The organism is Janthinobacterium lividum (assembly GCF_011601275.1).
Classification (GTDB): Bacteria; Pseudomonadota; Gammaproteobacteria; order Burkholderiales; family Burkholderiaceae_D; genus Janthinobacterium; species Janthinobacterium lividum_E.
Genome location: NZ_JAAOLY010000011.1, coordinates 115,042 through 172,712, shown reverse-complemented (window position 1 = coordinate 172,712; position 57,671 = coordinate 115,042). Strand labels below are relative to the sequence as shown.

51 protein-coding genes, 2 tRNA genes and 1 pseudogene (2 of these 54 only partly in view) are annotated in these 57,671 nt (G+C 62.4%); 38 read left to right on the top strand and 16 right to left on the bottom strand.

Features of this window, described 5'->3' with window-relative positions; translation table 11 throughout:
* From hisC to tatC, 11 genes are all read left to right on the top strand, one after another.
* On the top strand, positions 1 to 877 hold the 3' portion of the coding sequence (hisC, locus tag GYK42_RS17910) for a histidinol-phosphate transaminase (RefSeq protein ID WP_166448586.1). 218 nt of this gene lie to the left of the window's left edge; the window shows 877 of its 1,095 coding nt (coding positions 219–1,095); the start codon falls outside the window, past its left edge; its stop codon occupies positions 875 to 877.
* 19 nt (positions 878 to 896) lie between these two features.
* Positions 897 to 1,487: an imidazoleglycerol-phosphate dehydratase HisB gene (gene hisB, locus GYK42_RS17905; RefSeq protein ID WP_010402123.1), complete on the top strand. Its 591-nt coding sequence runs from the start codon at positions 897 to 899 to the stop codon at positions 1,485 to 1,487.
* Positions 1,488 to 1,522: 35 nt separating this feature from the next.
* The gene (gene hisH, locus GYK42_RS17900) at positions 1,523 to 2,161 is read left to right on the top strand and encodes an imidazole glycerol phosphate synthase subunit HisH (protein ID WP_166448585.1); all 639 of its coding nucleotides are present in this window, start codon (positions 1,523 to 1,525) and stop codon (positions 2,159 to 2,161) included.
* A 54-nt stretch (positions 2,162 to 2,215) separates the two neighbouring features.
* Entirely contained in the window at positions 2,216 to 2,989 is a 774-nt protein-coding gene (hisA, locus tag GYK42_RS17895; RefSeq protein WP_034753842.1) for a 1-(5-phosphoribosyl)-5-[(5-phosphoribosylamino)methylideneamino]imidazole-4-carboxamide isomerase, read from the top strand.
* Positions 2,990 to 3,049: 60 nt separating this feature from the next.
* On the top strand, positions 3,050 to 3,811 hold the full coding sequence (hisF, locus tag GYK42_RS17890) for an imidazole glycerol phosphate synthase subunit HisF (RefSeq protein WP_058049664.1): 762 nt from the start codon (positions 3,050 to 3,052) through the stop codon (positions 3,809 to 3,811).
* Positions 3,812 to 3,844: 33 nt separating this feature from the next.
* A complete protein-coding gene (hisI, locus tag GYK42_RS17885) occupies positions 3,845 to 4,282 on the top strand; it encodes a phosphoribosyl-AMP cyclohydrolase (RefSeq protein WP_166448584.1) in 438 nt (145 codons plus the stop codon).
* Positions 4,279 to 4,650: a phosphoribosyl-ATP diphosphatase gene (locus GYK42_RS17880; protein WP_034753849.1), complete on the top strand. Its 372-nt coding sequence runs from the start codon at positions 4,279 to 4,281 to the stop codon at positions 4,648 to 4,650. The genes hisI and GYK42_RS17880 overlap by 4 nt, the downstream gene beginning before the upstream one ends.
* A gap of 15 nt (positions 4,651 to 4,665) precedes the next feature.
* Complete coding sequence (locus GYK42_RS17875; protein WP_166448583.1) at positions 4,666 to 5,037, top strand: HIT domain-containing protein; 372 nt, start codon at positions 4,666 to 4,668, stop codon at positions 5,035 to 5,037.
* Positions 5,038 to 5,117: 80 nt separating this feature from the next.
* Positions 5,118 to 5,354: a Sec-independent protein translocase subunit TatA gene (tatA, locus tag GYK42_RS17870; protein ID WP_046683197.1), complete on the top strand. Its 237-nt coding sequence runs from the start codon at positions 5,118 to 5,120 to the stop codon at positions 5,352 to 5,354.
* 48 nt (positions 5,355 to 5,402) lie between these two features.
* On the top strand, positions 5,403 to 5,936 hold the full coding sequence (tatB, locus tag GYK42_RS17865; protein ID WP_046683198.1) for a Sec-independent protein translocase protein TatB: 534 nt from the start codon (positions 5,403 to 5,405) through the stop codon (positions 5,934 to 5,936).
* The gene (gene tatC / locus GYK42_RS17860) at positions 5,933 to 6,688 is read left to right on the top strand and encodes a twin-arginine translocase subunit TatC (protein WP_035823092.1); all 756 of its coding nucleotides are present in this window, start codon (positions 5,933 to 5,935) and stop codon (positions 6,686 to 6,688) included. The genes tatB and tatC overlap by 4 nt, the downstream gene beginning before the upstream one ends.
* 84 nt (positions 6,689 to 6,772) lie before the next feature.
* Here the strand turns inward: tatC and GYK42_RS17855 are convergent, their stop codons facing one another.
* From GYK42_RS17855 to GYK42_RS17835, 5 genes are all read right to left on the bottom strand, one after another.
* Positions 6,773 to 7,141: a hypothetical protein gene (locus GYK42_RS17855; protein ID WP_166448582.1), complete on the bottom strand. Its 369-nt coding sequence runs from the start codon at positions 7,139 to 7,141 to the stop codon at positions 6,773 to 6,775.
* A gap of 181 nt (positions 7,142 to 7,322) precedes the next feature.
* Positions 7,323 to 9,182: a DUF885 domain-containing protein gene (locus GYK42_RS17850; protein ID WP_166448628.1), complete on the bottom strand. Its 1,860-nt coding sequence runs from the start codon at positions 9,180 to 9,182 to the stop codon at positions 7,323 to 7,325.
* A 141-nt stretch (positions 9,183 to 9,323) separates the two neighbouring features.
* A complete protein-coding gene (locus tag GYK42_RS17845) occupies positions 9,324 to 9,812 on the bottom strand; it encodes a hypothetical protein (RefSeq protein ID WP_166448581.1) in 489 nt (162 codons plus the stop codon).
* A gap of 69 nt (positions 9,813 to 9,881) precedes the next feature.
* Positions 9,882 to 14,051 (bottom strand): DEAD/DEAH box helicase, encoded by a 4,170-nt coding sequence (locus tag GYK42_RS17840; protein WP_166448580.1) that lies wholly within the window; start codon positions 14,049 to 14,051, stop codon positions 9,882 to 9,884.
* Positions 14,048 to 15,991, bottom strand: coding sequence for an alpha/beta hydrolase family protein (locus GYK42_RS17835; RefSeq protein WP_166448579.1), 1,944 nt, complete (start codon positions 15,989 to 15,991; stop codon positions 14,048 to 14,050). Before GYK42_RS17835 ends, GYK42_RS17840 begins: the two co-directional genes overlap by 4 nt.
* Before the next feature lie 199 nt (positions 15,992 to 16,190).
* Between GYK42_RS17835 and hemE the strand changes: the two genes are divergently transcribed.
* Positions 16,191 to 17,276, top strand: coding sequence for a uroporphyrinogen decarboxylase (gene hemE, locus GYK42_RS17830; RefSeq protein WP_035823084.1), 1,086 nt, complete (start codon positions 16,191 to 16,193; stop codon positions 17,274 to 17,276).
* Between the two features lie 841 nt (positions 17,277 to 18,117).
* Entirely contained in the window at positions 18,118 to 20,175 is a 2,058-nt protein-coding gene (locus GYK42_RS17825) for a primosomal protein N' (protein ID WP_166448578.1), read from the top strand.
* A gap of 1 nt (position 20,176) precedes the next feature.
* On the opposite strand, the gene GYK42_RS17820 is transcribed toward GYK42_RS17825, so the two are convergent.
* Positions 20,177 to 21,067 (bottom strand): ArgP/LysG family DNA-binding transcriptional regulator, encoded by an 891-nt coding sequence (locus GYK42_RS17820; RefSeq protein WP_166448577.1) that lies wholly within the window; start codon positions 21,065 to 21,067, stop codon positions 20,177 to 20,179.
* Between the two features lie 129 nt (positions 21,068 to 21,196).
* On the opposite strand from GYK42_RS17820, the gene GYK42_RS17815 reads away from it, so the two are divergent.
* Both GYK42_RS17815 and GYK42_RS17810 read left to right on the top strand, forming a co-directional pair.
* Positions 21,197 to 22,645 (top strand): dihydrolipoyl dehydrogenase, encoded by a 1,449-nt coding sequence (locus GYK42_RS17815; protein ID WP_166448576.1) that lies wholly within the window; start codon positions 21,197 to 21,199, stop codon positions 22,643 to 22,645.
* A 166-nt stretch (positions 22,646 to 22,811) separates the two neighbouring features.
* On the top strand, positions 22,812 to 23,933 hold the full coding sequence (locus GYK42_RS17810) for an HD-GYP domain-containing protein (protein WP_346768111.1): 1,122 nt from the start codon (positions 22,812 to 22,814) through the stop codon (positions 23,931 to 23,933).
* 1 nt (position 23,934) lies between these two features.
* Here the strand turns inward: GYK42_RS17810 and GYK42_RS17805 are convergent, their stop codons facing one another.
* Positions 23,935 to 24,420 (bottom strand): SRPBCC family protein, encoded by a 486-nt coding sequence (locus GYK42_RS17805; protein ID WP_046683204.1) that lies wholly within the window; start codon positions 24,418 to 24,420, stop codon positions 23,935 to 23,937.
* Positions 24,421 to 24,629: 209 nt separating this feature from the next.
* On the opposite strand from GYK42_RS17805, the gene GYK42_RS17800 reads away from it, so the two are divergent.
* Positions 24,630 to 26,690, top strand: a complete 2,061-nt coding sequence (locus GYK42_RS17800; protein WP_166448575.1) for a UvrD-helicase domain-containing protein — start codon at positions 24,630 to 24,632, stop codon at positions 26,688 to 26,690.
* Between the two features lie 11 nt (positions 26,691 to 26,701).
* Here GYK42_RS17800 and GYK42_RS17795 read toward each other — a convergent pair whose 3' ends face one another.
* Genes GYK42_RS17795 through GYK42_RS29310 form a run of 3 tightly spaced genes read right to left on the bottom strand, consistent with a single transcriptional unit; the run spans position 26,702 to position 27,441 of the window.
* On the bottom strand, positions 26,702 to 27,058 hold the full coding sequence (locus GYK42_RS17795) for an addiction module antidote protein (RefSeq protein ID WP_051991466.1): 357 nt from the start codon (positions 27,056 to 27,058) through the stop codon (positions 26,702 to 26,704).
* Positions 27,055 to 27,237 (bottom strand): hypothetical protein, encoded by a 183-nt coding sequence (locus GYK42_RS29315; RefSeq protein ID WP_240943642.1) that lies wholly within the window; start codon positions 27,235 to 27,237, stop codon positions 27,055 to 27,057. The genes GYK42_RS17795 and GYK42_RS29315 overlap by 4 nt, the downstream gene beginning before the upstream one ends.
* A 3-nt stretch (positions 27,238 to 27,240) precedes the next feature.
* Positions 27,241 to 27,441 (bottom strand): hypothetical protein, encoded by a 201-nt coding sequence (locus GYK42_RS29310; protein WP_240943641.1) that lies wholly within the window; start codon positions 27,439 to 27,441, stop codon positions 27,241 to 27,243.
* 160 nt (positions 27,442 to 27,601) lie between these two features.
* On the opposite strand from GYK42_RS29310, the gene GYK42_RS17785 reads away from it, so the two are divergent.
* The 22 genes and pseudogenes from GYK42_RS17785 to ahpF all read left to right on the top strand — a co-directional run bounded on the left by GYK42_RS17785 (position 27,602) and on the right by ahpF (position 53,148).
* A complete protein-coding gene (locus GYK42_RS17785) occupies positions 27,602 to 27,820 on the top strand; it encodes a SlyX family protein (protein ID WP_046683207.1) in 219 nt (72 codons plus the stop codon).
* A gap of 154 nt (positions 27,821 to 27,974) precedes the next feature.
* On the top strand, positions 27,975 to 30,134 hold the full coding sequence (locus GYK42_RS17780) for a M3 family metallopeptidase (protein ID WP_240943640.1): 2,160 nt from the start codon (positions 27,975 to 27,977) through the stop codon (positions 30,132 to 30,134).
* A gap of 228 nt (positions 30,135 to 30,362) precedes the next feature.
* On the top strand, positions 30,363 to 32,516 hold the full coding sequence (locus GYK42_RS17775) for a M3 family metallopeptidase (protein WP_166448574.1): 2,154 nt from the start codon (positions 30,363 to 30,365) through the stop codon (positions 32,514 to 32,516).
* Between the two features lie 109 nt (positions 32,517 to 32,625).
* The gene (locus tag GYK42_RS17770) at positions 32,626 to 32,838 is read left to right on the top strand and encodes a VF530 family DNA-binding protein (RefSeq protein WP_034753881.1); all 213 of its coding nucleotides are present in this window, start codon (positions 32,626 to 32,628) and stop codon (positions 32,836 to 32,838) included.
* 11 nt (positions 32,839 to 32,849) lie between these two features.
* A complete protein-coding gene (locus GYK42_RS17765; protein ID WP_034753883.1) occupies positions 32,850 to 33,128 on the top strand; it encodes a DUF4404 family protein in 279 nt (92 codons plus the stop codon).
* 227 nt (positions 33,129 to 33,355) lie between these two features.
* Positions 33,356 to 35,617 (top strand): YgiQ family radical SAM protein, encoded by a 2,262-nt coding sequence (locus GYK42_RS17760; RefSeq protein ID WP_240943651.1) that lies wholly within the window; start codon positions 33,356 to 33,358, stop codon positions 35,615 to 35,617.
* 279 nt (positions 35,618 to 35,896) lie between these two features.
* A pseudogene (locus tag GYK42_RS29745) lies at positions 35,897 to 36,007 on the top strand (zinc-ribbon domain-containing protein); the annotation flags it as partial.
* Between the two features lie 168 nt (positions 36,008 to 36,175).
* Complete coding sequence (locus GYK42_RS17755; protein ID WP_240943638.1) at positions 36,176 to 36,940, top strand: hypothetical protein; 765 nt, start codon at positions 36,176 to 36,178, stop codon at positions 36,938 to 36,940.
* Between the two features lie 49 nt (positions 36,941 to 36,989).
* A complete protein-coding gene (locus GYK42_RS17750) occupies positions 36,990 to 37,715 on the top strand; it encodes a hypothetical protein (RefSeq protein WP_166448571.1) in 726 nt (241 codons plus the stop codon).
* A 65-nt stretch (positions 37,716 to 37,780) separates the two neighbouring features.
* Positions 37,781 to 38,896, top strand: coding sequence for a zinc ribbon domain-containing protein (locus tag GYK42_RS17745; RefSeq protein WP_166448570.1), 1,116 nt, complete (start codon positions 37,781 to 37,783; stop codon positions 38,894 to 38,896).
* Positions 38,897 to 38,904: 8 nt separating this feature from the next.
* Positions 38,905 to 39,993 (top strand): zinc ribbon domain-containing protein, encoded by a 1,089-nt coding sequence (locus GYK42_RS17740; protein ID WP_166448569.1) that lies wholly within the window; start codon positions 38,905 to 38,907, stop codon positions 39,991 to 39,993.
* Positions 39,994 to 40,153: 160 nt separating this feature from the next.
* Entirely contained in the window at positions 40,154 to 41,035 is an 882-nt protein-coding gene (locus GYK42_RS17735; RefSeq protein WP_166448568.1) for an EamA family transporter, read from the top strand.
* A 208-nt stretch (positions 41,036 to 41,243) separates the two neighbouring features.
* A complete protein-coding gene (locus GYK42_RS17730) occupies positions 41,244 to 42,203 on the top strand; it encodes a sugar ABC transporter substrate-binding protein (protein WP_166448567.1) in 960 nt (319 codons plus the stop codon).
* Positions 42,204 to 42,288: 85 nt separating this feature from the next.
* The gene (locus GYK42_RS17725) at positions 42,289 to 43,842 is read left to right on the top strand and encodes a sugar ABC transporter ATP-binding protein (protein ID WP_166448566.1); all 1,554 of its coding nucleotides are present in this window, start codon (positions 42,289 to 42,291) and stop codon (positions 43,840 to 43,842) included.
* 18 nt (positions 43,843 to 43,860) lie between these two features.
* Positions 43,861 to 44,832: an ABC transporter permease gene (locus GYK42_RS17720; protein WP_070303783.1), complete on the top strand. Its 972-nt coding sequence runs from the start codon at positions 43,861 to 43,863 to the stop codon at positions 44,830 to 44,832.
* 9 nt (positions 44,833 to 44,841) lie between these two features.
* Positions 44,842 to 45,900, top strand: coding sequence for a LacI family DNA-binding transcriptional regulator (locus GYK42_RS17715; protein ID WP_166448565.1), 1,059 nt, complete (start codon positions 44,842 to 44,844; stop codon positions 45,898 to 45,900).
* Positions 45,897 to 46,805, top strand: coding sequence for a ribokinase (gene rbsK, locus GYK42_RS17710; RefSeq protein ID WP_166448564.1), 909 nt, complete (start codon positions 45,897 to 45,899; stop codon positions 46,803 to 46,805). The genes GYK42_RS17715 and rbsK overlap by 4 nt, the downstream gene beginning before the upstream one ends.
* 4 nt (positions 46,806 to 46,809) lie before the next feature.
* Positions 46,810 to 47,202, top strand: a complete 393-nt coding sequence (gene rbsD, locus GYK42_RS17705; protein ID WP_034753900.1) for a D-ribose pyranase — start codon at positions 46,810 to 46,812, stop codon at positions 47,200 to 47,202.
* A gap of 134 nt (positions 47,203 to 47,336) precedes the next feature.
* Positions 47,337 to 50,138: an EAL domain-containing protein gene (locus GYK42_RS17700; protein WP_240943637.1), complete on the top strand. Its 2,802-nt coding sequence runs from the start codon at positions 47,337 to 47,339 to the stop codon at positions 50,136 to 50,138.
* 169 nt (positions 50,139 to 50,307) lie between these two features.
* Complete coding sequence (locus GYK42_RS17695) at positions 50,308 to 50,703, top strand: DUF3597 domain-containing protein (protein WP_166448563.1); 396 nt, start codon at positions 50,308 to 50,310, stop codon at positions 50,701 to 50,703.
* A gap of 187 nt (positions 50,704 to 50,890) precedes the next feature.
* Positions 50,891 to 51,454, top strand: coding sequence for an alkyl hydroperoxide reductase subunit C (gene ahpC / locus GYK42_RS17690; RefSeq protein WP_034753905.1), 564 nt, complete (start codon positions 50,891 to 50,893; stop codon positions 51,452 to 51,454).
* 98 nt (positions 51,455 to 51,552) lie between these two features.
* The gene (gene ahpF / locus GYK42_RS17685) at positions 51,553 to 53,148 is read left to right on the top strand and encodes an alkyl hydroperoxide reductase subunit F (RefSeq protein WP_166448562.1); all 1,596 of its coding nucleotides are present in this window, start codon (positions 51,553 to 51,555) and stop codon (positions 53,146 to 53,148) included.
* A gap of 75 nt (positions 53,149 to 53,223) precedes the next feature.
* Here the strand turns inward: ahpF and GYK42_RS17680 are convergent, their stop codons facing one another.
* The 6 genes from GYK42_RS17680 to GYK42_RS17655 all read right to left on the bottom strand — a co-directional run.
* Positions 53,224 to 53,562 (bottom strand): CzcE family metal-binding protein, encoded by a 339-nt coding sequence (locus GYK42_RS17680; RefSeq protein ID WP_166448561.1) that lies wholly within the window; start codon positions 53,560 to 53,562, stop codon positions 53,224 to 53,226.
* A 126-nt stretch (positions 53,563 to 53,688) separates the two neighbouring features.
* Entirely contained in the window at positions 53,689 to 54,315 is a 627-nt protein-coding gene (locus tag GYK42_RS17675; RefSeq protein ID WP_166448560.1) for an ABC transporter ATP-binding protein, read from the bottom strand.
* Positions 54,306 to 55,403 carry a hypothetical protein gene (locus GYK42_RS17670; RefSeq protein WP_240943636.1) on the bottom strand — a complete coding sequence of 366 codons (1,098 nt, stop codon included), beginning with the start codon at positions 55,401 to 55,403 and terminating at the stop codon, positions 54,306 to 54,308. The genes GYK42_RS17675 and GYK42_RS17670 overlap by 10 nt, the downstream gene beginning before the upstream one ends.
* Before the next feature lie 162 nt (positions 55,404 to 55,565).
* Positions 55,566 to 55,642 (bottom strand) — tRNA-Asp (locus GYK42_RS17665).
* A 54-nt stretch (positions 55,643 to 55,696) separates the two neighbouring features.
* Positions 55,697 to 55,772, bottom strand: a tRNA-Val gene (locus tag GYK42_RS17660).
* Between the two features lie 99 nt (positions 55,773 to 55,871).
* Positions 55,872 to 57,671 carry the 3' portion of a S9 family peptidase gene (locus GYK42_RS17655; protein WP_166448559.1) on the bottom strand. The gene runs 369 nt beyond the window's last position, so 1,800 of the gene's 2,169 nt are visible here — the last part of the coding sequence; its start codon lies beyond the right edge, outside the window; the stop codon is at positions 55,872 to 55,874.

Here is a 57,671-nt window from a genome sequence, read left to right as displayed (position 1 = left end):
TTGCGCCAAACTCGGCGTGCCCGCCGGCTACGATGTCATGCTGGGCAACGGTTCCGATGAACTCATTTCCATCCTGGCCATGGCCTGCGCCCATCAGGAGCCAGGCAAGCGCGCCGTGCTGCTGGCGCCCGTGCCGGCCTTTGTCATGTATGCGCGCTCGGCGCAGTTCGCCGGCATGGATTTCGTCGGCGTGCCCTTGCTGCCGGACTTCAGCATGGACATGCCGGCCATGCTGGCGGCCATCGAAGAACACCGCCCGGCGCTGGTCTTCCTCGCCTATCCGAATAACCCGACGGGCAACCTGTTTGCCGGCGCCGACATCGAGCGCATCCTGGCGGCCCTCGGCGACACGGGCATCGCCGTCGTCGACGAAGCGTATGAGCCGTTCGCGCAGCACAGTTTCATGGGCCGCCTGCCCGAGTTCGAGAACCTGGTGGTGATGCGCACCGTGTCGAAACTGGGCCTGGCCGGCATCCGCCTCGGCTATATGTCGGCCGCGCCGGCCCTGCTGGCGCAATTCGAGAAAGTGCGCCCGCCGTACAATGTGAACGTGCTGACGCAGGCGGCGGCCGAATTCGCGCTCGATCACATCGATGTGTTGAATGCGCAGGCGGCCCTGCTCAACAGCGCGCGCGACGCGCTGGCGCTGCGCCTGGCGGAACTGCCCGGTGTGACGGTATTTCCCTCGAAGGCAAATTTTCTTCTGATTCGTGTGGCTGATTCCGACGATGTTTGCGCAAAACTGCTTGCCCGCAGGGTTTTAATTAAAAATATGAGTAAAATGCATGCTGCGCTGGCCAATTGCCTGCGCATCAGCGTCAGCACCCCGGAAGAAAATTCCCTTTTTTACGATGCCTTCAAGGCATCCCTCGTTTAGCCTACCGCCAGAGCCTCCCATGAACCGCACCGCAGAAATCACGCGCAACACCAATGAGACGCAAGTTCGCGTCGCCCTCAACCTGGACGGCACGGGCCAGCAAAAGCTCAATACCGGCGTGCCCTTCCTCGACCATATGCTGGACCAGATCGCCCGCCACGGCTTGATCGACCTCGATATCGAAGCGACGGGCGACGTGCATATCGATAACCACCATACGGTGGAAGACGTGGGCATCACCCTGGGCATGGCCGTGGCCAAGGCCATCGGCGACAAGAAGGGCATCCGCCGCTACGGCCACGCGTACGTGCCGCTGGACGAGGCGCTGTCGCGCGTGGTGCTCGATTTCTCGGGCCGCCCTGGCATCGAATATCACATCCCGTTTACGCGTGCCATGATCGCCGGTTTCGACGTCGACCTGACCCTGGAATTTTTCCGCGGCTTCGTCAACCATGCGGGCGTGACCTTGCATATCGATAACCTGCGCGGCACGAATGCCCACCATCAATGCGAAACCGTGTTCAAGGCCTTTGGCCGCGCGCTGCGCATGGCTGCCGAGCTCGACGAGCGCGCGGCCGGTATCATTCCATCGACCAAGGGCAGCCTGTAAGCGCCCGCGAACCACTGTAGATTCCGAGATCAAACATGAATAAAATTGTGGTGGTGGATTACGGCATGGGCAATTTGCGCTCGGTGGCGCAAGCGTTGCGCGCCGTGGCGCCCGAAGCCGACGTGCGCATTTCCGGATTGGCGCAAGACATCGACAGCGCCGACCGCATCGTCTTGCCAGGTCAGGGCGCCATGCCCGACTGCATGCGCAGCCTGCGCGAATCGGGCGTGCTCGAAGCGCTGCTGCGCGCCGCCGACAGCAAGCCTGTGCTGGGCGTGTGCATCGGCGAGCAGATGCTGTTCGACGGCAGCGAAGAGGGCGATGCGGCCGGTTTGGGTTTGCTGCCAGGCAAAGTCGTGCGCTTCCAGCTCGACGGCCAGGTGCAGGAAGACGGCTCGCGCTTCAAGGTGCCGCAAATGGGCTGGAACCAAGTGCGGCAAACGGCGTCCCATGTCATGTGGGATGGCATCGATGACAACGCGTATTTTTACTTTGTGCACAGCTATTTTGCTCAACCTCAAGAGGCGTTGCACACGGTGGGCGAGACTGTCTATGGTGCGCCGTTCGCTTGCGCCGTCGCCCGTGATAATATTTTCGCCACACAGTTCCACCCTGAAAAAAGTGCTGCCGCTGGCTTGCAGCTGTACAAGAATTTCGTTCACTGGCAACCTTAACGTTAGCTATCCGGCTTTTTTTCGCTTCCCACTCACTCTGATACCACACTGACCATGCTGCTCATTCCCGCCATCGACCTGAAAGACGGTCACTGCGTACGCCTGAAACAAGGCGATATGGAACTTGCCACCGTATTTTCCGAAGACCCGGCCGACATGGCCCGCCATTGGCTGATGCAAGGCGCGCGCCGGCTGCACCTGGTCGACCTGAACGGCGCTTTTGCCGGCAAGCCGAAGAACGAAGGCGCCGTCAAGGCCATCCTGAAGGCCGTGCAAGATTTCGCCGTGGAAAACGACATCGAGGAAATCCCCGTGCAGCTGGGCGGCGGCATCCGTGATCTCGACACCATCGAGCGTTACCTCGACGCCGGCATCACCTACATCATCATCGGCACGGCGGCCGTGAAAAGCCCCGGCTTCCTGCACGATGCCTGCAGCGCCTTCCCGGGCCACATCATCGTTGGCCTCGACGCCAAGGATGGCAAGGTGGCAACGGATGGCTGGAGCAAGATGTCGGGCCACGAAGTGATCGACCTGGCGAAAAAATTCGAAGCCTACGGCGTCGAATCGATCATCTACACGGACATCGGCCGCGACGGCATGATGGGCGGTATCAATATCGACGCCACCGTCAAGCTGGCGCAAGCGGTCAAGATTCCCGTCATCGCCTCGGGTGGCCTGCACAATATCGGCGACGTGGAAGCGCTGTGCGCGGTCCAGGCCGAAGGCATCGAAGGCGTCATCTGCGGCCGTTCCATCTATGAGGGCACGATCGACCTGGCGCAGGCGCAAGAACGCGCCGACGAACTGACCGACGCCGCCGTTTAAGCCTGCCCGGCCGGGAGCGTGCCTGCGCACGCCCGGCCTGGCGACAATCTGGATACCATCATGCTTGCAAAACGTATCATCCCCTGCCTCGACGTGACCAACGGCCGCGTCGTCAAAGGCGTCAATTTCACGGAATTGCGCGACGCCGGCGACCCGGTGGAAATCGCCCGCCGCTATGACGAGCAGGGCGCCGATGAAATCACTTTCCTCGACATTACCGCGTCCAGCGACAACCGCGGCCTGATCTTCGACATCATCGAAGCCGTGGCGTCGCAAGTGTTCATTCCGCTGACCGTGGGCGGCGGCGTGCGCGTGGTGGAAGACGTGCGCCGACTGCTCAACGCGGGCGCCGACAAGGTCAGCATCAACACCTCGGCCGTGACGAATCCGCAACTGGTGTACGAGGCCTCGCAAAAGCACGGCTCGCAATGCATCGTCGTCGCCATCGACGCCAAGCAGGTGTCGCCCGGCAAGTGGGAAGTGTTTACCCATGGCGGACGCACCGCCACGGGCCTGGACGCGTTCGCGTGGGCGCGTAAAATGGAAAGCCTGGGCGCCGGTGAAATCTTGCTCACCAGTATGGACCGCGACGGCACCAAGGTCGGCTTCGACCTGGGCCTGACGCGCGGCGTGTCCGATGCCGTCAGCATCCCCGTCATCGCCTCTGGCGGCGTGGGCGGTTTGCAGGATCTGGTCGATGGCATCAAAGTGGGCCGCGCGGATGCCGTGCTGGCCGCCAGCATCTTCCACTATGGCCAGCACACGGTGCAGGAAGCCAAGCGTTTCATGGCGCAGCAGGGCATCCCCATGCGCCTGGCGTAAACACAAGCGGTAAAATCAGCAGGATAGAAGAACATGCAAAATGGAACCATCGTAGCAAGCAATGCCAAGTGGCTGAAAAAGGTCAAATGGGACGAGCACGGCCTGGTGCCCGTGATCGCGCAGGAAGCGGGCAGCAATGACGTGCTGATGTTTGCCTGGATGAACCGCGACGCGCTGGCGCGCACGGTGGAACTGGGCGAAGCCGTGTACTGGAGCCGTTCGCGCAAGAAACTGTGGCACAAGGGCGAAGAGTCCGGCCACACGCAAAAAGTGCTGGAAATCCGCCTCGATTGCGACGAAGACGTGGTCTTGCTGAAAATCGAGCAGGCGGGCGGCATCGCCTGCCATACGGGCCGCCACTCGTGTTTCTTCCAGAAATTCGAAGGCGACGAAAAAACGGGCGAATGGCAAGTCACCGACCCCGTGCTGAAAGACCCCGAGGCGATTTACGCGGAAAGCAAGAGCAAATGAGCGAAACTTTAAAACGCCTGGCCGCCGTGATCGAATCGCGCAAGCTGGCCAACGGCGGCGACCCCGCCACGTCGTATGTCGCGCGCCTGTTTGCCAAGGGCGATGATGCGATTCTGAAAAAAATCGGCGAAGAAGCGACGGAAACCGTGATGGCTGCCAAGGATGCGCGCCGCGACAACGACCCGTCGAAGGTCCTGTACGAGTGCGCCGACCTGTGGTTCCACTCGCTGGTGATGCTGGCGCAGTTCGACCTGACGCCGCAGCAGGTGCTCGACGAGCTGGCACGCCGCGAAGGCCTGTCCGGCCTGGAAGAAAAGGCGGCGCGCAAGGATGAGTTGCGCGACGCCGGCGAAACAGACAAACACTGACCTACTGGAGCGTGCGTGGATAACTGTATTTTCTGCAAGATTGCTGCAAAACAAATTCCTTCGACCATCGTGTATGAAGACGAAGACTTGCTGGCCTTCAAGGACATCAACCCGGCCGCGCCCGTGCACCTGCTGCTGATCCCGAAGCGCCACGTGGCCAGCCTGTCCGACTGCGACGATAGCCATACGGAAATGCTGGGCAAGTTGCTGCGTTTGGCGCCGAAACTCGCTGCCGAGTTCGGCTGCGCCGTCACGTATGACGCCGATGGCGTGCCTGCCGGCGGTTTCAAGACCATGATCAACAGCGGCCCGAACGGCGGGCAAGAGGTGTATCACCTGCACATGCATGTGTACGGCGGTCCCCGTCCCTGGCGCGGTCAACACTGATTTCGCTGCGCGCCGGGTTCACGTGTATACTACCGGCATTGGTTGACGCTATTCGGGCACCGTCCCGCAAGGAGAATGTGATGGGTTCATTGAGTATTTGGCACTGGGTGATCGTTCTGGTCATCGTGATGCTGGTCTTCGGCACCAAGAAACTGGGCAATATCGGCGGTGATATCGGCAAGGCCGTCAAAGGCTTCAAGGACGGCGTCAAGGGCGACGATGACGCGCCGGCAGCCAATACCCCTCCTGCTGCGCCATCGCAAGTGGCCGACAAAAGCACCATCGACGTCGAGACGAAAGAGAAAAGCAAGTCCTGATAGCGTGGCGGGGCGCTTGCCTCGTCCGGTAACAGCCCTTGTCCGCTTATGATCGATCTCGGTCTCTCTAAAATCGCCATCATCGGCGTGGTTGCGTTGATAGTCATCGGCCCTGAAAAGTTGCCGAGAGTGGCGCGCATGGCCGGTACCCTGTATGGCCGCGCGCAACGCTACCTGAACCAGGTGAAGTCCGAAGTCTCGCGCGAAATTGAAATGGAAGAGCTGAAAAACCTGCAGAAGGAAGTGCAGGATGCAGCCCATTCCGTCAAGCAAAGCGTGGAGAAATCCATGCATGGCGTGGAAAACTCGATCTCCGGCAATCTGGCCGAGGTGGAAAACGCCTGGCGCGGCGATTCGAGCTCGTATGATGAGCATCACGATGCCCATGAAGCCATGCTGCGCGCCACCAATGAAGACTTGGCTCGCAAGGCGCGCGAATTCCGCCGCAAGAAGCTGGTGCGCAATTCCGCCATCCCTGGCTGGTACAAGCAGCGCCATGGCGGCAAGCTGCACGTGCAGTCGGCCGCCGCCCGCGTGGCGCGCTTCCGTCCGCGCGCCAGTTCCTCCTCCTTTTACTCATGAGTAGCAAATCCCCGGTGGAAGAAACTTTTATCTCGCATCTGGTCGAGCTGCGCAACCGCCTGGTCAAGGCCTCGATCGGCATCGCCGTCGTTTGCGCCGTGCTGTTCTACTGGCCCGGCCCTTCTCACATCTACGATTTTATTGCGGCGCCGATGATCGCCTCGCTGCCAGCCGGCTCGAAAATGATCGCCACCGGTGTCATTTCGCCGTTCCTCGTGCCGATGAAAGTGACCCTGGTGATCGCCTTCATCGTCGCCTTGCCCTGGGTGCTGTACCAGATGTGGGCGTTTATCGCGCCCGGCCTGTACACGCATGAAAAGCGTCTGATCGCGCCGCTCGTCATCTCGTCTTCCCTGCTGTTCATGGCCGGCGTGGCCTTTTGCTATTTCTTTGTGTTTGGCCGCGTCTTCCACTTCATCAGCGACTTTTCGCCGTCGTCGATCGCCGTCACGCCCGATATCGAAAACTACCTCGATTTCGTCATGTCGATGTGCCTGGCCTTTGGCGCCACCTTCGAAGTGCCCGTGGTGGTGGTGATCCTCGTGCGCATGGGACTTGTTTCCATTGCGAAACTCAAGGAAGTGCGTCCCTACATCATCGTTGGCGCCTTCGTGATTGCCGCCATCGTCACGCCGCCGGACGTCGTCAGCCAGTTCTCGCTGGCCATCCCGATGTGCTTGCTGTTTGAACTGGGCCTGCTGGTGGCGCCCATCTTTGTCAAGGCCACGCAGGCGCCGGAAGAAGCGTCCTAGACGACCTGGGAAACGCACACGCAATAGCCGCTGGCCTCTTTCGGGAGCAGCGGCTTTTTTATTGCCGGATGGGCAGGTGGGTGCTTACTGCAGCATCAGTTTGCTGAGGATGCCCAAGTTGAGCAGGATCAAAGTGCTCATCATCCAGTACACATGTTTCATGTCCGCGCCCTGGCGCAAGTCCAGGCGTTCCAGACGGGCATCGAACTTCTGCTCCAGCGCATCCACCTTCAATTCCAGCGCGCCTAACTTGGTATCGACTTTTTGCTCGGCCAGTTTGATTTCCCCCAGCACATTGCGCTCCAGCGCCGCCAGTTCGCCATGCACGACCACGGCAGACCCCAGCACCTCGCCCAGGGCCGCTGCATGGGCTTCCGCCTGTGGCGTGGGTACGCCTGCCGAGGCGAGGCGTTTGGCGTAATCGAGGGTGTCAAACTGAATAGGCATATGCATGGACGCTCCTGATATCCAGCCTAGCAGGAAAATCGGCAATTGCCAGTGAGGAGTGCGGTGGCGCCTGCCTTCACAGCAGATTAACGCCCATGGAGCGGGATGGTTTGCGCTGGCGCAAACGCGGGAGGGAAGCATAAAAAAGGGCGCCGCAGCGCCCTTTGCACGATGAGATGCGTACGAGTTAATTCATCAATTCCTTGATGACTTTTACGGGCGCGCTGCCGTAGCTGAGGAATTGTTCGTGGAAATCCTTCAGCACGAACTTGCTGCCCAGCGCTTGCTTGCGCTGTTCGCGCAAGTCCATGATTTCGCTGTAGCCGCTGAAATAGCTGGTCAGTTGCACCGAGCTCAGTTGCACGCGGCGCCATTTTTCCTTGGCTTCACGCTGGGTCTGGAAGGCCTGCCGCGTCAGCAGGTCGAGCGCTTGCGCTTCCGTCATGCCCAGCACGTGCACGCTGTAGTCGAGGATGGTGTTGGTGACGCTGCGCAAGTTCCACTTCGAATACATCAGCCACATTTCCGGCGCGTTGTTGCCATAGCCCGATTCGAGCATCATGCGTTCGCCATACACGGCCCAGCCTTCGATCATGGCGCCATTGCCGAAGATCGATTTGACCAGGGACGGCGACTTGTTGGCGTAGACGAGCTGCGTGTAATGGCCGGGGATGGCTTCGTGGATATTCAGGATCTGCAAGATCCAGTGGTTGTATTCGCGCAAGCTGCTTTCCGCCTGTTCCGGCGTTTCGCCATCGAGCGGCGTCACGTTGTAATAGGTGCGGTCCTGTGGACGGTAGGGGCCGGGCGCCTCGATGCTGGCGCCGGCCACGCCGCGCTGGTAAGCGGGTGTTTCACGCACGACCAGAGGCTTTTTCGGGTCCATCGTCAGCAGGTTGTGGCTGGTCACCCATTCCTGCAGTTCCGGGATCTGGCGGCGGATTTCCGGCACGAAGTCGGCGGCCGCCACGTGGTTGCTGGAGAGCTTGTCGATCACCATGCCGATCTTTGCCGTGCGGTCCGCCGGCTTGGCCGTGGCGCCCATGGTTTTCACCCACAGCTCGTCGGACAGGCTATCCATGTGCTCGAGCAGCTTTTCGCGCGCGGCCAGGGCCTTCTGGTACATCTGCTCGGCGCTCACGCTGGCCTGGATATCGTAGGCAAATTTCTGTTCATATAAATCCTTGCCGATGCGGAAGGAGCGCGCATTGCCGTTCTGCGCCAGCGCCGCATCCAGTTCCGTCAGCCAGGCCGCATAGCCTTGCACGGCCGTGCGGGCTGCGGCGATGCGCGCGTTGTACAACTGTTTTTCCGTCGGTGTCAGGATGGAGCCCTGTGCCGTCTTGTTCAGGTCGTCAAGCACGCTGAGCACGCCGGCGCTCTGGGCGATGGCCAGCTGCGTGTGTTCGCGCGTGGGATTGACGATGCTGGCGCGTGCAGCCGCATAATATTGCGGCACGGTGGCGATGCGCTTGAGCAAGGTGCGCAGGCGCTGCGGCTGGGCCGCGTATTCCGTGTTCAGGATGAAGTCGATGGAACCGGCCACGTTGTACTGGGCGGGATTCCATTCGAATTCGCGGAAGGTGGTCAGATACCAGCGGTCCGATTGCAGTTTATTGGTCAGCAAGGCCAGGTCGGTGCGCTGCTTGTCCGACATTTTGCCGGCGTTCAGCTTGCCGAACTTGCCCAGCCATTCTTCGATAAAGGCCAGTTGCTTCTGGCGGCTGGCCGCGTCGGGAATGCTCAGGTTGGCGGCGCCATCGTACTTACCGACCGAAATCGCGCTTTCCGGATCCAGGCGCCACAGGGCCGTGAGGAATTGGCCGCTCAGGTTATTCATGGAGCGGTCGCTGCTGTTCTCGCTGGCGACGGCCGCGATCGTGGCTGCTGTCGCGGCCGTGGCGACGGCCGCCTTCTTGGCGCCGGTTTTTTTCTTGCTGCTGCTGGTGCTGGCCTTGCCGCTTTTCTGCGGCTTCTTGGCGGCGCTGGCTGGTGTCAGGGTAAAGGCCATCATCAATGCGGCGAGCGCAACTTTATTTCTTGTCAGCATAGTTTATCTCTTGAATATTTTGTCGTTTGTTCCTATCAGAAAATAATAAACTGATAATATAAGTAACAAACAACTATTGAAAGGTTGGCCTTGCTTGCCTGGGCGGCCTAAAGATTAGCACTAATTGCCCCTGCGGCGCTAGACGACGATGGCGCTGCCGTGCAGCAGCTCCTGGTGGCGCGCATTGATGGCCGCCACGGCATCCTTGCCGCGCGCCATGCCGGTGGCGTGGATCTCCGTTTCCTGCGTGTAGCGCTGGCTGACGCGTACCGTGTAGGACTGGAACAGCCAGCTCCAGAAGTTCGTTTCATAGACGGCTTCATCCATGTCGCGCCATTTGACGCCCGTGAGTTTCTTTTTCCACGGCAAGATGCCGGAGGCCAGCCACACGCCCGCCTCGTCGTAGTACAGCTGGTAGCTGCGTATCGTCAGCAGGCGGTAGCCGACGATCAGGGCCGAGCCGATCAGCACGACAAAGGCGGCGCGCGTGTTGTACTTGAAGGCCAGCGGCAGGGCGGCAAAGAACAGCAGCACGGCAATGACGAAGGTGCTGGCGTAAGCGGTCCAGGATTTGCCGCACAGGAAGGTCGCGCGCTGGCCGGCGCTGGTGGCGATAAAGTCGGTCATGGGGCAGGAAAGAAAAACGGAAAAACGATCATCGCATGGAACGCGGCGGCGCCGCTCATTTTTTCAATCTCATCGCTTCAACCCTTCCTGCAGCATGCCCAGCATGTCATTGGCCGACATGCGCGCGGCCGCGTCGCTGCCTTCCAACAGGCTGTCGGCCAGGTCGCGCTTGTGCTGGTGCAATTCGACGATGCCTTCCTCGATCGTGTGCTTGGCCACCAGGCGGTAGATGGTGACGGGACGCAATTGGCCCATGCGGTGGGCGCGGTCCGAGGCCTGGTCTTCCACGGCCGGGTTCCACCATGGGTCCATGTGGATCACGTAATCGGCGGCCGTCAAATTGATGCCCATGCCGCCCGCCTTCAGGCTGATCAGGAAGACATCACCTTCGCCCGCCTGGAATGCATCGACGCGGCGCTTGCGTTCCTGCATGGGCGTGCTGCCGTCGAGATACTGGTAGCGCACGCCATGCTGCTCGAGATGCTGGCGGATCAGGGTCAGATGGTCGACGAACTGGCTGAAGACGAGTACCTTGTGGCGGTTTTCCAGCAAGCCCGATAGCAGTTGGGCGAAGGCCGCCAGCTTGCTGCTGGCCAGGCCCAATTCCGGCGCCACCAGTTGCGGATTGCAGCAGGCGCGGCGCAGCTTCATGATCTCGGCCAGGATCTGGATGGCTTTCTTGGACGCCGGCCCTTCCACCATGGCCAGCTTTTCCAGCGCTTCGCGGCGCAACGATTCGTACAGCGCCGTTTCCTGCGGCGACAATTCCACTTCCAGCACGATTTCCGTGCGCGATGGCAATTCCGACAGCACTTGCGTCTTGGTGCGGCGCAAGATGAACGGCGCGATCAATCGGCGCAAGCGCAAGCGCGCACCGGCCGCCGCCCGTTTATCCTGGTCCTTTTCAATCGGCCCGGCGAAGCGCAAATTGAACTGGTCGAGGGTGCCCAGCAAACCGGGGTTGATGAAGCGGAACAGATTCCACAATTCGCCCAGGTGGTTTTCCAGCGGCGTGCCGCTGGCCACCATGCGAAAATCGCCTTGCAGGGCCATCACGGCTTGCGAGCGTTTGGTGGCGCCATTCTTGATCGCCTGCGCTTCGTCGAGCACGATCGTATGCCAGTGCACGCCGGCAAACATGGCCGCTTCCTGCTGCAGCAAGCCATAGCTGGCCACCACCACGTCGAAGGGTTGCAATGTTTCCAGCATGTCGGCGCGGTCGCCGCTGCCGAACAGTTTGATGTTCAAGGTGGGCGCGAAGCGCTGCGCTTCGCTGATCCAGTTCATGCAGACGGACGTGGGGGCGACGACGAGGGTCGGGCCGTTCGGCGCGCGCGCCAGGATCAATGCCAGCGCCTGCAAGGTCTTGCCGAGCCCCATGTCGTCGGCCAGGCAGGCGCCCACGCCCCAGTGCGCCAGGCGCGCCAGCCATTCAAAGCCAGCCAGCTGGTAGTCGCGCAAGTCCGCCTGCAAGGTGCTGGGCAGCTGCGGCTGATAATCATCGAGGGCGCGCAGGCGCAGCAAGTGTTCGCGCCACAGTTTGTCCGCCTTGACGCCGCCCGCATCGCTGGCCAGCTCTTCCAGCGCGAAGGCGGCCAGCGGGTGGATGTGCACGCCATCGGCATGCGCTTCGCCATACGCGGCCAGCTCGGACAGGCGCCGGTGCAATTCGTCGCTGAGGGCCAGGAACTGGTTGTCGCCCAGGGCCACGAAGCGGCTTTTATTGTTCTGCATCAAGTCGAGCAGGGCGCGCAAATCCATCACCTTGTCTTCATCGATCCGCACTTCGCCGCTGGCGGCAAACCAGTCTTTTTCGCTCTTGATATTCAAGCGCATCTGGCCGCTGTCGATGCGTTTCGACACGCGCATGGTTTCGCCTTCCGGCCAGGCCAGCAGCACGTTGGCAGGATCGAGCGCCTGCAGCTCCACCAGCAGTTGCAGGCCCAGCGCAGGCTGGCCCAGCAGCCATTCGCCATGCTCTTCTTGCGCCTCTTCCAGCACCAGGCATTTACCAATGAGCTGGCGCTGCGCTTCGCGTTCCGCGTTCAGGTCGCGCCGCGCTTGAACGGCCCGGCCCGCCACGTCGGCAAACACGCTTTCGGCGCCGCTGCCCGGCGCGTAATAGGCGCCGTTGTCGAGCAGCGGGCGGACTAAAATCTGCATTTTCAGGCCCTGCTGGTAGGGCAGCAGGTGCACGTGCAGGCGGTGGTCGGCCGTGATCGCTTCCGCGTCGCTGGCGCCGCCGCCGATGTCCGATTGCACAGTGACCATGGACGAGATGGCGCCGATCGCCTGCATCACCTGTTTCTCCGCATGCAGCGGCACGGACAGGCCCAGGCCCACGATGGCGCCGATGCGCCGGTGCTCGTCGAGGATGTGCACGACGCGCAGGCGCGTTGGCGTCTCGCGCTGCACCACGACATTGCTGCCGCTGTCGGGCAGCGGCGGCTGCATGCCCAGCCACAGCTGCCCCTCGTGCGACTTGATCAGGAGCTCGGGTGCGCCGGCGATCAGTTCCACGCGCGTGTCGGGGTTGTCGAGCCAGAACACGAGCGGGTGGCCGACGAGCAGGACGGCGGCCTTGTCCAGCTCGACTTCATAGCGGGGCGCCGATGAATAGTATTGTTTAAAAGGTGCGATGCTGCCCGCCGCGCGGGCGTCTTGCGGCGTGAGGAAATCGATGTCGCCCGCTTCCTCGGCCAGGCGTTTGAGACCCATGGCGCGACCCTTGCTCCAGCCGCCGCGCGCATCGCGTTTCTGCTCGCGCACTTCCACGGCGGTGAGACCAAAGCGCGGGTCGAACGCCACCAGCCACACCAGGCGGGAGACGCCGCCCAGCGCTTCGGCGGGCGCATTCTGCTGCAGGTTGATGAGGGCGCTCAGCTGGCGCTGCCACGCTTCCTGGCGCTCGAACCACGGCGCCATGTCCGTCAATCCATGTTGCGCCCGCTTGGCCGTGGCATAGCGCTCCTGCTGTGGCTCGCCCATCAAGCCCAGCAAGCCTGCCGCCTGGGCCGCGATCAAATCGTAGCCTGCCGCGTCGGCCTGCTGCACCAGCGCTCGCAACTGGTCCTTGCGTTCGGCCAGTTGCGGCAGGGCCAGCCAGTAGTACAGCAGGGCCTGGAACAGCTGCGCCTGCAGTCCCGTTTCCCAGCTGCGCGTGGGGATGCTTTCCGCCAGCTGCACGCCGGCGCGCACGAGGCGCAAGGTATTGAGTTGCTGGTAGACGATGCTGTCGTGGTTCGGCTGCGCGTGCAGGGCGATATCGAGATAGGTTTCCGCGTTTTTCAGCAGCTTGGCGTCGTTGCCGCGCAGCAGGGCCAACACGTACAAATGGCCGCCGATGCCCGTGAAGCACAGCTTGCGCTTGCCTGTTTCCTTGCGCAGCCCTTTCAAGGCCGTTTCGAAGCCCGCCACGGCGTGCGCATGTTCGCCGCGCAACAGGGCGATGCTGCTGTCGACAAACAGCGCCTGCGGTCCCTGCTGGCCTGCCAGGTAACGGGCGGCTGCGTCGAGTTCGCCGCACAGCAGGGCGTCTTCGGCCAGGGCCAGCGGCAGGGCGGCGCCGATATGGTCGCCGGCGGCCGCCTGGCGCGCGTGGTGGGCGCGTGCATACGTGCGGATGGCATGCGCCGTGGCCGGTTCGCGCGGGGCGTTGCCCAGCAGCACGGCGAGGATGTCATCCTGCAGCTGCGGCATGACGAAAGACAGCATTTCCGGCTCGAACGGCCGGCCGAAAATCTCGATCAGCGGATGCAGCTGCTGCGCTTCATAGCAGGCCATGCAGGCGGCCAGGATGGCGGCCACGTGGCGCACCTCGTCGTTGCGCAGCAGGGCGATGCGCAGGCGCGCGACGCCTTGCCGGTAGCTGCGCAATTCCACATAGCCATCCCAGTTGCGGCGTACGGGGTTGATCAGCTCGATGGCCTGGCACAGGTCGCGAAACACCAGGTGTTCGATGGCCGCGCGCATGGCGGGCCAGCGCAATTTTGCTTCGCAGGCGAAGCCCCGTCCCACCACTTCGGACGCCAGCGCGTGCCGCGTCAAATGCTGCAGCATGTTCGTGACGGTGAGCAGGGCGAACGGCGTGCCGTCCGGCTCGACGACATTGGCGCGCTGCAAGTGTTCATACACGGCATGCTTGCCCACCGGTTCGCCCGCGATGGCCAGCAAGGCCAGGATCATCTGTTCGTGCCGCTCCAGGGCGGCAAATTCGTCAAGCAAGAGCTGGTCTGTCATGCGGGCAAATTGGCGATGTGGACGGGCGGCTCGCCGGCCGCCACGGGCAGGCCGAACACGCGCTGGTAGAAATACAGTTCCGCGTCCAGGGTGCGTACGATGTTTTCCGCCTTGCGGAAGCCGTGTCCTTCGCCTTCGAGCGGCACGTACGCGACGGGTACGCCGCGCGCCTGCAGGGCGTCGACCATCAGCTGCGACTGTTGCGGCGGCACGACCTTGTCGTCGAGGCCCTGGAAGAAAATCATCGGGCGCGACAGTTTATCCGTGTGGTGGATGGGCGAGCGCTCGCGGTACAGCGCCTCGGCTTGCGGCTGCGAAGCGATCAGGTAGTCGGTGTAGCGCGATTCGAACTTGTGCGAATCGTCGTCCAGGCCCTTCAGGTCGGATACGCCATAGTAGCTGGCTCCGGCCTTGAAGACGTCGTGGAAGGTCAATGCGCACAGGGTCGTCAGGCCGCCCGCGCTGCCGCCGCGGATGATCAGGCGCTCCGGGTCGGCCAGGCCGTTGGCGGCCAGGTAGCGCGCGCCGGCGATGCAGTCTTCCACGTCGACGATGCCCCATTGCCCGCGCAGCGCGTCGCGGTATTCGCGGCCGAAGCCGCTGCTGCCGCCATAGTTGACGTCGAGCACGCCGATGCCGCGGCTGGTCCAGTACTGCGTCGCCAGTTTCAAGGTATTGCTGGCCATGCTGGTGGGGCCGCCATGGCTGATGACGATGACGGGAGGTAATGTTCCCGCGGGCGCCTGCACGTCGCCATTCGTGGGTGCGTAAAAGAAGGCGTAGGCCGTGCGGCCATTGCTGCTTGGGAAACTCAAGCTGCGCGGCACGGACAGATACTCGAGCGCGGGCAATTGTGCGATCGATTGGGTCAGCACTTCCAGCTCATGGTTAGCCAAATCGATGCGCGCCAGTTCCAGCGCGATGGTCGGGCTGCCGCCCAGCAGCGCGACAAAGCCGGGACCCACGCGCAGTTCGCGGATTTCCTGGTACGGGTGGGGAATCGGCTCGAGCTTGGCCGCCGCCACGTTCAATTGCGCCAGGTAGCTGATGCCGGCCTGGATATACGTGCAGACGATCTCGTCGTCGGAAAGAAAACCGTACATGCTGCCGCCGAAGGTCCAGTGCGGCGTGGCAAATTCCGCTTCCATCGGGCACAGGGCCTCGATGTCGGCGCCGTGCAGGCGGTACAGATTCCACCAGCCGCTGCTGTCGGAGACGAAATGCAGCAAGCCGTTCGGCGACCATTCCGGCTGGCAGATCGATTCGCGCGCACCGCCGGCGATCAGGCGTGGCGAACCGAGGCTGCCGTCCGCGTGCACGTCGGCCAGCCACAGTTCCGTGCCCTGCCACGGCAGGCGCGGGTGGTCCCAGCTGATCCAGGCCAGCTGGTTGCCGTCCGGCGACAAGCGCGGCGCGGCATAAAAATCGTGGCCCCGTGCCAGCACCGTTTCGCGCCCGTCGAAGCCAACGGCGGCCAGGCAGTTTTCCGGCTGCGCATGGCCTGCGTCCGGATGTTGCTCGCGCACGGCGATCAGGCGCGCACGCGCCGCATCGACAACGAAGTCCGCGTGGCGCGTGTTGCCGCCCGTGGTGAACGCTTCGGGTGCGCCGTCGCCGGCCACGCGGTACAGGCAATTGTCGGCGAAATGCGAGAAATACACGGTATCGCCGGCCACGGCATACGCGCCGCCGCCGTATTCATGCACGCGGGTGCGCACATTGAACGGTGCCGGCGTCAGTTCGTCGACACGCGCGCCGCGCTGGCGCAGCAGTGTGTTGCGGCCCGCCTCGCTGGCGCGTCCGGCCAGCCAGAACACGTCGGCCCCATCCGCACCGCCCAGGGCCAGCTGCGCCAGCGGCGAGGCGCCGGCGGCGACGATGGCCGCGCTGATCGGCGATGGCCAGATGCCATAAGGGGTGCTGGATGCGGTCGAGGTCATGCGGGCTCCGTGTCGTGGTGGAAAGAGGGGGCCTCCAGGCGGCGTCAGGCAGCGCGGCGGCGTTCATCATCATAATGGAAGGGCAGGCACAACGAAAGTGATCGCTGTGCATGGCAAATGCTGCAAAGCGGCACCGGAATCAATGAAATGGCGGCGATTGGATGCGATAATACCGCTTCTCCAAGCTCGATTGCCTGCCATGCCACAATTTGCTCCGCTCCAGAATGATACTTTCCTGCGCGCTTTGCTGCGCCAGCCGACCGAGCACACGCCTGTCTGGCTGATGCGCCAGGCCGGTCGCTATTTGCCCGAATACCGCGCCACGCGCGAACGGGCAGGCTCTTTCCTGGGCCTGGCAAAGAATCCCGATTACGCCACCGAAGTGACCTTGCAGCCGTTGGAGCGTTTCCCGCTCGACGCGGCGATTCTGTTTTCCGACATCCTGACGGTGCCGGACGCCATGGGCCTGGGCCTGTACTTCGCCGATGGCGAAGGACCGAAATTCGAGCGTCCGCTGCGCACGGAACAGGATGTGAAGGCATTGCAAGTGCCGGACCTGGAGTCGCTCGACTATGTTTTCAAGGCCGTCACGCAAATCCGCACGGAACTCAACGGCCGCGTGCCGCTGATCGGTTTTTCCGGCAGCCCGTGGACCCTGGCGTGCTACATGGTGGAAGGCGGCGGTTCGAAAGAATTCCACACCATCAAGAAGATGCTGTACAACCGCCCGGACCTGATGCACCACATCCTGGCCATCAACGCCACTTCCGTGGCGCAATACCTGAATGCGCAAATCGATGCTGGCGCGCAAGCCGTGATGATTTTCGATTCCTGGGGCGGTGCGCTGGCCGACGGCGCCTACCAGGAATTCTCGCTGGCCTACATGCAGCAAGTGGTGGCGCAGCTGAAACGCGACAAGGATGGCGTCAAGATTCCCGCCATCGTGTTTACCAAGGGCGGCGGCCAGTGGATCGAGCAGATCGCCGACATCGGCGCCGATGCCGTGGGCCTGGACTGGACCGTCAACCTGACGCGCGCGCGCCAGCTGGTGGGCCATAAAGTGGGCTTGCAGGGCAACCTCGACCCGGCCATCCTGTTCGCCAGCCCGGATCAGATCCGCGCCGAAGTGGCGAAAGTGCTCAACGCCTTCGGCGCGCCATCGGCCGGCACGGGCCACGTGTTCAACCTGGGCCATGGCATTTCCCAGTTCACGCCGCCGGAATCCGTGGAAGCCATGGTGGAAGCCGTGCACAGCATGAGCCGCGCCATGCGCAGCGGCCAGTAAGCATTCGTTTTCCCCTGGCGCAGGGGCAGAAAAGGCAGGCTTTCCAGCGGAAGCCTGCCTTTTTCTTTGCTGCGCCTTAGCAAGAAATACCGACTTATGCACATTTTTTTTTGCTGCGGAAATAAGAGGCAGTGTCAAAGCCATGCCCGGGGACGCTTCGCAAGTACTTGATTATTAAGACATAAAAAATCCATTGTTCGGCGGACTTTGTTGCTATTGATAAGGTTATTCTTTCGTTCGCCTTCCTTATTCCTTCATTGTCCACAAAGTTATCAACAGATTCTGTGGATAAAATTGAAAAGTATTTTGTTAACCGATACTTAGCGCCGATGTTCAGGTTTCACGTGAAGTGTATGTTGCACTGCATGATAATTGAACAATGTTTCGCCGGCCGGCAGATAAAAACGAACGCTTGCCCGGCAATTGTCAACTTTGCCGCATGCCGCCCCCGTTTTTCCCGCTCGGACGCCTCAAAATGGTGCTGATTTCTGTATAAATACATTACAAATGGTTCAGTTATGCACAGCGGCGGGAATGTCCTGCCGATTTCCAGCCTCGCGGGCGTCAATTTTTAAGTCATTGATTTTAAAAGGTTAATTTTTCTTTCGTGCCGCTCTTGACGGCGATCGAAATTTTCTGTCCACATTTTTCTGAAAGTTAATTTTGCTTTGTCCACAAAGTTATCCACAGAATTTTCTTCAGGCACGATGACATGCTGTCCTGTTCGCCGTTAGGCGTTTGATGGACGAAACAAGTATCATGGCCCGCTGGCTTGATGCCTGACATTCCGCGCGCCATCGATCCTGCGGCGCGCTTTTTTATTGAGATAGGCCCACCCCCCATGTCGCAGTGCATTTTGACGTCGTGCATCCTGAAAATCGCGCTCGACACGCCCTTGAACGCCCTGTTCGACTACCGCTGGAACGCGGTGGCCGATGCCGGCGCAGAGGCCGCCGCACCGCTGCCGCAAGTGGGGCAGCTGGCGCTGGTGCCGTTCGGCCGGCGCGAAGTGATGGGGCTGATCGTCGGCGTGTCCGACAGCACCGACGTGCCCGCCGCGAAATTGAAGGACGTTCTGGCCGTGCGCAGCCAGTTGGCCCCGCTGTCGGAACAGTGGCTGGCGCTGGCCGCCTTTGCCGCCGATTACTACCAGCGCCCGCTCGGTGAAGTGGCCCTGCCGGGTCTGCCGAAGAATTTGCGCGTGCTCACCACCGTGGCGCTGGACCGCGCCATCAAGAAGCTGGCCAAGCTGGCCGATGCGCACGACGGCACGCCGCTGAACATGCCGGCCCTGAATGCCGCCCAGCAAGAAGCGGCAGACGCCATCGGCGGCGCCCAGGGTTTCAAGCCCACCTTGCTGTACGGCGTGACGGGTAGCGGCAAGACGGAAGTGTATCTGCAAGCCTGCGCCCAGGTGCTGGCGCGCGAGGACGATGCGCAAATCCTGATTCTGGTGCCGGAAATCAACCTCACGCCCCAGCTGGAAGGCAATATCCGCGCGCGCTTTCCCGGCGTCATGCTGGCCACCTTGCACAGCAGCCTGTCCGAAGGCGAGCGCATGCTGCACTGGCTGGCTGCCCACCAGGGCCAGGCGCGCATCGTGCTTGGCACGCGACTGGCCATCCTGGCCTCCTTGCCGAAGCTCAAACTGATCGTCATCGACGAGGAACACGATCCTTCCTACAAGCAGCAGGAAGGCTTGCGCTATTCGGCGCGCGACCTGGCCGTGTGGCGCGCCTGGCAATTACAGATTCCCATCGTGCTCGGTTCGGCCACGCCGTCGCTGGAAAGCTGGCACCACGCACAGACGGGGCGCTACCGCAAGCTGGAATTGCGCGAACGGGCCGTCAAGAATGCGGTGTTGCCGCGCGTCAAGATACTCGACATGGAGCGCGACAAGCCGAAAGATGGGCTGACTTCGCATCTGGTAGCCGCCTTGAAACTGCGCATGGAGCGCGGCGAGCAGTCGCTGCTGTTCCTGAACCGGCGCGGCTATTCCCCCGTGATCTGCTGCGAATCGTGCGGCTGGATCAGCAATTGCACGCGCTGCACCTCGTTCATGGTGCTGCACAAGCCCGAACACCGCCTGCGCTGCCACCATTGCAGCCTGGAGTTGCGCATTCCCCGCCATTGCCCCACGTGCGGCAACGTCGACTTGCAGCCGCTGGGCCGCGGTACGCAAAGGGTGGAAGAGGGCTTGCAGCAATTGTTTCCCGAGGCGCGTATCTTGCGCATCGACGCCGATTCCACGCGCAAGAAGGGCAGCGCGCAGGAGGCGTTCGACACCGTGCACCGGGGCGAAGTGGATATTCTGATCGGCACGCAGATGGTGGCCAAGGGCCACGATTTCAAAAAGCTGACCCTGGTCGGCATTTTGAATCCGGACACAGCCCTGTTTTCGCAGGATTACCGGGCCAGCGAACGGCTGTTCGCGCAATTGATGCAGGTGGCGGGCCGGGCCGGACGGGCCGCGCAGACGGAAGGTGGCAGCGTTTCCGAGGTGCTGATCCAGACGCGCTATGCGCGCCATCCGCTGTACGACGCCGTCGTCAACCACGATTACGACCACTTCGCCACGACCTTGCTGGAAGAGCGGGCGCAAGCGGCGCTGCCGCCGTACCTGTTCCAGGCCCTGCTGCGCGCCGAAGCGCCCGAGCTGGCCACGGCCATCGAATTCCTGCAGGCGGCGAAAGAATGCATGGAACACCCGCAGGTGACCATCAATGACCCGATTCCCATGAGCATGACGCGCGTCTACAACGTGGACCGCGCCCAGCTGCTGCTCGAATCGAGCTCGCGGCCGGCGCTGCAGGCGTTCCTGAAGGAATGGCTCACTGCATTGCGCGCCATGAAGACGCGCGTGAAATGGTCGCTGGAAGTGGACCCGCTCGATATTTGAATTACTGCAGGTAATCGCGGGCGGACTTGACGATCTGCTCGGACAGCAGCTTGGTAAACGGCGTGTCCAGGGTCCAGGCGTGCCAGCTCAGCGGCACGTCCAGGGTGCTGCCCGGCATCAGATCGACCAGTCTTTCCGTCGCCAGCGCTGGCGCGGCCAGGCGCTGCGGCATCAGGCCGTAGGCCAGGCCATCCTGGACGCAGCCGCGGCGCGCTGCTTCCACCGGTAAAGTATGGTGCGGAAACGGTTCGCGCATGCTCAATTGTTCAGCGAGGAAACGCGCCAGCAAGCTGTGCTGGCCCACGACGGCGGGCGCCAGTTGGACCGCCTCGGCAATAAAACCATCACCGAACCAGTGCCCGGCAAACACGGGTGTTGCCACGCAGACATAGCGCAAGGTACCCAGCGGCGTGACGCTGGTGGCGGCCGCCGCGTCGATGGCCGTGCCGGATTCGGCTGCCACGCAGCCAAACACGGAGCCGTCGCGCACCATCTGCAAGGCGCCGTCGCTGTCGGCCAGGCGCACGTCGAGCTGGCAGCGCGGCGGCGCCAGCAGGGCGGACAAGGTGCCGGGGAACCACGTGGCCAGGCTGTCGGCATCGATGGCGATGGCGATTTCCGGCATGCTGACGCTATTGCCCAGGTCGATGTCGAGCGATGCTTCCATCAGCTTGACGTTGCGGTGATGCACGATCAGGCGCTGGCCCAGGCCCGTCGGCACGGCGGGCTGGCCACGGATGATCAGCAATCGCCCGCTGGCGTCTTCCAGCGCCTTGATGCGCTGCGAGACGGCCGACTGGGTGATGCCCAGCGCCAGGGCGGCCTTGTCGAAACTGCCATGGCTGGCCACGGCGTCCAGCACGGCCAGCGCGCGATAATCGAGTGATCCCATTAGCTCAGCTTATAAATTTTGAAAATGATTAGTTATACTAATGCATATATTGCTGCAAAGTAAAACCTTATTTTTGGCAAACGGGTAGTATCGAACGCTATGAGCAACCTCAATGAGATGGATAGCACCATGAAGACGATACAAGTGGATGTGGCCGTGATCGGCAGCGGTACGGCCGGCATGACGGCGCACAGGGCGGCGCGCATGCAGGGCAAGCGCGTGCTGATGATCGAAAGCGGGCCGTACGGCACGACCTGCGCCAGGGTGGGCTGCATGCCCAGCAAACTCTTGATCGCAGCGGCCGAGGCGGCCCATGCCGTGGCCGCCGCGCCCGGTTTCGGCGTGCATCCGGGGCCCGTGCGCATCGATGGCCGGCAAGTGATGGCCAGGGTGCGCAGCGAGCGCGACCGCTTTGTCGGCTTCGTGCTCGACGGCGTCAACGCCATCCCCGACGAAGAGAAACTGCGCGGCCATGCACGTTTCATCGGACCAGGCAAGCTGCAGGTGGATGAGCATACGATCGTCGAAGCCACCAGCGTGGTGATCGCCACCGGTTCCACGCCCATCGTGCCGCCCGAGTGGCAAGCGGCGGGCGAGCGTCTCATCACCAGCGATGCCGTGTTCGAGTGGACGGATTTGCCCAGCTCCGTGGCCGTGGTCGGCAGCGGCGTCATCGGCCTGGAACTGGGCCAGGCGCTGACGCGGCTGGGCGTGCGCGTGACTCTGTTTGCGCGCGGCAATAAAGTCGCGCAGCTGACGGATCCGCTGGTGCTGCGCGAGGCGGACGCCGTGCTGGCGCGCGAACTCGATATCCGTTTCATGACCAAGGTCGCGCGCATGGAAAAAACCGTCGATGGCAGCGGCATCCTGCTGACCAGTAGCGATGACGCCGGCGTGGAAAAAACCGAGCAGTTCGAATATGTGCTGGCCGCCATCGGCCGCGCACCGAACGTGGACAAGATCGGCCTGGAAACGGCGCAAATCGAGCTCGACCGCCATGGCATTCCCCTGCATGACCCGCACACCATGCAATGCGGCAAGAGCGCCATCTTCATCGCCGGCGATGCCGACAACGAACTACCGCTGCTGCCCGAAGCGGCCGACGAGGGCCGCATCGCGGGCGACAACGCGGCGCACTTTCCCAATGTGAAGCCGGGCTTGCGCCGGACGCCCTTGACGATCGCCTTCACGGAGCCGCAGATCGCCACCCTGGGCGCCACGTACCAGCAATTGTGCGTGAGCCACGCGGGCCGCTTTGCCGTGGGTGCCGTGTCGTTCGGCAACCAGGGCCGCAGCCGCGTGATGCTGCAAAACCAGGGCTTGCTGCGCGTGTATGCGGAGTTCGGCAGCAAGCGTTTTCTCGGCGCCGAGCTGATCGGTCCACGGGCGGAACACCTGGGCCATTTGTTGGCCTGGGCGTGCCAGGCCCAGTTGACGGTGCCGGCCATGCTCGACATGCCGTTTTACCACCCCGTCATCGAGGAAGGCGTGCGCACGGCCTTGCGCGAACTGGCGTTGCACCTGGAAAAAGACCCGGAACATGCGCCCGGCTGCGCTGATTGCACACCGGGACCTTGAAGGCAACTTTATGATTTACATAATTTTGTAGACAAGCTCACATGATTGCGCGATCATCGCTGCCACATTGAAATATTGATTAAAAGCAAAAAACATTTCAATTGGCACATGCCGCCCATGCCGCAATGGTAAAAAGGGCAGCGGCTGGCGATGACACGGAGACGATGTGAAAATTCGGCGCATTTACGCGGGAGAACTCGCCCTGGGCGTGGCCCTGCCTTGGGACGTGCATGGCGAAACGGGCAGCTTGCTGGCCAGGCTGGGCCATGTCATCAGCAGCGAGAACCAGATCGCATTGCTGCTGGCGCGCGGCGTCATCGCCGATACCAGTGCCGAGGTGCCGCGCACGGCCACGGAAGCGCCGTCGGCGCTGCGCATGCTGAACCTTGTCACGGCTGGACTGGCCCTCGTCTTGCCGGCCATTGTCGCCGGGCAGGCGGGCAGCCATGCATCCCTCGCGCCGCTGGCGCAGCTGGTGGAAGAGGCCGTTGTTCTGGACGCCGACGTGGCGCAGGCCTGCATTTTGCACAACCAGGGCGCGGGCGACTTTGCCGTGCGCCACAGCGTCGACACGGCCGTCATCACGGCCTTGCTGGCGCGCGCCCTGAAGCTCGATGACGGCGTGATCCGCAGTGTGGTGCTGGCCGCGCTGAGCATGAATGTGGGCATGCTGGAACGCCACGCCCATTTCCAGCACAAGGCGGGGCCGCTGGACGCGCAGGAACGCGCCTATTTGCGGGCCCATCCGCAAGCGGGTGTCGAATTGCTGCGCGCGGCGGGTGTGACGGACGCCGTCTGGCTGCAAGCCGTGCTGCAGCACCATGAAAATATCGATGGCAGCGGCTATCCGCTGGGTACGCAAGGCGAGGCGATCGGCATCGGTGCGCGCCTGATCATGCTGGCCGACCGCTATTGCGCGCGCGTATCGAAGCGCAGCTACCGCCAGCCCTTGCTGCCGAACGTGGCCCTGCGCGAAATGCTGATGGCCGACAAGGCTACCCTGGATGCGCCGCTGGCGTCCCTGCTGGTGCGCGAGCTGGGCATCTACCCGGTCGGCACCTTCGTAAAACTGTTGAATGGGGAGGTCGGCGTCGTCACGCGCAAGGGACTGAATGCCGCCACGCCCCATGTGCAGTCGCTGGTCGGCCCCCGCGGCGCGCGCCTGGACGTGCCGCTGCGGCGCGATACGCGCGTGGACTTGCATGCGATTCGCGAAGTGCTGAGCGCCGAGCAGGCGGGCTTGCAGTTTCGCCCCGATCAGCTGTTGGGGCGCAGCGCGCGGGTTTGATTTAGTTCAGCAGACCCGCGTCGAGCCGTCCCTCGAGCGCCAGCTCGCGCATGATGCGCACCGTGTCGATGTCGGACTCCTTGTAGGCCGAGCGGCGGAAGTCGTCGTACAGGGCGTTGGCCGCATCGGTGGCCGCGTCGTGGCCGTCGTCGTACTGGAAGCGCACCCACATGCTCGCTTCGTCGGGCATTTCGATGGTCATCACCAATGAGGAGGCGCTGATATCCTGTTGCGCCGGCACTTCGTAGCGCACCTGCAGTTGCGGTATCAGCACCACCTTGTCGTTGATGACCAGTTCGCCATAGCGCAGGCTGCGCGCGAAACCGGCATCGCTGCGCTCGCTGATCTGGCACTCGTCGAGGTGCGGCACGAACAGTTTCGGCGACTCGGCGCGCAAGACCAGGCCGCGCCAGACTTGTTCCAGGGTCAAGGTGTCGATTAGCGGGTTCAAGGGATCGTTGATTTCAATCAGGTGTTCAAATTTCATGGGACTGCCATTCGGTAAGTGGATGCGCACGGGCGATATAGGCGGAATGGTACTCCAGGCGTGGCATCGCCGCACGCATTGAATCGGCCAAGATGGCGGCATATGGCGATATATCAATGCCATTGCCTGTTTTTCGGGCAGGGTCCGCCATGCAAATAGCCTGCGCGACGCTGTTACAATGGGCTGCTGTTCCCTGCGGAAATACCCTGATGTCCAAAGCACCACAGTTCGGTCTGAATGCGCCCCAAAGCGAAGCGGTTACCTACCTCGACGGCCCTTGCCTCGTGCTGGCGGGCGCCGGTTCGGGCAAGACGCGCGTGATCACGCAAAAGATCGCCCATCTGATCGAAGACCGGGGCTATGACCCGCGCACCATCGCCGCGCTGACGTTCACCAACAAGGCGGCGCTGGAAATGCAGGAACGTATCGCCAAGCTGTTGAAACAGCCGCGCCAGGCCAAGCAGTTGACGGTCTCGACTTTCCACTCGCTGGGCGTGAAAATCCTGCGCCAGGAAGCCAATGGCGTGGGCTTGAAGGACCGCTTTTCCATCATGGACAGCGACGACTGCTTTTCCCTCGTGCAAGATCTTGCCATTACCACCGATAAACAGGTCATACGCGGCATCCAGAATGCCATGTCCCTGTGGAAAAATGGCCTGATCGATCCGGACATGGCCCTGGCGCAAGCCAAGGATGAGGACGAAGCGAACGCGGCGCGCATCTACCGCAGCTATGTGGCCACCTTGTCCGCCTACCAGGCCGTCGATTTCGACGATCTGATCCGCCTGCCCGTGGAACTGTTCCGCAACAACGGGCCCGTGCGCGACAAGTGGCAGCGCCGCCTGCGCTACCTGCTCGTCGATGAATACCAGGATACGAACACCTGCCAGTACGAACTGGTGAAACTGATGGTGACGGGCATCGGCAAGAAGCCGATGTTTACGGCCGTGGGCGACGACGACCAGGCGATTTACGCGTGGCGCGGCGCCACCGTGGAAAACCTGAAAACCCTGGAGACGGATTTCCCCGATTTGCGCGTGATCAAGCTGGAGCAGAATTACCGCTCCACCATGCGCGTGCTGAACGCCGCCAATGCCGTCATCGGCAACAATCCTAAACTGTTTGAAAAGTCGCTGTGGTCGGAACACGGCCTGGGCGAGCCGATCAAGGTGCTGGGCATGCAGACGGACGAGCAGGAGGCGGAACAGGTCGCCATCATGATCTCGGCCGACCATTTTGAACGCAAGAACAAATTTTCCGATTACGCGATTTTGTACCGGGGCAATCACCAGGCGCGCATCATCGAGCAGTGCTTGCGCAAGGAACGCATCCCGTACACGATCTCGGGCGGCCAGAGCTTCTTCGACAAGGCCGAGATCAAGGACATCATCAGCTATCTGCGTTTGCTGGCGAACGAAGACGACGACCCGGCCTTCATCCGCGCCGTGACGACGCCGCGCCGTGGCGTGGGCCAGTCGACTCTGGAGGTGCTCGGTGCGTTCTCGGGGCAGTGGCAGTGCTCGCTGTTCCAGGCCGTCTTCAAGGGCGGCATCGAGGCCAAGCTGACGGACCGCCAGCTGGGGCCGCTGCGCGACTTCTGCAACTTCATCAACGACCTCGAATCGCGCGCCAGCCGTCCCGGCGCGGCCGGCAGCGGCGACAACGCGGCCGAAGTGCTGGACGACATGATGAAGGAAATCCACTACGAATCGTATCTGTACGATGCTTTCGAGGAACGCCAAGCGCAAAGCAAGTGGCAGAACGTGCTGGAATTCGTCAACTGGCTCAAGGAACGGGGCCGGGGTGGCAAGGACCGCGACGGCGAAGAAAAGAACGTGCTGGAATTGACGCAGATGGTGGCCTTGATGACCATGCTCGAGGGCAAGGACGAGGAGCAGGACGCCGTGCGCATGTCGACCCTGCACGCGTCGAAAGGCCTCGAGTTTCCGCACGTGTTTCTGGTCGGTGTGGAAGAAGGCATCTTGCCGCACAAGGGCGATCCTGACGCGCCGGCCGAAACCATCGCCGCGCGCATCCAGGAAGAGCGGCGCTTGATGTACGTGGGCATCACGCGGGCGCAGCGCACCTTGCACATCACGTGGTGCAAGAAGCGCAAGCGGGCCGGCGAGCAAGTCCATTGCGACCCGTCGCGCTTCATCAAGGAAATGGAACTCGACGTGGGCGACGCCGTGCCGACGGAGGCGGAAGTGATTTCGCCGAAAGAACGCCTGGCGCGCATGAAGGCCTTGCTGGCTGCGCCGAAAGTTTAACTAAAGAACGTTCACGCTTCCACGGCGCCGTCGGGCGTGGTTTTCGGTACGATGGCCAGCTGCATGCCTAGCGCATCGAGCATTTTTAAAATGGTTTCAAAGCGTGGCTTGCTGCCTTCGCGCAAGGCTTTATACGCGCCTTCGCGCGTGATGTCGGCCCGGGCCGCCACCTTGCCCATGCCGTAGGCGCGCACCACGTCATTCATGGCGGACTGGAACAGCTCGGCATTGCCGGTGGCGACGATTTCGCTCATGTAGGCGGCCACGGCTTCCTTGCTGGTCAGGTGTTGCGTCGGATCAAATTTGCTCAATCCCAGTGCGTCGAGGTCGTCGAGGTCGAAGCCGTCAGCGTCAGTATGGTCGTTCATTTTTTTCGTGCTCCTGTCGATGGGCTGGCCGCCGCTTTTTGCTTCCGGATGGCCGCCTGTTGGGCCTTCAATGTTTGCAGTATCGCCTGCGCGTGCTTGATGTCGCGCCGCTGGCTCGACTTGTCGCCACCGAGCAGCAGCAAGATCAGGGTGCCCAGGTTGGTCTCGTGAAAATACACGCGTCAGCCCGGTCCCGTCTGTAAAAAACGCAACTCGCACACGCCTTCGCCCACGGGCCGCCAGTCGCCCTTTTTACCGTGCTGCAAATGCTTGATGCGTGCATCGATGGCGGCGGCCGCCACGTCGTGCAGGGAGTCTTCCCAGCGGCGGTATTCAGCTGTCTTGCGCGTGTCGATCAAGTCAGGCAAAGTGGATACGTCCATTGTAATCGTTTGTTCTCATTCGTCAAGCGGTTTGATTCAGCCATACGGAGAGAATAGGCAGAAATCGGCACCGCTTCCGGAAGAATGCCGCTTGTTTGTCCTGGCTCACGCCGCGACGGCGGTAGAATGCCGCTTTCAGTCAGGAACCACCGAGAGCACCATGGACAATGCAGAACAGATGGAAATACGTTTCGTCGATATCGAAATCAAGCTGGCGCAGCAGGAAGATCTGGTCGAGTCGCTGAACCAGATGGTGTACCAGCAGGGCAAGCGCATCGACCAGCTCGAGGCGATGCTGCACAAGCTGGGCGAACATGTGCGCGACGGGGCGCAGCAGGCAAATGGCGGGCTGGTGAACGAGCGTCCGCCGCATTACTAAATCGGCATCGTGACGCGGGACACATGAAAACCGTTCATCACTGGCGGGCGCGCTACCATCGGTAGTTGCTGGTGACGCAAGTGTTTCAGGCTGTTATTATTTCAGGCTGGCCCGCGACACAATCGCGGCTCTCTTGCGTTTCTTGAAAGAAGACATGACCCGTCCAACAATGCTCGTCATCGCCGCCAGCCTGATGCTGGCGCCAGCCGCCGCTGCTTTTGCCGCCACCGCGGCGCCTGCCACTGCCGCCACCGCGGCGGCAACGCTGCCTGCCTCGAACCCGTTTGCGCAAGCGAGCAGCCTGCCATTCAACTATCCGCCGTTCGACAAGGTGCAGGACGCCGACTATGCGCCCGCCTTTACGGCAGGCATGGCCGCCAATTTGGCGGAAATCAACGCGATTGCGAATAACAAGAAACCAGCCACGTTCGACAACACCATCGTGGCCATGGAGCGCTCGGGCCAGTTGCTGAGCCGTGTACGCACCGTGTTTTCCGTGATGTCCGGCTCGAATACGAATGACACGATCCAGGGCCTGGAACGCGAGCTGGCGCCGAAAATGGCGGCCCATAGCGACGCGATCATGCTCAACGACAAATTGTTCAAGCGCATCGACACCCTGTACGCCAAGCGCGACAAGCTGGGCCTCGATGCTGAATCGAAACGCTTGCTGGAGCGTTACCACACGGACTTCGTGCGCGCCGGCGCCAAGCTGTCGGCGGCGGACAAGGAAAAGCTGCGCGCCTACAACGGCCAGCTCGCTGCCCTGTCGACCAAGTTCGCACAGAACGTGCTGAAGGAATTGAACGCTTCGGCCGTCGTCGTCGATACGCGCGAAGAACTGGACGGCCTGTCGCCTGCCGCCATCGAAGTGGCCGCCGGCCTGGCCAAGAAGCGCGGCCTGGACGGCAAATACGTGATCGCCCTCGTCAACACGACGGGCCAGGCGCCGCTGTCGCTGCTGACCAACCGCGCCTTGCGCGAACGTATCATGGCTGCGTCGCAAGCGCGCGGCAGCCGTGGCGGCGAGTTCGACAACACCCAGGAAGTGCTGGAACTGGCGAAACTGCGGGCCGAACGTGCCGCGCTGATGGGCTACCCGAACTACGCGGCGTATTCGCTGGAAGACCAGACGGCGCACGACACCACCGCCGTGAACGCCCTGCTGGGCGAGTTGGCGAAGCCGGCCGTCGTCAATGCGCGCCGTGAAGCGGACGATATCCAGAAGGTCATCGATGCAGGCAAAGGCGGCTTCAAGGTGGGCGCCGCCGACTGGGCTTTCTATAGCGACAAGGTGCGCGCCGAACGCTACAACTTCGATGAAACGCAATTGAAGCCGTACTTTGAAATGCACAGCGTGCTGACCAAGGGCGTGTTCTTTGCCGCCGGCAAGTTGTACGGTCTCACGTTCAAGCAGCGCACCGATTTGCCCGTCTACAACGCCGACATGCTGGTGTACGACGTTTTCAATGAAGACGGCACGCAGCTGGCCATCTTTACGCTCGACCCTTACGCGCGCAGCAACAAGCGCGGCGGCGCCTGGGCGAATGCCTATGTAGGCCAGTCGACCTTGCTGGGCCGCAAACCCGTCATCGCGAATAACCTGAACATTCCAAAGCCGGAAGCGGGCCAGCCGACCCTGATGACGTTTGACGAAGTCAACACCATGTTCCACGAATTCGGCCATGCGCTGCACGGCATGTTTTCGAACGTGAAATACCCGCGCTTTGCCGGCACCAGCGTGCCGCGCGACTTCGTCGAGTACCCGTCGCAAGTCAATGAAATGTGGGCGCTGTGGCCGGAAGTGCTGCAAAACTATGCCAGGCATTATCAAACGGGCGCGGCGATTCCCGCCGAGCTGCTGGCGAAAGTGACGGCGGCCGACAATTTCAACCAGGGCTACAAAACCACGGAATACCTGGCGTCGGCCCTGCTGGACCAGCGCTGGCACCAGCTGACCCCGGCACAGATCCCCACCGACGTGCTGGCCTTTGAAAAAGCCGCCTTGACGGATGCCGGCGTCGATTTCGCCCCGGCGCCGCCGCGCTACCGCACCACGTATTTCTCGCATGCGTTTGCGGGCGGCTATTCGGCCGGCTACTACGCCTATCTGTGGTCGGAAAAGCTCGATGCCGACACGGTCGAGTGGTTCAAGGAAAACGGCGGCCTGACGCGCAAGAACGGCGACTGGTTCCGTACTAAACTGCTGTCGCGCGGCGGCAGCGCCGATGCGCTCGACATCTACCGCAACTTCCGCGGCCGTGACGCGAAGATCGAGCCGCTGCTGGAACGCCGTGGTTTGAACGGCAAGTAATCCTCGTACCCGTCACCGGCCTGGCCGGTGATGAACATCAGTGGCCGCCAAGCAATGGGCGGCCATTTTTATTTGGGGAATCGCCACGCAGACCGTGGTAAACCGCGCAGTTGGCGTGATGCACCACAGGATCGCCCATGTTGGATGACGCCTGTGTGACAGGCTGCTATGATCTGCCACTGGCCCGCGACGCGATCGCGGTTCTTCCCGCGCTTCCTGAAAGATGTCATGATCCGTCCACAACTGCTCGTCATCGCCGCCAGCGTCATGCTGGCCCACGCCGCTCCGTCCGCCATGGCTGCCGCCACCGCAAAATCGGCGCCCGCCGCTGCCATCAGCGCCCAGAACCCCCTGCTGAAAGCCAGTCCGCTGCCATTCCAGATGCCGCAATTCGGCCTGATCAAGGATGAGCACTATGCCCCGGCGTTTGCCGAAGGCATGAAACGCCAGCTGGCCGAAGTGAACGCCATTGCGAACAATCGCCAGGCACCCACGTTCGAGAACACCATCGTGGCCCTCGAGCGCACGGGGCAGTTGCTGCACCGCGTGCAAAGCATCTTCAGCAACATGACCTCAACCAACACGAACAGCGTGCTGGAAGCGGTGGAAGTGGACGTGTCGCCGAAACTGGCCGCGCATGGCGACGCGATTACCCTCAATCCAAAACTGTTTACCCGCATTGATACCCTGTACGCCAAGCGCGACAAGCTGGGCCTCGATGCCGAATCCCTGCGCCTGCTGGAGCGCTACCACACGGATTTCGTGCGCGCCGGCGCCAAGCTGTCCGATGCGGACAAGGAAAAATTGAAAGCCTACAACGCCGAGCAGGCGGGCCTGGAAACGGCCTTCGCGCAAAACGTGCTGAAGGAAACGAATGCCAAGAGCATCGTCGTCGACACGCGCGCCGAACTGGCCGGCATGACGGACAGCGATATCGACACGGCTGCCGCTGCCGCCAAGGAGCGCGGCTTGACGGGCAAGTTCGTCATCGCCCTCGTGAACACCAGCGGCCAGCCGCCGCTGGCCGTATTGACGGACCGCAGGACGCGCCAGCGCCTGATGGATGCGTCGCTGAACCGGGGCAGCCAGGGCGGCGAGTTCGACAACCGCGCCATCGTATTGAAACTGGCCAAACTGCGCGCCGAACGGGCCACCTTGCTCGGTTACGCCAACTACGCCGCGTACTCGCTGGAAGACCAGACGGCCAAGACGACGACGGCCGTCAATACCCTGCTGTCGGAACTGGCGAAACCGGCCGTCGCCAACGCGCGCCGCGAAGCGGCCGACCTGCAGCAAGTGGTCGATGCGGAAAAGGGCGGTTTCCAGGTGGCAGCGGCCGACTGGGCCATCTACACGGACAAACTGCGCAAGCAACGTTTCAATTTCGATGAAAACGAGCTGAAACCGTACTTGGAACTCAACAGTGTGCTGAACAACGGTGTCTTCTTTGCCGCCAATAAACTGTACGGCATCAGCTTCAAGCAGCGTACTGATCTACCGGTGTACAACCCGGACGTGCGCGTCTACGACGTGCTCGATGCCAACGGCAAGCCGCTGGCCCTGTTCATCGCCGACTTCTATGCGCGCGGCAACAAGCATGGCGGCGCGTGGATGAATGAATACGTGTCGCAGTCGTCGCTGATGGGCACGCATCCGGTGGTCGCGAATCAATTGAATATTCCGAAGCCGCCCGCCGGCCAGCCGACCTTGCTGACCTTCGACGAAGTAACGACCATGTTCCACGAATTCGGCCATGCGCTGCATGGCATGTTTTCGAATGTGAAATATCCGCGCTTTGCCGGCACCAGCGTGCCGAGCGACTTCGTCGAGTATCCATCGCAAGTCAACGAAATGTGGGCCGTCTGGCCGGAAGTGCTGCAGAACTACGCCAAGCACTACCAGAGCGGCGCGGCCATGCCGCAGGAGTTGCTCGACAAGGTCACGGCGGCGAAGAAATTCAACCAGGGTTTCATGACGACGGAATACCTGTCGGCAGCGTTGCTGGACCAGCGTTGGCACCAGCTGGCGCCAAGCCAGATCCCGACCGACGTGCTGGCCTTTGAGGCGGCGTCGCTGAAAGACGCTGGCGTCGATTACGCGCCCGTGCCGCCGCGCTACCGCACCAGCTACTTCTCGCACAGCTTCTCGGGCGGCTACTCGGCGGCGTATTACGCCTACCTGTGGTCGGAAAAGCTGGATGCGGAATCGGTTAACTGGTTCAAGGAAAACGGCGGCCTGACGCGCAAGAATGGCGACTGGTTCCGCAGCAAATTGTTGTCGCGCGGCGGCAGCGTCGATGCGCTGCAACTGTTCCGTGATTTCCGCGGCCGCGACGCCACCGTGGAACCGCTGCTGGAACGCCGCGGCTTGAACGCCAAGTAAGACGTCCTCATCAGAAGCTTGCGTTGCGTTGACATGGCGCACGCAAGCTTTCCGTGCCGGCGGCGTAGAATTGAGTAAGATGTAATTAAGAAGGCAGTCGAAAGAGTATATGAGTCAGCAAGATTTGAATGGCATTACCCTGGAAGGTATCGTGACGCGCCTGCAAGCCCACTACGGCTGGGATGGCCTGGCCAAGCACATCGATATCAATTGCTTCATCAGCGATCCCAGCATCAAGTCGAGCCTGAAGTTTTTGCGCAAGACCCCGTGGGCCAGAAGCAAGGTGGAACAATTGTTCCTGGACACGCAATTTACTGACTGACAGGAAAAAACATGGATAGCAAACTCAAGGAATCGTTGCAACAACTGCATTCGACACTGGAAACCAGCGGCCCCGTCGATGAAGAGCTGCATGGTTTGCTGCAAAAACTCGATGTCGACATCAAGTTGTTGATGGAAAAACGCGCTGCGCAGGAACAGGAAGAAGAGTCGACCACCTATGGACTGGCCGAGCGCAGCCAGGAATTGTCGGCCAAGTTTGCTGTCAAGCATCCGAAACTGGAGCCGGCGCTGCGGGAACTGGGTGAAATTCTTGCCAACATGGGTATTTGAATAAATTGCGGGAATTGCCGGGCCTTGTCCTGCCGGGACGGCCCTTCTTTCTCCCAAGTAATTGAAAAATAAACGTTTTTTGTACTGAAATCCAACAGTAAAAAGCAGGCCGTCAGGTTGGAAATGGCCAATTCCGGTACAATCCGTACCCTATGAGCTCCCCTACCAATTTATTTGCGACCGTTCCCAAGCGGTCTGCCCGCGCTGCCGTGGCGCCTTTCCTGCCGATGTCGCGTGCCGAGATGGGCGCGCTGGGCTGGGACCAGTGCGACGTCATCCTCGTCACGGGCGACGCCTACATCGACCATCCGAGTTTCGGCATGGCCCTGGTCGGCCGTCTGCTCGAAGCGCAGGGTTACAGAGTCGGCATCATCAGCCAGCCCGACTGGCTGTCGGCCGACGCGTTCCGCATCCTCGGCAAGCCGCGTTTGTACTACGGCATTACCGCCGGCAACATGGATTCCATGGTTAATCAGTACACGGCCGACCGCAAGATCCGCTCCGACGACGCCTATACGGCCAATGCCGAACCGAATAAACGCCCGGACCGCGCCGTTACTGTGTACGCCCAGCGCGCGCGCGAAGCGTATCCAGACGTGCCCATCGTCATCGGCAGTATCGAAGCGTCTTTGCGCCGCATCGCCCATTACGATTACTGGTCGGACAAGGTCCGCCGTTCCGTCTTGCCCGATTCCAAGGCCGATCTGCTGATCTTCGGCAATGCCGAGCGGGCGCTGGTCGACCTGACGCACCGCCTGGCCGCTGGCGAATCGATCAAGGACATCCGCAACTTGCGCGGCACGGCCTTCATGGTGCCGTCCGGCTGGTTGCCCGGCGACGACTGGGGCGTGCACAATTCCACCCGCGTCGACGTGCCCGGCAAGATCGATCCGCACTACAGTCCGTATGAGATGGTGCAGGAAGACAAGACCGCCTGCGCTACGGAAAATGCGTCGAAATCGGCCGAAGTCATTAAGCCGATCCGTATCATGAGCCGCGAAGAGCGCCTGGCCATGGCCAAGGAAAAGCACGACAAGACGGTCGTGCGCCTGCCAGCGTATGACGTCGTCAAGGATGACCCCGTCATGTATGCGCACGCGTCGCGCGTGTTCCACCTGGAATCGAATCCCGGCAATGCGCGCGCCATGGTGCAGGCGCACGGCGAACGCGACGTGTGGCTCAATCCGCCGCCGTTGCCGCTGGCCATGGACGAGATGGATGGCGTGTACGACATGAATTACGCGCGCGCCCCGCATCCGAGCTATGGCAAGGCGCATATCCCGGCCTGGGAAATGATACGCTTCTCCGTCAACATCATGCGCGGCTGCTTCGGCGGCTGCACCTTCTGCTCGATTACCGAGCATGAAGGGCGCATCATCCAGAGCCGCTCGGAACCGTCGATCCTGCGCGAAATCGAGCATATTCGCGATAAAACCAAAGGTTTTACGGGCACCATTTCCGATATGGGTGGCCCGACGGCAAATATGTACCGCCTCGCCTGCAAGGAAAAAGAGATCGAAGTGTCGTGCCGCCGCCTGTCGTGCGTCTACCCGTCCATCTGCGTCAACCTGGGCACGGACCACAGCAAGCTCATCTCGTTGTACCGCAAGGCGCGCGCCATTCCCGGCATCAAGAAAGTGCTGATCAGTTCGGGCCTGCGCTACGATCTGGCCGTGCGTTCGCCCGAGTATGTGAAGGAACTGGTGACGCACCACGTGGGCGGCTTGCTGAAAATCGCGCCCGAGCACACGGAAGAGGGGACGTTATCGAAGATGATGAAGCCCGGCATCGGTGCGTATGACGAATTCAAGGAAATGTTTGACCGTTTCTCGCTGGAAGCGGGCAAGAAGCAGTATTTGATCCCCTACTTTATCGCCGCCCATCCGGGCACGACGGACCTGGACATGCTGAACCTGGCCCTGTGGCTGAAGAAGAACAACTTCAAGCTCGACCAGGTGCAAACCTTCATGCCCACGCCGATGGCCATGGCCACGACCATGTATCACACGCGCAAGAATCCTTTGCGCAAGGTGACGGCAGACTCGGAAGTGGTGGAAACGGCCCGCAGCGGCAAGATCCGCCGCACGCACAAGGCTTTCCTGCGCTACCAGGATCCGGCCAACTGGCCGATCCTGCGCGAAGCGCTGGTCAACATGGGCCGGGGCGACTTGATCGGCAACGGCGACAAGCATTTGATACCTGCCTGGACGTCATCTGAATCGGGCGGCCTGGCCGCAGGCGAACGCAGCCGCCAGACGCATGGCGCCGGCACGCCGGACAAGTTCAAGGTCACGCCGGGCAAGAACCGCATCGCCTTGGGCGGTACGGCAGCGGCGCCCAAAGCGTCGGCCGCCGAGTCGAAAGTGCGTCCATCGATCTTGTCGACCATCAAGACCAAGGCCAAGCCGGCCGCCGCGCCGATGGGCCGTGGCGGCAAGCCGCCAGCCAAGGGCGGCCATGGGGCGCCGGCACGGGGCGGACGCAAGTAAACTACCCTGTGCCCTTGGGCATAGACTGAAACCCGGCAACGCAACCTGCGTTGCCGGGTTTTTTGCTATCTGCGCACCAGAATGGGGCACAAAATGCGGGGGCGGCAGGATTTTTACCAATATTTAAAAATTGAATAGAGCAAAAGGCAATTTTCCCTTGTGGCAACTTGGTGTTTGAAAATATACTCGTTGAATATTTAGCCGTACGGCAACAAAGCTGCCATTCTGGCAAGCGCCAGCGTACGCGACTCCCAGCGTTGATATGAAAAGAGATGCCAATTGAAATGCCTTTCCTGCCAAGCCGAGAATAAGCCGGGCGCCAAATTCTGTTCTTCCTGCGGCACGACGTTTGCCGTTGCCCCGGCCGCCGCTCCCGTTCCCATGCCAGGCAAATCCTGCGGCCAGTGCGGCCATGACTGCAAGCCCGATGCCAAGTTCTGTCCCAAGTGTGCGTTCAGCTTTGCCGTGGCGCCCGTTGCCGCGACGGTACCGCCGCCCGAGCCGCTTCCTTCACCCGTTCATGCACCTGTTCCTGAGCCGATTCCTGAGCCAGTGCGTGTGTTCGTTCCTGAGCCCGCGCCAGTGGCAGAAGTGGTCGCGGAAGTTGTTCCGGAACCCATTCCCGTTGCCATCCCGGAGCCGGTCGCGCCACCGCCGCCACCACCTGTGCTGGAAAAGCGCCGTGCCGAGCCTGTGCCCGAACCTGTACCCGAGCCAGCTCCCGCCCCCGATGTGCCGGCGGACAGCCCACAGGCTGGCAACCGCATGAAACTGATCGCCGTCGCTGTCGCAGCGGTGGTGCTGCTGGGCGGTGCGGGTGCTTACTATTTTCTGTCAGGCAAGCCGACTGTAGCGGCGCCAGAAGCCGAGCCAGCCTTGCCCGCGCTGGCGGACCCCGCGCCTGCCGCCGAGCAGCCGCTGGCCATCAGCGACCCTGTACTCGATGGCGCCACGGCGACCGAGCCTGCGGCGGCCGCAGCCGAACCGGCGCCAGTGCCGGCCGCCGTTCCTGCACCAGCCCCTGTTCCGGCACCCGCGCCGGCCCCCGCACCAGCACCGGCCCCCGTCGCGGAAAAACCGGCCAAGCCCGTCAAGGTGACGCCGCCACCGCCGCCCGTCAAACAGACTAGTGGCCTGGAAAGCGTGATCACGGAGAGCCTGTCGGAGGCGAGCCATTGCATGAGCCAGCGCAAATACGACTGTGCGATTGCCAACGCGAATGCCGTGTTGCGCATGGACACGGGCAACCGCCATGCGCTCGACATCAAGCGCAAGGCGAAGGAAGCGCAAGACAAGGCGCTGTCGCAAATCCAGATCGAGTAAGCCGTGTGGCTTGCCTCCCATTCCTATTTTGATCTTTCCGGAGAGTAACGTGAAAAACTTGAAACAAATTGCCAAGCCCATGGTGGCGCTGCTGGTCGTGTCTTCGATGCTGGCCGGTTGCGCCGCGCCGGGAGGCCCTGGCGCTACGGGCAACACCACCACTGCAGGCACGGAAGTGGCCAGCGGCGAATGCAATACGGCCATGCTGGCCGGCATTGGCGCCGTCGTGGGCGGCTTGCTGGGCGGCGGCAACAATACCGTGCGCGGCGCGGCCCTGGGCGCCAGCCTGGGCGCGCTCGCTTGCGTGGCCTTGAATTATCAAAGCCAGCAAGTCAAGACGTCGCAGCAGGTGCAGGCCGACTACAAGGTGGCCAACAAGGGCAAGCTGCCCGAGCAGTCGACCCTGGTGAAATACGAGACGGGCTTTACGCCGTCGTCCGTGCGTCCGGGCCAGAAGGCGCAGACCAATTCGTATATCGAAGTGGCGGCCGGTACGCGCGATCCGAACCCGCTGGTGGAAGAGGAATTGAGCCTGTACAAGCCAAGTGGCGAGCTGATCAAAACCGTGCGCAAGGTCGTCAGCAGCAATAACGGCAGCGGCGCCTACAAGGGCGGCTTCTCGATTCCCATGCCGGAAGGCGTGCCGCAAGGCATTTACCCGGTACGCACGGCCCTGTACCTGAATAGCAAGCGCGTCGGCGGCCAGGACGTCAAGCTGCAGATCGTCCAGCGCCAGGCGCCTGTTTCCGATCTGCAACTGGCGCTGGCCTACTAACACAGCATGACCACGGGGCGGCCAGGCAGGCGGCCCCTTCCGATTTTCCCCCTTCCAGGCCAGACATGACCATTTCCACAGAAGTACCTAAATCTCTTCCCTTTTCCTCCGCGCTCGGTTCGTTGATCGAAGCGACTGACGCCATCAAGAATTTCCGCGCGATTGCCCTGCTGGCCCTGACCTTTATCGGTGCCGTGCTCGTCGGCGGCCTGCTGACGATGCTTGCCGGCAGCATAAGCAGCGTGCTGCTGGGCTTCCTGGGCGGCCTGATGGCCTTCCTCGTCATGTTTTACGGCTCCAACGCCGTGGGCATCCTGCTGATGCGCGATGCGCAAGGTCAGCCAGGCATGAGCCTGGTTGATGCCGTGCTCGTTTCGCTGTACACGAGCCACCGCCTGATCGCGGTCGTGTTCCTGGAATTTCTGATCGTGCTGGCGGCCATGATCGCCATTGCCATCATCTTGTTCGTCTGCAAGATTCCCGTGCTCGGCCCCGTGCTGTACACGGTCGTCTTCCCGCTGTCGGCCATCGTGCTGGGCGTGCTGGTGTTTGCCCTGTTCTACGTGATGCTGCCGCTGGCCGGCCCTGCCGCCTGGTCGGGCGCCACCGTGTTCCAGATCATTGCCCGCCTGAACCTGATCGTGCGCACCAAGCTGGTCTCCGTGATTCTGCTGGAAGTGCTGCTGTTCCTGATCACCTCGTTTGTGGCGCTGCTGATCTTTGGCGTGATCGGTACCGGCGTGTCGCTGACGAGCGGCATGTCGGCCGGCATCTTGGGCCTGGGTGGCCAGATGAACATGTATTCCCTGGCTTCGGGCCTGAGCGGCGGTTCCGGCTACATCATCGCAGCCGGTCTGGGCGGTGGCTTGCTGCTGGCAGCCGCGGCCGTCGTGCCTGGCCTGATCTTCACCAAGGGCGTGTGCATCATTTACCTGAACGCCACGCGCAATGTCGATTTCAGCGCCTCGGAAGCGAGCCTGAACGATGGCCTGGCCACGGTCAAGAAGAAGGCCGAAGAAGCGCGTGAACGCGCGCGTGCCCTGGCCGAACAGGCGACTGCACCCGCCGCACCGGCCACGCCGGCTGCCGCGCCCGTTGACAGCCTGCACTGCCCGAGCTGCAAGGCACCGGTCGCGTCCGATGACGTGTTCTGCGGCGAATGCGCGCATAAACTCAAGTAAGGCAGACCATGGCGCAATTCTGTAAACAGTGCGGCACCGCCCACGCGCCCGACGCGCGTTTCTGCGACGAGTGCGGCAAGGCCGTCAACTCCGCGCCGTCTCCGGCACCCGCCGCGCCCGTCAAGCCGGCTGGCGCTGGCGTGCAGCGACGCCACGTCATGATTGCCGGCGGCGCGCTGGCGGTGGTCGTCGTGGCCGGTGGCGCCCTGGCGTGGCTGCTGGCGCCCGAGGCGGCCTCGGCCAGCAGTTTTGGCCGCGCCATCGATGCCCACCTGGCGGCGGACGAGGCGGCGCGCGACAAGCTGCTGTGCTTGTCCAACTTGCCGTACCAGAAGGAAGAAATCCGCGTGGCGTCGTACGACAGTTCCACTCGGCAATGGCTCGATATCCTCGTGCGCAGCGGCCTGTACAACGCTCCCGTCGAGCAAAGCAGCGGTGGCTGGCTTGCGCAATCGCAATTTGTCTACGCGCTGGCCGCACCGGGCAAGGCGGCCTTGCGCGGCGACAAGTTGTGCGTGGCCAAGGGCGCGAAAGTAGCCAAGGTCAGCGGCTACGAGCAGGTGCGCGAGATGGGCGGGCAGCCCGTGGCCATGGCCACGGCCACCCTGGCGTTGACTGATGAGGCCGCATGGTTCGCCAAATCGGCGGACCGTGCCTTGATCCTGCAGCGCTTGCCGCACGGCGACCTGGAAGTGCAGTTGCCGCTGGCGCTGGTCGACAAGCAATGGCAAGTCAGCGACCGCGCGCACATGCAGCGGGCAGCCATGGCCATGGCAAACGCCTTCGGTAAATCGCCGGCCGTGCAAAGCGCGGGCATGCTCGACAAGCTGAAAGGCCTGTTCAGCTTTGGCGGCCACCCGGCGGTGGGCAAGTGGAAAGGCCCCATGGGCGGTATGCTGGAATTTACGCGTGACAGCATCATCGAGGGTGACAAGGTAAGCAAGGGCACGTTTACCACCGAAGGCAATGTCGTGACGCTCACGCCGGAAGGCGCGAACGGCATGGCCATGCAGATCAGCCTGAGCAACGACAGGAATACGGCCACGCTCAGCGTGGGCGGCATGCCAGTTGCGGTGCTGCAGCGCATGCGGGACTAAGCGTTCGGCAAGTGCAGCAGCCCGTTATTCTGCACAGTCCCAGAGCCCGGCCATGCCGGGCTTTTTTACGCCTGCCCGACAGCGGTGCAAAGCCAATTTATCTTGACATCAAGATAGTTAGTGCCCACACTGGCTTTTTATCTTCGTGTCGAGATAGTGCATGCCTGCCTCTCCTGTCCGCCCCGCCTGGGGCGATATTCTGCTCACGGCGCTGGCGCCCCTGATCTGGGGCTCCACGTATATCGTCACGTCCGAACTGCTGCCGCCGGACCGGCCCTTCACGGCGGCCCTGATCCGCGTGCTGCCGGCCGGTTTGCTGTTGCTGCTGGTCATGCGGCGCCTGCCCGCGCGGCGCGATTGGGGCCGCGTGCTGATCCTGTCGGCGCTGAATATCGGCGTGTTCCAGGCGTTGCTATTCGTCGCTGCCTACCGCTTGCCCGGCGGCCTGGCGGCCGTGGTGGGCGCCGTCCAACCGCTGCTGGTAATGGGCCTGGCCTGGGGCGTGGAAGGGCGCCGTCCGGCCCGCCTGGCCTTGCTGGCCAGCGTGCTGGGCGTGGCCGGCATGGGCGTCCTATTGTTGTCGCCGCGCACGGTGTGGGAACCGATCGGCATCGCCGCCGCGCTGGGCGGTACGGCTTGCATGGCGGTCGGTACCTATCTGACGCGGCGCTGGAAGCCGGACTTGCCTGTGCTGGCGCTGACGGGCTGGCAATTGCTGCTCGGCGGCCTGATGCTGGCTCCTGTCGCCTGGCTGGCCGACGCGCCGCTGCCGGCCTTGTCCTTGCAGCAAGTTCTTGCCTACGCCTACCTGTGCCTGGCCGGCGCCCTGCTGGCGTATGCGCTGTGGTTTCGCGGCATCGCCAGGCTTTCTCCCGTGGCCGTCTCCTCGCTGGGACTGCTTAGTCCCCTCATGGCCGTCGTGTTGGGCTGGGCCTTGCTGGGCCAGGCCATGACGGGCTGGTCGATGCTGGGTCTGCTGCTGGTGCTGGCCAGCGTGCTGGCCGTGCAGTGGGCCAGCGCCCGTCCCGCAACAAACCCCTGACTTCCGCGCATTTCTCCTCGGCAGGCTGATCGCATCGGCCTGCCCGTTTCCCTCTATACGCTCCTTTTTTGCTGCACCGCACATACAGTTTTGCTTGCACTGTAATAGGGCATTGAGGCACTATTCGCTTCGCGCAAACGTTTGCGCGCCGTAAAATTCCATAAAAGCATGATCTACACATGCTTGACCAACAACTCTGGAGACGCTCATGACATCCCGTATTCGCCTGAAAATGATTGCCGCCGCTGTCCTGGTGTGTGCCTTGCCCGCCGTGCCGGCGATGGCGCAGACACCTGCCAAACCGAAGGTGGCGCTGGTGATGAAGTCGCTCGCCAATGAATTTTTCCTGACCATGGAAAATGGCGCCAAGGCGCATCAGAAGGCCAATGCCGCCAAGTACGACCTGCTGTCGAACGGCATCAAGGATGAGACGGATACGTCGAGCCAGATCAAGCTGGTCGAGCAAATGATCGTCTCGCGCGTCAACGCGCTGGTGATCGCCCCGGCCGACTCGAAAGCGCTGGTGCCGGTGCTGAAGAAAGCCATCGACGCGGGCATCATCGTCGTCAATATCGATAACAAGCTCGACGAAGGCGCCCTGAAAGAGAAGGGCATCACCGTGCCGTTCGTCGGCCCGGACAACCGCAAGGGCGCCAAGGTCGTCGGCGACTTCCTGGCCAAGCAGATCAAGAAGGGCGACCCGGTCGGCATCATCGAAGGCGTGTCGACGACCTACAACGCGCAGCAGCGCACCCTGGGCTTCCAGGACGCGATGAACGCGGCCGGCGCCAAGGTCGTCAGCGTGCAGTCGGGCCAATGGGAAATCGCTCCTGCCAACACGGTGGCGGCCGCCATGCTGAACGCCAATCCGAATATCAAGGCTTTGCTGTGCGGTAACGATAACATGGCCATCGGCGCCATTTCCGCCATCAAGGCGGCCGGCAAGACGGGCAAAGTACTCGTCGTCGGTTACGACAACATCAACGCCATCAAGCCGATGCTGGCCGATGGCCGCGTGCTGGCTACCGCCGACCAGTTCGGTTCGCAGCAAGCCGTGTTCGGCATCGACACCGTGCTGAAAGCGCTGGCACAGAAGAAGAAACAGGCCGATCTGGGTGGCGTCATCGAAACCAAGGTCGAACTGGTCGCCAAGGGCGCCAAGTCCTGATCGTTTGATCCCGCCGGGGCCGGCGCCTGCGTACTCATGCGAGTAGGCAGCGCCGGCCCCGCCGCCACTACCGCGGAGTTTTATCATGCCTACCGACATCCCCCCGGCGCCATCAGCCGCCACCCCTCTATTGACCCTGGATAATATCGGCAAATCCTATGTCGGCCCCGTGCTGGGCGGCGTGGGCCTGCGCTTTGCCCCTGGCCAGGTGCTGGCGCTGACGGGCGAGAACGGTGCGGGCAAGAGCACCCTGTCGAAGATCATCTGCGGCCTGGAGCAAGCCACCACGGGCACGATGCTGCTCGACGGCAAGCCTTACCAGCCCGCCTCGCGCGGCGTCGCCGAGGCGCTGGGCATCCGCATGGTGATGCAGGAACTCAATTTGATTCCTACCCTGTCGATCGCGGAAAACCTGTACCTGAAAAACCTGCCGCAGCGCTTCGGCTTTATCGACCGTACGCGCCTCGAACGCGACGCGCGCGAACAGATGGAAAAAGTGGGCCTGGGCGGCCTCGACCCGTGGACCCTCGTGGGCGAACTGGGCATCGGCCACCAGCAAATGATTGAGATCGCGCGCAATCTGATCGGCGCCTGCCGCCTGCTGGTGCTCGACGAGCCGACGGCCATGCTGACGCACCGCGAAGTGGAATTGCTGTTCCTGCAAATCGAGCGCCTGAAAGCCGAAGGCGTGTGCATCATCTATATTTCCCACCGCTTGGAAGAACTCAAGCGCGTGGCCGACCGCATCGCCGTGCTGCGCGACGGCCAGCTCGTGTGCGACGACGATATCGCGGGCCACTCCGCCGCCGACCTGGTCAGCCTGATGGTGGGCCGTTCGGCCGACGATGCGGTGGACCTGAGCGGGCGCACCATAGGCGCGCCGCTGCTGCGCGTGCGGGGATTGACGCGCGGCAAGGTCGTCAACCCGACCTCGTTCGACTTGCGCGCCGGTGAAATCCTCGGCATCGCCGGTCTGATCGGCTCGGGCCGCACGGAATTGTTGCGCCTGATCTTCGGCGCCGACCGTGCCGACGCCGGTGACGTGTTCCTTGGCGACAGCGAAACGCCGGCCGCCTTGCATTCGCCGCAGGCAGCGGTGAAAGCGGGCATCGCCATGATCACGGAAGACCGCAAGGGCCAAGGCTTGTTGTTGCGCCAGTCCATCGCCGTCAACACGACCCTGGCCTCGCTCGACACCGTCAGCGGCGCCGGTTGGCTCAACGATGCATCTGAAGCGTCGGTAGCCGATGATTACATCCAACGCCTGGGTATCCGCTCGCGCAACAGTGCGCAAACGGTGGCGGAACTGTCCGGCGGCAACCAGCAAAAGGTGGTGATCGCCCGCTGGCTGTACCGCGACTGCCCCGTGATGCTGTTCGACGAGCCCACGCGCGGGATCGATATTGGCGCCAAGTTTGATATTTATCAGGTGCTGGCCGAACAGGCGCGCCAGGGCAAGGGCCTCGTCATTGTTTCCAGCGACTTGCGCGAACTGATGCTGATCTGTGACCGCATCGCCGTCATGAGCGCCGGCAGCATCGTCGAGACCTTCGAGCGCGGCGCCTGGAGCCAGGACGCGCTGCTGTCGGCCGCCTTCTCCGGCTATTTGACCCCCACTTCCACTCCAGCTGCGGCCTGATCCGCCGGAAAGATTCCCATGACCACCAATTCCTCTCCTTCGTATCTGCAGCGCAGCCTGGCCGACCTGAAAAACTATGCGGGCCTGATCGGCGCCCTGCTGGCCATGTGCGTGCTGTTTTCGTTCGCCAGCGAAAACTTCTTCACCTTGGCCACCTTGAGCACCCTGTCGAACAATATCCCGACCCTCGTCGTGATGGCGGTCGGCATGACCTTCGTGCTGATCATCGGCGGCATCGATTTGTCCGTCGGCTCCGTGATGGCGCTGGCCGCTTCCGTGCTGTCGTTGGCCGTCGTGCACTGGGGCTGGCCCGTGTGGAGCGCGGCCCTGCTGGGCATGTTCGTCGCCGCGCTGTGCGGCGCCACCACGGGTTTGATTTCCGTCGGCTGGCGCATTCCTTCGTTCATTGTTTCCTTGGGCGTGCTGGAAATGGCGCGCGGCATGGCGTATCAGGTGACGAACTCGCGCACGGAATACATCGGCAGCGCCGTTGACGGCATCAGCTCGCCGATCGCGTTTGGCCTGTCGCCCGCTTTCATCGCCTCGATTGCCATCGTTGTCATCGGCCATTTGGTGCTCACGCGCACGGTGCTGGGCCGCCACTGGATTGGCATCGGCACGAATGAAGAAGCCGTGCGTTTGTCCGGCATCAATACAAAACCATCGAAGGTGCTGGTGTTTGCACTGATGGGCTTTCTTGCCGGCGTGGGCGCGCTGTTCCAGGTGTCGCGCCTGGAAGCGGCCGACCCGAACGGCGGCGTGGGCATGGAATTGCAAGTAATCGCCGCCGTCGTGATCGGCGGCACGAGCCTGATGGGCGGACGCGGTTCCGTCATCAGCACCTTTATCGGCGTGCTGATCATTTCCGTGCTGGAAGCGGGCCTGGCGCAAGTGGGTGTGTCGGAACCCGTGAAACGCATCGTCACGGGCCTGGTGATCGTCGCGGCCGTGGTGCTCGACACCTACCGCCGTCGCGGCGAGCGTTCATAATACTGGCCCATGGCAACCATCAAACAAGTGGCGCAGGCGGCGGGGGTGTCGTTTACCACCGTGTCGCACGTCCTCAACAATACCCGCCCCGTCAGCGACGAGGCGCGCCGCGCCGTGCTGGCGGCGGCGGAGCAATTGCATTACGTACCCAGCGCGCTGGCGCGTTCGCTGCGCAGCCGCAGCACGGGCACCATCGGCCTGATCATCCCCAACAATACGAATCCGTATTTTTCGGAAGTGGCGCGCGGCATCGAGGACAGCTGCTACGCGGCCGGCTACAGCGTGATCCTGTGCAATTCCGATGACGACCCCGTCAAGCAGCGCGACTACCTGAACGTGCTGCTGACCAAGCGCTGCGACGGCCTGATTTTGTCCGCGCTGGCTGACAGCGATGGCGAATTGCTGCGCAAGATGAAGGTGCCGGCCGTGCTGCTCGACCGCGCGCCCAGCGACCTGTCCATCGATGCCGTGGCCGTCGACAACCGCGCCGGTGGTGCCCTGGCCGCGCGCCACCTGCTGGGGCTGGGACGCCGGCGTCTCGCCTGCATCGCTGGTCCCCGCGAAGTGAGCATTTCCAACGACCGCATCGATGGCGTGCGCAGCGCCGTGGCGGACGCGGGCGTGGTCCTGGACGACGCGCTGTGCCGCCATAGCGATTTCACGAGCGCGGGAGGCTATGCGGCCGCGCTGGACTTGCTGGGGCTGCCGCCAGGCCAGCGCCCCGATGCCCTGTTCTGCTGCAATGACCTGATGGCCTTTGGCGCCCTGCGCGCCGCCGCCGAGCGGGGCATTGCCGTGCCCGTGGACCTGGCCGTCGTCGGCTTCGACGATATCGACCTGGCCAGCTTCGTGCATCCAGCTTTGACCAGCGTGGCGCAAAATACGCGCGAGCTGGGCCACATCACGGCCGCCTGCCTGCTGGCGCGCATCGCCGACCCCGCCTTGCCGCGCCAGCAGCGCAGCATCGCGCCCGCACTGCACGTGCGTGGCTCCAGCGTGGCGGCCGCTGTAACTTCTACCGCACCTACTTCTTCACCTGCAACTGAACTGATGGGAATGACATCATGATCGTGGTTATCGGCAGCATCAATATGGACCTGGTCTTGCGCGTGCCGCGCATGCCTCTCCCCGGCGAAACCCTGACGGGCGGCGCGTTTAGAACCATCCCTGGCGGCAAGGGCGCCAACCAGGCCGTGGCCTGCGCGCGCCTGAGCGGCAACGTGGCCGGCGCCCAGCAAGTGGCCATGGTCGCTTGCGTGGGCGACGATGCGTTTGGCGCGACCCTGCGTGCGGCGCTCGTCGGCGACGGCATCATCGACAGCCACATCACCACCTTGCCCGGTGTCGCGTCCGGCATCGCCTCCATCCTCGTCGACGACAATGGCCAGAACAGCATCGTCATCGCCGGCGGCGCCAACGATCTGCTCAGCCCCGCGCACATTGACGCGGCGCAAGGGTTAATTGAACAGGCCGACATCGTCGTGCTGCAGCTGGAAACGCCGATGGCCACCGTCGTGCACGCGATCAAACTGGCCCGTTCGCTGGGCAAGACCGTGGTGCTCAATCCCGCTCCGGCCGCCAGCTTGCCGGAAGGCGTGCTGGAACTGGTCGATTACCTGATTCCGAATGAAATCGAAGCGGCCATGCTGGCCGGCGTCAGCCCGGAAGGCGCGGACGTCAAGGCGCTGGCGGGCGCGCTGCAAAAGCTGGGCAGCGACAACGTCATCATCACCTTGGGTTCCAAGGGCGTGCACGCGGCCCTGTACGGCGGCGATTACACCTTCCCGGCCGAAGCGGTAAAAGCCGTCGACACGACGGCCGCCGGCGACACGTTTATTGGCGGCTTCGTGGCGGGCCTGGCGTCCGGCATGGACGAGGCGGAAGCGATTCAGCAAGGCCAGCGCGCGGCCGCCTGGAGCGTCACCAAGCCCGGCGCGCAAACGTCGATCCCCCACTTGCACGAGCTGTTCTGAATCCATGAAAAAATCACCGCTGCTTAATATTGCGCTGTCGCAACTGATCGCTTCGCTCGGCCATGGCGACATGCTCGTCATCGGCGACGCAGGCTTGCCATCGCAGCCGGGCGTGCCCTTGATCGACCTGGCCCTGACGCGCGGCATCCCCGGCTTTATCGATACCGTGAACACGGTATTAAGCGAAATGCAGGTGGAATACCATTTGCTCGCCAGCGAGTTGCCGCAGCATAATCCGGCCATGGCGGCGCAGGTGGCGGCCTTGGCCTTGCCCGATGCGCGCCAGGTGACGCACGACGAGTTCAAGCAATTGTCCAAGGGCGCGCGCGCCATCGTGCGCACGGGCGAGTGCAGCCCGTACGCCAACATCATTCTGGTGGCTGGCGTCGTGTTTTAACGCAAACAATGACGACATTGTTTGCCAAAAACATCAACGTTATTGTCCGCACTGAAATAATTATCCATCGGCAAAAGGGGCGGCTACAATAGCCTTACCCCTGCCAACGCGGCAGCTTCCTGTGGTGTCCCGCCATGCCGATGAAAGCCTCCGACGCTTTCCGCTGCTGTTTCATTCTGCTGCTGTGCCTGGCCACGCCCGTCCGGGCGCTGGAAGCCGTCTCCCTGCATCTCAATTTCACGCATCAATTCCAGTTTGCCGGTTATTACGCGGCCATCGAGCAAGGCTATTACCGCGAGGCGGGGCTGGAGGTGAAATTGGTCGAAGGCAGCGGCGTGCCGCTTGCCGAGGCGGCCGTGCTGGCGGGCCATGCCGAGTACGGCGTGGGCAACAGCACCTTGTTGCTCAGCCGCCTGGCGGGCAAGCCCGTGGTGGTGCTGGCCGTGGTGTTCCAGCATTCGCCTAGCGTGCTGCTGATGCGCCAGCAGGGCGGCGCACCCGACGTGCGCAAGCTGGTGGGGGCGCCCGTGATGATCGGTGCCGCCGTCAATGTGGCGGCCGCCTCCGATGAAGTGTCGCTATTCCTGGGGAAAATGGGCGTCGCGCCGCAGCAGATGCGCCACTTGCCGCCCAGCTACCGGATCGAGGATTTGATCGATGGCAAGGTCGATGCGATTGCCGCGTATTCCACCAATGAACCGGACTACCTGGACCGGGCGGGCTTTTCCTATTACCAGTTTACGCCGCGCACGGCCGGCATCGATTTTTACGGCGACAATCTGTTTACCAGCGAGCAGGAACTGCGTCGCCATCCCGAGCGTGTCAAAGCGTTCCGCGCGGCCAGCCTGCGCGGCTGGCAATACGCGATGGCGCACCGCGAGGAAATGGCGCGCGTGATCCACGCCAAATACAGCCAGCGCCACGACCAGGCGCACTTGCTGTACGAGGCGCAGCAAATGGAATTGCTGCTGCAGCCCGTGCTGGTGGAGCTCGGCTACATGAATCCCCAGCGCTGGCAGCACATCGCCGACACGTACGCGGCCATGGGCGTGCTGCCGCCCAATGCCACGACCAGCCGCGCCTACAAGGGCTTCCAGTACCGCCCCGTGCCAGGCGCCGACCTGGGCTGGCTGTACCTGTCGCTGGGGCTGGCGGGCAGCCTGCTGGCCGTGTCGGCCGGCTTCCACTTCAACAACCTGGCGCGCGAGCGCCGCCGCACGGAGGAAACCATCCGCCAGGGGGAATTGCGCTTTCGCACCATGTTCGAGGAAGCACCCATGGGCATCGCCCTGATCGATACCGTGAGCGGACAGTTTCTCGATATTAATCCGCGCTATCTGGCCATCGCCGGACGTACCCTGGAGGACATGAGGCGCTCGAGCTGGATGGAGATCAGCCATCCCGACGACGTGGCCGGCGAGCAGGCGCACGTGGCGCAGCTGCTGGCGCGGCACCTGCAGGGCTTTCGCCACGCCAAGCGCATCGTGCGCCCCGATGGCGGCGTGGTGTGGGTCGATGCCTCGGTGACGGCCATCGCCACGGCGCGTCATGGCGGCCCGCACCACCTGTGCATGCTGGAAGACGTGACGGACAAACGGCAAACGGAGGCGCTGATCTGGCAGCAAGCCAATTTCGATACTCTGACGCAATTGCCGAACCGGCGCATGTTCCATGAGCGCTTGCGCCAGGCGCTGGCCCAGGGCCGGCGCGATACGAGCCGCGTGGCCATCCTGTTCATTGACCTCGACCATTTCAAGGAAGTCAACGACACCCTTGGCCACCACCAGGGCGATATCTTGCTGATCGAAGCGGCGCGGCGCATACGCGTGGGCGTGCGCGAGACGGACACGGTGGCGCGCTTGGGCGGCGATGAGTTCACGGTGATCCTGTCCGACATCGACGATCTGCAGCAAGTCGACCGCATCGCGCGGCAGATACTCGACGGCTTGCTGGCGCCGTTCCTGCTGGGACAGGAGCAGGCCTTCGTTTCCGCCTCGATCGGCATCACCCTGTATCCGGACGACGCGGGCACGATCGAGGATTTGCTCAAGCAGGCGGACCAAGCCATGTATGTGTCGAAAGGGGCGGGGCGCAACCGCTACAGTTACTTTACGCCCGCCATGCAGGTGGCGGCCGTCAACCGCATGCGCATGGGGGCGGACTTGCGCACGGCCCTGCGCGAACAGCAGATGCAGCTGTACTACCAGCCCATCGTCGAACTGCACAGCGGCAATATTTCCAAAGCGGAAGCCTTGCTGCGCTGGCACCATCCGCAGCGGGGCATCGTGTATCCGTCCGATTTCCTGGCGCTGGCCGAAAGCAGCGGCCTGATCGTGGAGATCGGCGACTGGGTGCTGCGCACGGCGGCCACGCAATTGCTGCACTGGCGCGCGCAAGGCCAGGCCATCGGCGCGCCAGGACTGCAACTGTGCCTGAACCAGTCGCCGCTGGAGCTGCAGCGCGAAGTGGAGGCGCCCGGCACCTGGCTGCGCCAGCTGATGGCGCTCGATGTGCCGGCCTCGGCCATCGTGCTCGACATGCGCGAAGATGTACTTTTACCTAACGACAATAGCATGGCGCCGCGCCTGCAGCACCTGCGCGAGGCGGGCCTGCAGATCGCCCTCGATGATTTTGGCAGCGGCCATGCCTCGCTGACGCAATTGCAGCAGTGCGGCATCGATTACCTGAAGCTCGACGGCGTGCTGGTGCGCAAGCTGGCACCCGGCGCCAGCGAACTGGTGCTGTGCGAAGCCATCGTCACCATGGCCCACAAGCTAGGCTTGCAAGTCATCGCCGAAGGCGTGGAGACCGAAGCGCAGCGCGCGCGGCTGTTGGAGATCGGCTGCGACTTTGCGCAAGGCGAGCTGTTTGCGCCAGCGCTGGCCATCGAAGCGTTCGACGCGCTGCTGCACGCCCGGCGACCTTTGCACCCTTGAAACAGACCCAGTCGGCCACCAGATCTGACGCAAGCCTGCGGGACAGGGCTTCCGGCTTGAACGGGCTTATACTCGATGGGCTGGCGCCTGCGCCCGGCGTTGCTGTCATGGGTCCTGGACCTAGTGCGCAGGCAAACCTTCTTCCATTCACTCAACTCGAGGTGACCTCATGGGCATTTTCAGCAATATCTATAACAAGATCTTCCACCATTCGTCCGACGCCGCCCCGGCTCCCACGCCGGCCGCCGCCACGACAGCACCCGCAGCGGCACCGGCGGCAGCACCCGCACCAGCGGCTGCCGCGCCCGTCGTGGACGTGGAAGTGGTGCTGGTCGACCTGGCCAGCAAGAACGCGGAAAAACTCAATTGGCGCACGTCCATCGTCGACCTGATGAAATTGCTGCAACTCGACAGCAGCCTGGCCGCGCGCAAGGAACTGGCGCAAGAGCTGCATTTCACGGGCGATACCAATGATTCGGCCAGCATGAATATCTGGCTGCACCGCCAGGTGATGATCAAGCTGGCGGAAAACGGCGGCAAAGTCCCGGAAGAACTCAAGAATTAAACACCTGGCGGTGGCAGGGGTATCCACTGTCGCCGCTATCCAATCGCGTGGGAACTGCCTATCATGGAGTTCCCATCATGTCGTGATAGCCAAAACCAATTGAAACTATTGCGACAATCAATTTTGCGTATGGGTTAAAACCCCTTACACTAGAGTCTTACTGATTCACCACACGAGAGGAAATGAAATGTCGCTGATCAATACCCAAGTTAAACCATTCAAGGCAACCGCATACCACAATGGCAAATTCGTCGACCTGACGGAAGCGTCGCTGAAAGGCAAGTGGTCGGTATTCGTCTTCTACCCAGCCGACTTCACCTTCGTTTGCCCAACCGAACTGGAAGATCTGGCCGATCACCACGCTGAATTCCAGAAGCTGGGCGTCGATGTCTACGGCATCTCGACCGATTCGCACTTCGCGCACAAGGCATGGCACGACACCTCGGACGCGATCAAGAAAGTGCAATACGCACTGATCGGCGACCCAACCGGTACCCTGTCGCGCAATTTCGAAGTCATGATCGAAGAAGAAGGCATGGCACTGCGCGGTACCTTCGTCATCAATCCGGACGGCTTCATCAAAGTGCTGGAAGTGCATGACAACGGCATCGGCCGTGACGCATCGGAACTGTTGCGTAAAGTTAAGGCAGCCCAATACGTTGCCGCTCACCCAGGCGAAGTTTGCCCAGCCAAATGGACGGAAGGCGCAGCAACCCTGACCCCATCGCTGGACCTGGTCGGCAAGATCTAAGTCTCGATGCAACACGTAGCAAACAAGTAGTTACCGCGATGCCGGACCGGGCGTCCGGCCCGGCATTCGCCTAAATATTTGTAAAGGAAGAAAAAATCATGTTAGACGCAACCCTCAAAACCCAACTGAAATCCTACCTGGAAAAAGTGGTGTATCCGCTTGAGCTGGTCGCTTCTCTCGATGACAGCGCAAAAGCCCGCGAGATGAAGGAATTGCTCCAGGAGATAGTCCTGTTGAGCGACAAGATCACGCTGGTCGAGCGCCTTGACGCTGGCGTACGCGCCCCGTCGTTCAGCATCAACCGTACAGGCTCGGACATCGGCGTGCGTTTCGCCGGCGTACCGCTGGGCCACGAATTTACCTCCCTGGTGCTGGCCCTGCTGCAAGTGGGCGGCCACACCATCAAGTTCGACGAGGCCGTGATCGAGCAGATCCGCAACCTCGACGGCGACTACGAATTTGAAACGTTTATTTCGCTCTCCTGCCATAACTGCCCGGAAGTGGTGCAGGCCTTGAATGCGATGGCCGTGATCAACCCGCGCATCAAGGTCACCACCATCGATGGCGGCGTGTTCCCGCAAGAAGTGGAAGAGCGCCAGATCATGGCCGTGCCGATGATGTTCCTCAATGGCCAGCATTTTGGCCAGGGCCGCACGAATGTCGAGGAAATCCTCGCCAAGCTCGACACCAACGCCGGCGCCCGCCAGGCGGCAGCGTTGAACAAGAAAGACGTGTTTGACGTGCTGATCGTCGGCGGCGGCCCTGCCGGCGCGGCAGCGGCCATCTACGCAGCCCGCAAAGGCATCAAGACGGGCGTGCTGGCCGAGCGTTTCGGCGGCCAGGTGCTCGACACTCTCGCCATCGAGAACTTTATTTCGATCAAGGAAACCGATGGTCCTAAGTTCGCCATGGCGCTGGAACAGCACGTCAAGGAATACGAAGTCGACATCATGAACACCCAGCGTGCCGCCAAGCTCACGCCGGGCAAGCTGGTGCAGATTGAAACGGCGAATGGCGCCATCCTGAAAGCCAAGACCGTCATCCTGGCCACCGGCGCCCGCTGGCGCGAAATCAACGTGCCGGGCGAGAAGGAATACCGCAACCACGGTGTCGCCTACTGCCCGCACTGCGATGGCCCGCTGTTCAAGGGCAAGCGCGTGGCCGTGATCGGCGGCGGCAACTCGGGCGTGGAAGCGGCGATCGACCTGGCCGGCCTGGTAAAACACGTGACCCTGATCGAGTTCGGCGCGGAACTGCGCGCCGATGCGGTACTGCAACGCAAGCTGCACAGCCTGCCTAACGTGACGGTGATTACGTCGGCGCAAACGACCGAGATCCACGGCGACGGCAAGATCGTCAATGGCCTGAGCTACACGGACCGCGTCAGCGGCGAATCGAAAAAGGTCGAGCTGGAAGGCGTCTTCGTGCAAATCGGCCTGGTGCCGAACACGGAGTGGCTCAAAGGTACTGTAGCGCTGTCGCGCCACGGCGAAATCGAAGTGGACGCCCGCGGCCAGACCTCGATCCCCGGCGTGTTTGCGGCCGGCGACGTCACCACGGTGCCGTACAAGCAGATCATCATCGCCACCGGCGAAGGCGCCAAGGCAGCTTTGTCCGCCTTTGACCACCTGATCCGCTCGGACGACGAGGAAGTGGTCGATGAGGCCGCAGCCAAGGAAGCGCTGACGGCGTAAGCTGTCCCGCCGCAAAAAAAACCGGAAACGTCGCAAGGCGCTTCCGGTTTTTTTTATGCGCGCAGGAAACCTACATCAGCTGCCCGCGTACTGGGGATTGGCGGCCACATATACCTGCACGCCATCGACGGCCATGTCCTTCGGCGCAATTTCGCTCAGGGCAAAGACGGTCTTGTTGCTGAACGTTTGCACGTGCCACGTAAAGCGCTGGCCGGCGCGCGCGATGGTGACGGTTTCGCCGCGCGTGACGTTGATGTGGCGCGTATCGGGCTGCAGTTCGATGCTGCGCTGGGCAGCGCCTTGATGGGCTGGCGTGCCATAGTCGGCGGCCGTGCCCGTGGGGCCGGCGGCGATGGCGCTCGTGGCAAGGATGGCGCACAGGATGGCCAGGGCGCTGCGGTGGGTGTTCAACATAATTTCTCCAGGAATGTATGGCGCAGCGGGTCACCACGCCGTTTTATCGTATTGGCTGCACCGGGATCGCCGGTTTTTGCAACACGGCATCCTAAGCGCTTCCTGGCTGATCTTCAAAGCAATATTTCACAGTTGCACGGTGGCCGCCAGCGGCAGTTGCGGTTCCAGGTGGCTGGTCAGCACGATGCACTGGCGCACCAGACGGGCGGGCTCGGCCAGGCGCGCGCGCAGGTGCGCCATGGCCGCCGCATCGAGGCCATTGAACGGCTCGTCGATCAGCAGCAGGCGCACGGGCAAGGCCAGGGCCAGCGCCAGTTGCAGTTTTTTGTGCTGGCCCAGGGAGAGGGCGGTAATGCTCTGCTGCAAAGTGGACGTCATGGCAAACGCGCTCAACTCGTCATTCAGCAGGGACGGGTCGCTGCCCGGATACAGGGCCAGGTGCAGGTCGAGAAACTCGTGCACTTGCAGCCAGGGCAGGGCAGGCGTGTCGCCGCCGCAATAGAACGCTTGCGCGCGGTAGGCCAGCGGCATGCAGCCGCTGTCGACGTCATCGAGGCGGATGGTGCCGCGCGCGGGCAGCAGGGCGCCGCCCGCCAGCTTCAGCAGGGTCGTTTTGCCAGCCCCGTTCGCGCCGCGCAGCCAGGTGACGCCAGGGCCGAATTGCAGATTGAATCCCTGGAAGACGCTGTGCGTGGGGAAGTGAAAATCGAGGTGCTCGACGTGCAGCACGGGAGAAGACAGGTTCAATTCCATAATTCGCTTCCGATGGCGCTCAAGGCGAGGATGGACAGGACGACGAGGGCGACGCGCCCGCGCGCCGTCAGGCGGGGCAAGCCGACGATGGCCAGCAGGGCCGCGCTGGCGGTGATGGCGTACACCCTGGTCACGCGCTGCTGCAAGGCGGCGGGATCGATGCAATACAGCAAGAGCGCGCCTGCCAGCAGCACGGCAAACGGCGGCAGCAGGCTGGCCGCGCAGGCCAGGCGCGTCAAGCCTGCGCTGGCCAGGGGCCAGGCGTTCAGCGCGGGGCGCAGCACGGCGATCTGTTCGCGCACGGCCTTGTCGCCGCGGTCCGTCACAATGACCAGGCTGGCGCTGGCCAGCAAACCGAGCAGCGGTGCGGGCACGAGGGGCATGCGCAGCAGCCAGGTCAGCATGCTGGCGCCAGCCGTAGCCAGCAGCAGGCTTTGCTGCAGGCCGATCATATTCTCGTTGCGCCAGAACGGCAGCCAGAACAGTTGGCGCCACAGGAACAGGGTAGAGCAGCGGGGCCGTTGCGGCACGTAGGCCGTCATCGTGGGCGGGCGCGCCCTTTGTGCCGGCCGCGGCGCGCGCAGGCGCTGCGCCACGATGAGCGTCGTCAATAGCCACGCCAGCAGCCAGGCGGCGACGGTGGCGGCCACGCCGGGCACGGCGACCGGGCGCAGCCAAGGCGGCGACTGCAGCAGCCAGATGCTGGCCGAGACGGCATAGGCGAGGCCCGGCGGCAGCATCAGCATGCCGGCCACGGCGATATCGGCTTGCCAGCGCAGGCGCGGCGCCAAGGGCAGCTGGTGCAGCCAGGCGGCTATATTGGCGGGCAACAATCGCTTGCGCAGCAGCCAGGCGGGCAGGCACGTGAGCAGCACTTGCGCACCCAGCAGGCCAAGCGCGGCGGGCCAGGGCAGAGTGACGGCGAGAAAACCGGGCAGGGCGATGACGCTGAGCAAGCCCAGCAAGACGGGGCCGGCCAGGAACACGAGAATTTCCATGGAACTGGCCAGGCTGGCGGCAAATTGCAGCAAAGCATGATGGGCCAGACGCAGCCGCAGGGCAAGGTAGGGATGAGTGCTACGGGGCAAGCGCATGCGGGCAGGGGCGGAGTCGGGGTAGCGCTGATTCTAACAGCTGGGGTCAGACCCCCATGAGCGTTTGCATAACACTCTGTGTTAGCGGTGTTGTGGGTCTGACCCCACAATGGGAAAAGCCCTTCGGTTCAGAGAACCGAAGGGCTTTTCTTTTATTGGCGGAGCGGACGGGACTCGAACCCGCGACCCCCGACGTGACAGGCCGGTATTCTAACCAACTGAACTACCACTCCAAGCTCGTATGATCTGTGTTGCTGATCCATGAAGCACTGGACAGTTTTCTGATTTGGTGGGTGCTGAGAGGCTCGAACTCCCGACCTACGCCTTGTAAGGGCGCCGCTCTACCAACTGAGCTAAGCACCCGTTGCTTGTCTCAGAAAACCATCCCGACGTTTGTCACCACGTCTGGAAGAGGCGCTATTATAGGACGGCTAAAATCCTTCTGCAAGCGCTTTTTTCACTTTACTCCGTAATACCCCACTGCGACAGCATCCACGCCATATTGAAAGCGTTCTCGGCGATGGCGTTGTAACGGCCCGAAGCGCCGCCATGGCCGGCGCCCATATTTGTTTTCAGCAGCAACGGATTGACGTCCGTTTTATATGCGCGCAGCTTGGCCACGTATTTCGCCGGTTCCCAGTACATGACCTGGCTGTCGTTGAGGCCCGTCGTCACCAGCATGGCCGGGTAATTCTTGCGCGCAATGTTGTCGTATGGCGAGTAGCTGAGCATGTAGTCGTAGGCCGTCTTCTGGTTCGGGTCGCCCCATTCCAGGTATTCGCCCGTGGTCAGGGGCAGGCTGGCGTCCATCATCGTGTTCATCACGTCGACGAACGGTACGGCCGCGTGCACGGCGTGGAACAGCTCGGGGCGCATGTTGACGACGGCGCCCATCAGCAAGCCGCCGGCACTGCCGCCCTGGATGATCAGGCGGTTCGGGCTCGTCCATTTTTCGCGCACCAGGTAGTCGGCGCTGTCGATGAAGTCATTGAAGGTGTTTTTCTTCTTCATCAGCATGCCGTCTTCATGCCAGGCTTCGCCCATGTCCGTGCCGCCGCGGATATGCGCTTGCGCATAGATCACGCCCCGCTCCAGCAGGCTGATGCGGCTGATGGAAAAAGTGGCTTCCGTGGAAATGCCATACGAGCCATACGAGTACAGCAGCAGCGGCGCGGAGCCGTCGAGCTTGACGCCTTTCTTGTAGACGACCCACAGCGGCACTTGCACGCCATCGCGCGCTTTCACCCACAGGCGTTGCGTCGTGTAGCGGCTGCCGTCAAAGCCGCCGACGATTTCCTGCTGCTTCAGCACCGTGCGCTTGCCGTCTTGCATGGCCACGTCGATGACGGTGGGCGGCGTGACGGGCGACTGGTAGGACATGCGAAATTGCGTGCTGGAAAACTCCGGCGTGCCAACGGACGTCGCCAGGTAGACGGGGTCGTCGAACTGCACCGTCTTCCAGTTTTTATGCGCGAAATCGTAGATGCGGGCGCGGTTCAGGGCGCGCGCTTTTTCCATCACCACCAGGTAGCCCTGGAAGACGTCGATGGACTGGATCACGGCATCCTTGTTGTGCGGCACGACGGTCTTCCAGTTCTTCGGCTGCGGTGCGGACAGCGGCGCGCTGACGACACGGAAATTCTTCGCCTCTTTATTCGTGACGATATACAGCTGGCCGTCGCGGTGCTCGACGATGTAGCGGTGGCCTTTTTCGCGTTTCAGCACGCTCTGGAAACTGCCTTGCGGCTTGTTCGTCGGCAGCAGCAGTACTTCGCTCGTATCCGTGCTGCCCGAGGTCAGCACGAAGAACTGCTTGTCGTGCGTGCGGTCGACGTGGATGGCGAACTGTTCCACCGGTTCATGGTAGACCTGTTGCGGCGCGCCGCCCAGGGCAAGGCGGAACACGCGGTCCGAGCGCTTGGTGGTGGCGTCTTCCTGCGCCAGCATCAGGGTGGCGTTATCGGCCGCCCACGCCAGCGAGGTCACGCGCGGCATGGTGTCCGTCAGCAGCTTGCCCGTTTTCAAATCCTTGACATGCAGCTCGTACTGGCGGAAACCCGTCGTGTCGGTGGTGTAGGCCAGCAACTGTTCATTCGGGCTGATGCTGAATGCGCGCACGGCAAAGAATTTGTGGCCTTCGGCCAATTGATTCTGGTCCAGTAGAATTTCCTCAGTCGCCTGCGCATCGTAGGCGCCGCTGGCTCCCACAGGACGGCGGCAATGAATCGGATATTGCTTGCCCGCTTCCATGCGCGTGTAATA

Bases quoted from the DNA above. Each gene is read 5' to 3' on its own strand.
- hisB (WP_010402123.1), top strand. From the start codon at position 897: ATGAACCGCACCGCAGAAATCACGCGCAACACCAATGAGACGCAAGTT.
- hisH (WP_166448585.1), top strand. From the start codon at position 1,523: ATGAATAAAATTGTGGTGGTGGATTACGGCATGGGCAATTTGCGCTCG.
- hisA (WP_034753842.1), top strand. From the start codon at position 2,216: ATGCTGCTCATTCCCGCCATCGACCTGAAAGACGGTCACTGCGTACGC.
- hisF (WP_058049664.1), top strand. From the start codon at position 3,050: ATGCTTGCAAAACGTATCATCCCCTGCCTCGACGTGACCAACGGCCGC.
- hisI (WP_166448584.1), top strand. From the start codon at position 3,845: ATGCAAAATGGAACCATCGTAGCAAGCAATGCCAAGTGGCTGAAAAAG.
- GYK42_RS17880 (WP_034753849.1), top strand. From the start codon at position 4,279: ATGAGCGAAACTTTAAAACGCCTGGCCGCCGTGATCGAATCGCGCAAG.
- tatA (WP_046683197.1), top strand. From the start codon at position 5,118: ATGGGTTCATTGAGTATTTGGCACTGGGTGATCGTTCTGGTCATCGTG.
- tatB (WP_046683198.1), top strand. From the start codon at position 5,403: ATGATCGATCTCGGTCTCTCTAAAATCGCCATCATCGGCGTGGTTGCG.
- tatC (WP_035823092.1), top strand. From the start codon at position 5,933: ATGAGTAGCAAATCCCCGGTGGAAGAAACTTTTATCTCGCATCTGGTC.
- GYK42_RS17855 (WP_166448582.1), bottom strand. From the start codon at position 7,141: ATGCATATGCCTATTCAGTTTGACACCCTCGATTACGCCAAACGCCTC.
- GYK42_RS17845 (WP_166448581.1), bottom strand. From the start codon at position 9,812: ATGACCGACTTTATCGCCACCAGCGCCGGCCAGCGCGCGACCTTCCTG.
- GYK42_RS17840 (WP_166448580.1), bottom strand. From the start codon at position 14,051: ATGACAGACCAGCTCTTGCTTGACGAATTTGCCGCCCTGGAGCGGCAC.
- GYK42_RS17835 (WP_166448579.1), bottom strand. From the start codon at position 15,991: ATGACCTCGACCGCATCCAGCACCCCTTATGGCATCTGGCCATCGCCG.
- hemE (WP_035823084.1), top strand. From the start codon at position 16,191: ATGCCACAATTTGCTCCGCTCCAGAATGATACTTTCCTGCGCGCTTTG.
- GYK42_RS17825 (WP_166448578.1), top strand. From the start codon at position 18,118: ATGTCGCAGTGCATTTTGACGTCGTGCATCCTGAAAATCGCGCTCGAC.
- GYK42_RS17820 (WP_166448577.1), bottom strand. From the start codon at position 21,067: ATGGGATCACTCGATTATCGCGCGCTGGCCGTGCTGGACGCCGTGGCC.
- GYK42_RS17815 (WP_166448576.1), top strand. From the start codon at position 21,197: ATGAAGACGATACAAGTGGATGTGGCCGTGATCGGCAGCGGTACGGCC.
- GYK42_RS17805 (WP_046683204.1), bottom strand. From the start codon at position 24,420: ATGAAATTTGAACACCTGATTGAAATCAACGATCCCTTGAACCCGCTA.
- GYK42_RS17800 (WP_166448575.1), top strand. From the start codon at position 24,630: ATGTCCAAAGCACCACAGTTCGGTCTGAATGCGCCCCAAAGCGAAGCG.
- GYK42_RS17795 (WP_051991466.1), bottom strand. From the start codon at position 27,058: ATGAACGACCATACTGACGCTGACGGCTTCGACCTCGACGACCTCGAC.
- GYK42_RS29310 (WP_240943641.1), bottom strand. From the start codon at position 27,441: ATGGACGTATCCACTTTGCCTGACTTGATCGACACGCGCAAGACAGCT.
- GYK42_RS17785 (WP_046683207.1), top strand. From the start codon at position 27,602: ATGGACAATGCAGAACAGATGGAAATACGTTTCGTCGATATCGAAATC.
- GYK42_RS17780 (WP_240943640.1), top strand. From the start codon at position 27,975: ATGACCCGTCCAACAATGCTCGTCATCGCCGCCAGCCTGATGCTGGCG.
- GYK42_RS17775 (WP_166448574.1), top strand. From the start codon at position 30,363: ATGATCCGTCCACAACTGCTCGTCATCGCCGCCAGCGTCATGCTGGCC.
- GYK42_RS17770 (WP_034753881.1), top strand. From the start codon at position 32,626: ATGAGTCAGCAAGATTTGAATGGCATTACCCTGGAAGGTATCGTGACG.
- GYK42_RS17765 (WP_034753883.1), top strand. From the start codon at position 32,850: ATGGATAGCAAACTCAAGGAATCGTTGCAACAACTGCATTCGACACTG.
- GYK42_RS17760 (WP_240943651.1), top strand. From the start codon at position 33,356: ATGTCGCGTGCCGAGATGGGCGCGCTGGGCTGGGACCAGTGCGACGTC.
- GYK42_RS17745 (WP_166448570.1), top strand. From the start codon at position 37,781: ATGACCATTTCCACAGAAGTACCTAAATCTCTTCCCTTTTCCTCCGCG.
- GYK42_RS17740 (WP_166448569.1), top strand. From the start codon at position 38,905: ATGGCGCAATTCTGTAAACAGTGCGGCACCGCCCACGCGCCCGACGCG.
- GYK42_RS17735 (WP_166448568.1), top strand. From the start codon at position 40,154: ATGCCTGCCTCTCCTGTCCGCCCCGCCTGGGGCGATATTCTGCTCACG.
- GYK42_RS17730 (WP_166448567.1), top strand. From the start codon at position 41,244: ATGACATCCCGTATTCGCCTGAAAATGATTGCCGCCGCTGTCCTGGTG.
- GYK42_RS17725 (WP_166448566.1), top strand. From the start codon at position 42,289: ATGCCTACCGACATCCCCCCGGCGCCATCAGCCGCCACCCCTCTATTG.
- GYK42_RS17720 (WP_070303783.1), top strand. From the start codon at position 43,861: ATGACCACCAATTCCTCTCCTTCGTATCTGCAGCGCAGCCTGGCCGAC.
- GYK42_RS17715 (WP_166448565.1), top strand. From the start codon at position 44,842: ATGGCAACCATCAAACAAGTGGCGCAGGCGGCGGGGGTGTCGTTTACC.
- rbsK (WP_166448564.1), top strand. From the start codon at position 45,897: ATGATCGTGGTTATCGGCAGCATCAATATGGACCTGGTCTTGCGCGTG.
- rbsD (WP_034753900.1), top strand. From the start codon at position 46,810: ATGAAAAAATCACCGCTGCTTAATATTGCGCTGTCGCAACTGATCGCT.
- GYK42_RS17700 (WP_240943637.1), top strand. From the start codon at position 47,337: ATGCCGATGAAAGCCTCCGACGCTTTCCGCTGCTGTTTCATTCTGCTG.
- GYK42_RS17695 (WP_166448563.1), top strand. From the start codon at position 50,308: ATGGGCATTTTCAGCAATATCTATAACAAGATCTTCCACCATTCGTCC.
- ahpC (WP_034753905.1), top strand. From the start codon at position 50,891: ATGTCGCTGATCAATACCCAAGTTAAACCATTCAAGGCAACCGCATAC.
- ahpF (WP_166448562.1), top strand. From the start codon at position 51,553: ATGTTAGACGCAACCCTCAAAACCCAACTGAAATCCTACCTGGAAAAA.
- GYK42_RS17680 (WP_166448561.1), bottom strand. From the start codon at position 53,562: ATGTTGAACACCCACCGCAGCGCCCTGGCCATCCTGTGCGCCATCCTT.
- GYK42_RS17675 (WP_166448560.1), bottom strand. From the start codon at position 54,315: ATGGAATTGAACCTGTCTTCTCCCGTGCTGCACGTCGAGCACCTCGAT.